The sequence below is a fragment of the Rhodococcus sp. NPDC060176 genome, assembly GCF_042728675.1.
In the GTDB taxonomy this organism is placed as follows: Bacteria; Actinomycetota; Actinomycetes; order Mycobacteriales; family Mycobacteriaceae; genus Rhodococcus_F.
Window position 1 is genome coordinate 278,513 of sequence record NZ_JBHWYS010000003.1, and the last position, 56,117, is coordinate 334,629.

53 protein-coding genes (2 of these 53 running past the window's edge) are annotated in these 56,117 nt (G+C 62.3%); 26 read left to right on the forward strand and 27 right to left on the reverse strand.

What is annotated here, in order from left to right; translation table 11 throughout:
• Positions 1–23, forward strand: partial view of a cell division protein ZapE gene (zapE, locus tag ACFWEM_RS16220; RefSeq protein ID WP_378535032.1) — the 3' end only. Its footprint begins 925 nt before the window's first position; 23 of the gene's 948 nt are visible here — the last part of the coding sequence; the start codon falls outside the window, past its left edge; it ends in the stop codon at positions 21–23.
• Positions 24–49: 26 nt separating this feature from the next.
• Here the strand turns inward: zapE and ACFWEM_RS16225 are convergent, their stop codons facing one another.
• Entirely contained in the window at positions 50–799 is a 750-nt protein-coding gene (locus ACFWEM_RS16225) for an AraC family transcriptional regulator (RefSeq protein ID WP_378535034.1), read from the reverse strand.
• Between ACFWEM_RS16225 and ACFWEM_RS16230 the strand changes: the two genes are divergently transcribed.
• Together ACFWEM_RS16230 and ACFWEM_RS16235 are read left to right on the forward strand one after the other, a co-directional pair.
• The gene (locus tag ACFWEM_RS16230; protein ID WP_378448240.1) at positions 774–1,619 is read left to right on the forward strand and encodes an ABC transporter ATP-binding protein; all 846 of its coding nucleotides are present in this window, start codon (positions 774–776) and stop codon (positions 1,617–1,619) included. The two genes, ACFWEM_RS16225 and ACFWEM_RS16230, sit on opposite strands and share 26 nt — an antisense overlap.
• Positions 1,616–2,923, forward strand: a complete 1,308-nt coding sequence (locus tag ACFWEM_RS16235) for an FtsX-like permease family protein (protein WP_378535036.1) — start codon at positions 1,616–1,618, stop codon at positions 2,921–2,923. The genes ACFWEM_RS16230 and ACFWEM_RS16235 overlap by 4 nt, the downstream gene beginning before the upstream one ends.
• 18 nt (positions 2,924–2,941) lie before the next feature.
• Here the strand turns inward: ACFWEM_RS16235 and ACFWEM_RS16240 are convergent, their stop codons facing one another.
• The 8 genes from ACFWEM_RS16240 to kstD all read right to left on the reverse strand — a co-directional run bounded on the left by ACFWEM_RS16240 (position 2,942) and on the right by kstD (position 11,738).
• Positions 2,942–3,790 (reverse strand): sterol desaturase family protein, encoded by an 849-nt coding sequence (locus ACFWEM_RS16240; protein WP_378535038.1) that lies wholly within the window; start codon positions 3,788–3,790, stop codon positions 2,942–2,944.
• Between the two features lie 82 nt (positions 3,791–3,872).
• The gene (locus ACFWEM_RS16245; protein WP_378535040.1) at positions 3,873–4,634 is read right to left on the reverse strand and encodes a PE-PPE domain-containing protein; all 762 of its coding nucleotides are present in this window, start codon (positions 4,632–4,634) and stop codon (positions 3,873–3,875) included.
• Positions 4,635–4,870: 236 nt separating this feature from the next.
• A complete protein-coding gene (locus ACFWEM_RS16250) occupies positions 4,871–6,058 on the reverse strand; it encodes a serine hydrolase domain-containing protein (RefSeq protein WP_378535042.1) in 1,188 nt (395 codons plus the stop codon).
• A 133-nt stretch (positions 6,059–6,191) separates the two neighbouring features.
• A complete protein-coding gene (locus tag ACFWEM_RS16255) occupies positions 6,192–6,479 on the reverse strand; it encodes a MerR family transcriptional regulator (protein WP_230814783.1) in 288 nt (95 codons plus the stop codon).
• Positions 6,480–6,861: 382 nt separating this feature from the next.
• Positions 6,862–7,170 carry a hypothetical protein gene (locus ACFWEM_RS16260; protein ID WP_378535045.1) on the reverse strand — a complete coding sequence of 103 codons (309 nt, stop codon included), beginning with the start codon at positions 7,168–7,170 and terminating at the stop codon, positions 6,862–6,864.
• A 163-nt stretch (positions 7,171–7,333) separates the two neighbouring features.
• Positions 7,334–9,097, reverse strand: a complete 1,764-nt coding sequence (locus ACFWEM_RS16265) for a cholesterol oxidase substrate-binding domain-containing protein (protein WP_378535047.1) — start codon at positions 9,095–9,097, stop codon at positions 7,334–7,336.
• A 69-nt stretch (positions 9,098–9,166) separates the two neighbouring features.
• Positions 9,167–10,024 carry a MaoC/PaaZ C-terminal domain-containing protein gene (locus ACFWEM_RS16270; RefSeq protein ID WP_378535049.1) on the reverse strand — a complete coding sequence of 286 codons (858 nt, stop codon included), beginning with the start codon at positions 10,022–10,024 and terminating at the stop codon, positions 9,167–9,169.
• Positions 10,014–11,738 (reverse strand): 3-oxosteroid 1-dehydrogenase, encoded by a 1,725-nt coding sequence (gene kstD, locus ACFWEM_RS16275; RefSeq protein WP_378535051.1) that lies wholly within the window; start codon positions 11,736–11,738, stop codon positions 10,014–10,016. Before kstD ends, ACFWEM_RS16270 begins: the two co-directional genes overlap by 11 nt.
• Positions 11,739–11,853: 115 nt before the next feature.
• Between kstD and ACFWEM_RS16280 the strand changes: the two genes are divergently transcribed.
• Genes ACFWEM_RS16280 through ACFWEM_RS16305 form a run of 6 tightly spaced genes read left to right on the forward strand, consistent with a single transcriptional unit; the run spans position 11,854 to position 17,433 of the window.
• Positions 11,854–13,452, forward strand: a complete 1,599-nt coding sequence (locus tag ACFWEM_RS16280) for an FAD-binding protein (protein ID WP_378535054.1) — start codon at positions 11,854–11,856, stop codon at positions 13,450–13,452.
• A gap of 3 nt (positions 13,453–13,455) precedes the next feature.
• Positions 13,456–14,241: a 2-keto-4-pentenoate hydratase gene (locus ACFWEM_RS16285; protein WP_378535056.1), complete on the forward strand. Its 786-nt coding sequence runs from the start codon at positions 13,456–13,458 to the stop codon at positions 14,239–14,241.
• Between the two features lie 8 nt (positions 14,242–14,249).
• Positions 14,250–15,152, forward strand: a complete 903-nt coding sequence (locus ACFWEM_RS16290; protein ID WP_378535058.1) for an acetaldehyde dehydrogenase (acetylating) — start codon at positions 14,250–14,252, stop codon at positions 15,150–15,152.
• A gap of 5 nt (positions 15,153–15,157) precedes the next feature.
• Positions 15,158–16,192 (forward strand): 4-hydroxy-2-oxovalerate aldolase, encoded by a 1,035-nt coding sequence (gene dmpG, locus ACFWEM_RS16295; RefSeq protein ID WP_378536156.1) that lies wholly within the window; start codon positions 15,158–15,160, stop codon positions 16,190–16,192.
• 3 nt (positions 16,193–16,195) lie between these two features.
• Entirely contained in the window at positions 16,196–16,948 is a 753-nt protein-coding gene (locus ACFWEM_RS16300; protein ID WP_378535060.1) for an SDR family NAD(P)-dependent oxidoreductase, read from the forward strand.
• A complete protein-coding gene (locus ACFWEM_RS16305; protein WP_378535062.1) occupies positions 16,945–17,433 on the forward strand; it encodes a VOC family protein in 489 nt (162 codons plus the stop codon). Before ACFWEM_RS16300 ends, ACFWEM_RS16305 begins: the two co-directional genes overlap by 4 nt.
• Here ACFWEM_RS16305 and ACFWEM_RS16310 read toward each other — a convergent pair.
• Both ACFWEM_RS16310 and ACFWEM_RS16315 read right to left on the reverse strand, forming a co-directional pair.
• Entirely contained in the window at positions 17,420–19,027 is a 1,608-nt protein-coding gene (locus ACFWEM_RS16310) for an FAD-dependent monooxygenase (protein ID WP_378536158.1), read from the reverse strand. The genes ACFWEM_RS16305 and ACFWEM_RS16310 overlap by 14 nt on opposite strands.
• A 139-nt stretch (positions 19,028–19,166) precedes the next feature.
• Positions 19,167–19,619, reverse strand: coding sequence for an HIT family protein (locus tag ACFWEM_RS16315; protein WP_378535064.1), 453 nt, complete (start codon positions 19,617–19,619; stop codon positions 19,167–19,169).
• 221 nt (positions 19,620–19,840) lie between these two features.
• Between ACFWEM_RS16315 and ACFWEM_RS16320 the strand changes: the two genes are divergently transcribed.
• The 6 genes from ACFWEM_RS16320 to ACFWEM_RS16345 all read left to right on the forward strand — a co-directional run bounded on the left by ACFWEM_RS16320 (position 19,841) and on the right by ACFWEM_RS16345 (position 24,390).
• Entirely contained in the window at positions 19,841–21,016 is a 1,176-nt protein-coding gene (locus tag ACFWEM_RS16320) for an alkane 1-monooxygenase (protein ID WP_003945652.1), read from the forward strand.
• Positions 21,013–21,183: a rubredoxin gene (locus ACFWEM_RS16325; RefSeq protein WP_279163066.1), complete on the forward strand. Its 171-nt coding sequence runs from the start codon at positions 21,013–21,015 to the stop codon at positions 21,181–21,183. The genes ACFWEM_RS16320 and ACFWEM_RS16325 overlap by 4 nt, the downstream gene beginning before the upstream one ends.
• Positions 21,184–21,213: 30 nt before the next feature.
• Complete coding sequence (locus ACFWEM_RS16330; RefSeq protein WP_007734094.1) at positions 21,214–21,405, forward strand: rubredoxin; 192 nt, start codon at positions 21,214–21,216, stop codon at positions 21,403–21,405.
• A complete protein-coding gene (locus ACFWEM_RS16335; protein ID WP_378535066.1) occupies positions 21,405–22,661 on the forward strand; it encodes an NAD(P)/FAD-dependent oxidoreductase in 1,257 nt (418 codons plus the stop codon). The genes ACFWEM_RS16330 and ACFWEM_RS16335 overlap by 1 nt, the downstream gene beginning before the upstream one ends.
• A 74-nt stretch (positions 22,662–22,735) precedes the next feature.
• On the forward strand, positions 22,736–23,362 hold the full coding sequence (locus ACFWEM_RS16340) for a TetR/AcrR family transcriptional regulator (RefSeq protein WP_007734097.1): 627 nt from the start codon (positions 22,736–22,738) through the stop codon (positions 23,360–23,362).
• A gap of 194 nt (positions 23,363–23,556) precedes the next feature.
• Positions 23,557–24,390: a hypothetical protein gene (locus tag ACFWEM_RS16345; protein WP_378535068.1), complete on the forward strand. Its 834-nt coding sequence runs from the start codon at positions 23,557–23,559 to the stop codon at positions 24,388–24,390.
• 73 nt (positions 24,391–24,463) lie between these two features.
• Here the strand turns inward: ACFWEM_RS16345 and ACFWEM_RS16350 are convergent, their stop codons facing one another.
• Together ACFWEM_RS16350 and ACFWEM_RS16355 are read right to left on the reverse strand one after the other, a co-directional pair.
• Entirely contained in the window at positions 24,464–24,835 is a 372-nt protein-coding gene (locus ACFWEM_RS16350) for a hypothetical protein (RefSeq protein ID WP_007734099.1), read from the reverse strand.
• Positions 24,836–24,837: 2 nt separating this feature from the next.
• A complete protein-coding gene (locus ACFWEM_RS16355; RefSeq protein WP_378448259.1) occupies positions 24,838–25,998 on the reverse strand; it encodes a Rieske 2Fe-2S domain-containing protein in 1,161 nt (386 codons plus the stop codon).
• A gap of 195 nt (positions 25,999–26,193) precedes the next feature.
• On the opposite strand from ACFWEM_RS16355, the gene hsaA reads away from it, so the two are divergent.
• The 4 genes from hsaA to hsaB are packed head-to-tail and all read left to right on the forward strand — an operon-like array spanning position 26,194 to position 29,741.
• A complete protein-coding gene (gene hsaA / locus ACFWEM_RS16360) occupies positions 26,194–27,369 on the forward strand; it encodes a 3-hydroxy-9,10-secoandrosta-1,3,5(10)-triene-9,17-dione monooxygenase oxygenase subunit (protein ID WP_039973406.1) in 1,176 nt (391 codons plus the stop codon).
• Between the two features lie 10 nt (positions 27,370–27,379).
• The gene (gene hsaD / locus ACFWEM_RS16365) at positions 27,380–28,258 is read left to right on the forward strand and encodes a 4,5:9,10-diseco-3-hydroxy-5,9,17-trioxoandrosta-1(10),2-diene-4-oate hydrolase (RefSeq protein ID WP_003945808.1); all 879 of its coding nucleotides are present in this window, start codon (positions 27,380–27,382) and stop codon (positions 28,256–28,258) included.
• Positions 28,258–29,160, forward strand: a complete 903-nt coding sequence (gene hsaC / locus ACFWEM_RS16370) for an iron-dependent extradiol dioxygenase HsaC (protein WP_003945585.1) — start codon at positions 28,258–28,260, stop codon at positions 29,158–29,160. Before hsaD ends, hsaC begins: the two co-directional genes overlap by 1 nt.
• Positions 29,157–29,741: a 3-hydroxy-9,10-secoandrosta-1,3,5(10)-triene-9,17-dione monooxygenase reductase subunit gene (gene hsaB, locus ACFWEM_RS16375; protein ID WP_003945677.1), complete on the forward strand. Its 585-nt coding sequence runs from the start codon at positions 29,157–29,159 to the stop codon at positions 29,739–29,741. Before hsaC ends, hsaB begins: the two co-directional genes overlap by 4 nt.
• Positions 29,742–29,808: 67 nt before the next feature.
• On the opposite strand, the gene ACFWEM_RS16380 is transcribed toward hsaB, so the two are convergent.
• On the reverse strand, positions 29,809–30,633 hold the full coding sequence (locus ACFWEM_RS16380) for an Abi-alpha family protein (protein WP_378535071.1): 825 nt from the start codon (positions 30,631–30,633) through the stop codon (positions 29,809–29,811).
• Positions 30,634–30,635: 2 nt separating this feature from the next.
• A complete protein-coding gene (locus ACFWEM_RS16385) occupies positions 30,636–31,910 on the reverse strand; it encodes a DUF445 domain-containing protein (RefSeq protein ID WP_007734105.1) in 1,275 nt (424 codons plus the stop codon).
• Positions 31,911–32,240: 330 nt separating this feature from the next.
• Here ACFWEM_RS16385 and thrS point away from each other — a divergent pair, with 330 nt between their 5' ends.
• Entirely contained in the window at positions 32,241–33,461 is a 1,221-nt protein-coding gene (gene thrS, locus ACFWEM_RS16390; protein ID WP_378535073.1) for a threonine--tRNA ligase, read from the forward strand.
• On the opposite strand, the gene ACFWEM_RS16395 is transcribed toward thrS, so the two are convergent.
• Complete coding sequence (locus tag ACFWEM_RS16395; protein ID WP_003945852.1) at positions 33,458–33,904, reverse strand: MarR family winged helix-turn-helix transcriptional regulator; 447 nt, start codon at positions 33,902–33,904, stop codon at positions 33,458–33,460. The two genes, thrS and ACFWEM_RS16395, sit on opposite strands and share 4 nt — an antisense overlap.
• A gap of 143 nt (positions 33,905–34,047) precedes the next feature.
• On the opposite strand from ACFWEM_RS16395, the gene ACFWEM_RS16400 reads away from it, so the two are divergent.
• Complete coding sequence (locus ACFWEM_RS16400) at positions 34,048–35,244, forward strand: MFS transporter (RefSeq protein WP_020968434.1); 1,197 nt, start codon at positions 34,048–34,050, stop codon at positions 35,242–35,244.
• A gap of 81 nt (positions 35,245–35,325) precedes the next feature.
• Here ACFWEM_RS16400 and ACFWEM_RS16405 read toward each other — a convergent pair whose 3' ends face one another.
• From ACFWEM_RS16405 to ACFWEM_RS16415, 3 genes are all read right to left on the reverse strand, one after another.
• A complete protein-coding gene (locus tag ACFWEM_RS16405; protein WP_378535075.1) occupies positions 35,326–37,383 on the reverse strand; it encodes a neutral/alkaline ceramidase in 2,058 nt (685 codons plus the stop codon).
• A gap of 95 nt (positions 37,384–37,478) precedes the next feature.
• Positions 37,479–38,207: an acetoacetate decarboxylase family protein gene (locus ACFWEM_RS16410; RefSeq protein ID WP_378535077.1), complete on the reverse strand. Its 729-nt coding sequence runs from the start codon at positions 38,205–38,207 to the stop codon at positions 37,479–37,481.
• Positions 38,204–39,064, reverse strand: a complete 861-nt coding sequence (locus tag ACFWEM_RS16415) for an SDR family oxidoreductase (RefSeq protein WP_378535079.1) — start codon at positions 39,062–39,064, stop codon at positions 38,204–38,206. The genes ACFWEM_RS16410 and ACFWEM_RS16415 overlap by 4 nt, the downstream gene beginning before the upstream one ends.
• A gap of 139 nt (positions 39,065–39,203) precedes the next feature.
• On the opposite strand from ACFWEM_RS16415, the gene ACFWEM_RS16420 reads away from it, so the two are divergent.
• Entirely contained in the window at positions 39,204–40,409 is a 1,206-nt protein-coding gene (locus tag ACFWEM_RS16420; protein ID WP_378535081.1) for a cytochrome P450, read from the forward strand.
• Here the strand turns inward: ACFWEM_RS16420 and ACFWEM_RS16425 are convergent.
• Both ACFWEM_RS16425 and ACFWEM_RS16430 read right to left on the reverse strand, forming a co-directional pair.
• Positions 40,398–40,832, reverse strand: a complete 435-nt coding sequence (locus ACFWEM_RS16425; RefSeq protein WP_230814803.1) for a cupin — start codon at positions 40,830–40,832, stop codon at positions 40,398–40,400. The two genes, ACFWEM_RS16420 and ACFWEM_RS16425, sit on opposite strands and share 12 nt — an antisense overlap.
• A 324-nt stretch (positions 40,833–41,156) precedes the next feature.
• The gene (locus ACFWEM_RS16430) at positions 41,157–42,101 is read right to left on the reverse strand and encodes an alpha/beta hydrolase family protein (protein WP_378535084.1); all 945 of its coding nucleotides are present in this window, start codon (positions 42,099–42,101) and stop codon (positions 41,157–41,159) included.
• A 118-nt stretch (positions 42,102–42,219) separates the two neighbouring features.
• Here ACFWEM_RS16430 and ACFWEM_RS16435 point away from each other — a divergent pair, with 118 nt between their 5' ends.
• On the forward strand, positions 42,220–42,819 hold the full coding sequence (locus tag ACFWEM_RS16435) for a TetR/AcrR family transcriptional regulator (RefSeq protein ID WP_378535086.1): 600 nt from the start codon (positions 42,220–42,222) through the stop codon (positions 42,817–42,819).
• A gap of 12 nt (positions 42,820–42,831) precedes the next feature.
• Here the strand turns inward: ACFWEM_RS16435 and ACFWEM_RS16440 are convergent, their stop codons facing one another.
• The 4 genes from ACFWEM_RS16440 to ACFWEM_RS16455 all read right to left on the reverse strand — a co-directional run bounded on the left by ACFWEM_RS16440 (position 42,832) and on the right by ACFWEM_RS16455 (position 46,447).
• The gene (locus tag ACFWEM_RS16440) at positions 42,832–43,914 is read right to left on the reverse strand and encodes an ABC transporter substrate-binding protein (RefSeq protein ID WP_020968444.1); all 1,083 of its coding nucleotides are present in this window, start codon (positions 43,912–43,914) and stop codon (positions 42,832–42,834) included.
• Between the two features lie 78 nt (positions 43,915–43,992).
• Complete coding sequence (locus ACFWEM_RS16445) at positions 43,993–44,790, reverse strand: ABC transporter permease (RefSeq protein WP_378535088.1); 798 nt, start codon at positions 44,788–44,790, stop codon at positions 43,993–43,995.
• Positions 44,787–45,617: an ABC transporter permease gene (locus ACFWEM_RS16450; RefSeq protein WP_378535090.1), complete on the reverse strand. Its 831-nt coding sequence runs from the start codon at positions 45,615–45,617 to the stop codon at positions 44,787–44,789. The genes ACFWEM_RS16445 and ACFWEM_RS16450 overlap by 4 nt, the downstream gene beginning before the upstream one ends.
• Positions 45,614–46,447 (reverse strand): ABC transporter ATP-binding protein, encoded by an 834-nt coding sequence (locus tag ACFWEM_RS16455; protein WP_378448888.1) that lies wholly within the window; start codon positions 46,445–46,447, stop codon positions 45,614–45,616. Before ACFWEM_RS16455 ends, ACFWEM_RS16450 begins: the two co-directional genes overlap by 4 nt.
• 97 nt (positions 46,448–46,544) lie before the next feature.
• Between ACFWEM_RS16455 and recC the strand changes: the two genes are divergently transcribed.
• The 3 genes from recC to recD are packed head-to-tail and all read left to right on the forward strand — an operon-like array spanning position 46,545 to position 55,012.
• A complete protein-coding gene (gene recC / locus ACFWEM_RS16460) occupies positions 46,545–49,826 on the forward strand; it encodes an exodeoxyribonuclease V subunit gamma (protein WP_378535092.1) in 3,282 nt (1,093 codons plus the stop codon).
• Between the two features lie 3 nt (positions 49,827–49,829).
• Positions 49,830–53,147, forward strand: a complete 3,318-nt coding sequence (locus ACFWEM_RS16465) for a UvrD-helicase domain-containing protein (protein ID WP_378535094.1) — start codon at positions 49,830–49,832, stop codon at positions 53,145–53,147.
• Positions 53,144–55,012, forward strand: a complete 1,869-nt coding sequence (gene recD / locus ACFWEM_RS16470) for an exodeoxyribonuclease V subunit alpha (protein WP_378535096.1) — start codon at positions 53,144–53,146, stop codon at positions 55,010–55,012. Before ACFWEM_RS16465 ends, recD begins: the two co-directional genes overlap by 4 nt.
• 26 nt (positions 55,013–55,038) lie before the next feature.
• Here recD and ACFWEM_RS16475 read toward each other — a convergent pair whose 3' ends face one another.
• Together ACFWEM_RS16475 and ACFWEM_RS16480 are read right to left on the reverse strand one after the other, a co-directional pair.
• Complete coding sequence (locus ACFWEM_RS16475; protein ID WP_378535098.1) at positions 55,039–55,407, reverse strand: cupin domain-containing protein; 369 nt, start codon at positions 55,405–55,407, stop codon at positions 55,039–55,041.
• A gap of 250 nt (positions 55,408–55,657) precedes the next feature.
• Positions 55,658–56,117, reverse strand: the 3' portion of a protein-coding gene (locus ACFWEM_RS16480) for a TetR/AcrR family transcriptional regulator (RefSeq protein WP_378448893.1). The gene runs 104 nt beyond the window's last position; the window shows 460 of its 564 coding nt (coding positions 105–564); its start codon lies beyond the right edge, outside the window — the gene reads right to left on this strand; its stop codon occupies positions 55,658–55,660.

Genomic DNA, 56,117 nt, shown 5'->3' on the forward strand with positions numbered 1-56,117 from the left:
CGGAGCTGGACAGCGTCAGTTGAGGCCCAGCGTCAGTTAAGGCCCAGCGTCAATTCCAGGTGAGATCACCGGTCGCGGCGCTGGGCGTGAGCCCGAACATACTGTGGCAGATACGGTTGAGATGGGCGCTGTCGGTGAAGCCGGCCTCGTGTGCACTGGTTGTCAGGGTTGCGCCACTGCTCATCACTTCCATGGCACGTCGTAGCCGCAACCAACGAATGTAGGTCGAAAAGCTCATCTGCAGTTGATCGTTGAAGATTCTTCCCAATCGGCCGGGTGAGATGGAGACCAGCGCGGCGGTGTCCGTCAGCGTTATCGGGCCCGAGATTCGCTCGGGCAGTAGCGTCAGAGCAAGATCTAGAGCAGGGTGAAGAGCGCGTACGCTCGACGGCTGCTTGCTTTCGGAGAGTGAATCGATGAGCCTCGCTGCGTATTCCAGATCCGACTCAACGCCACGGACCGTCATCGCTACGGCAGTCCGTCCACGAGTTGACCATTCGGGCACACCGCCGTGGTCGGATTCAGGCGGCCTGATGCGCCGGCCCATTCCGGTGGTGGAATCGACATAGATCGCCCGCCCCCGCGCGCCCTCTGTGGCGGACAACGAGTGCACTGCTCCGGAGGGAACGATCACGGCTCCCACGATTTCACTGTGGCCCTCTCCGTCGGTGACCGTGACTGACCCGTCGTCGACGATCAAGATCTGAACAGCGGCGTGAGCATGCGTGTGCGCCGATCCGACGGCGCCGGTGAACATGAGAATTCCGGGCTGCATGTGGACGGCGCCGGACCAGGTCATGTCAGCGATGATAGTGACGACCCTGACAGAGCTCGGGGTCCGGTCATCCTCTGGTAGGACCGAGGTGAGTTCGAAGATCGTGCGCTGGGCCGATGTGTATGCGAGGGGTACGCGAGAGGCTGTACTCATGAACAACGCACAATCACCCGCAGTCCTGTCGGTCCACTCGCTGGGCAAGTCGTACGGCGACGTTCCAGTGCTCCGCGGTGTGTCGCTGGAAGTCCGTGCGGGCACGGCCACGGCGATCATGGGTCCGTCAGGATCGGGGAAGTCGACTCTGCTGCACTGCATGTCGGGAATCGTGAAGCCTGATTCGGGCGCGATCCTGTTGAGCGGTAGGCATATCGAGAACCTCGGGGAGAACGATCGGAGTCGACTTCGGCGAGAATCCTACGGTTTCGTCTTTCAATCGGGTCAGCTGCTGCCCGAGCTTCCGGCGATCGAGAACGTCGCTTTGCCCTTGGTGCTCAACGGGTTGTCCATCGCGGAAGCCAAGCGGACGGCGCACGGTTTCTTCGCGCCTTTGGGCCTGGACGGACTGCAGGACCGTCGCCCGGGTCAGATGTCGGGTGGGCAATCCCAACGTGTCGCGATTGCCCGAGCGTTGGTGACCAAACCCGCAGTCCTGTTTGCAGACGAGCCGACCGGTGCGCTCGACGCACAGACAAGCTGGGAAGTGATGAGGGTGTTGCGTGATTCGGCTCAACAGATCGGTTCGGCGTTGGTCGTCGTCACTCACGACGCCGAAGTTGCTCGCTGGTGTGATCGTACGATGATGATGCAGGCCGGCTCGCTCGTCGGGACACAGGTGGCGGCATGAAAGCCACAGCGCGTGTCGCCCTGCTGACGGTGCGAGGTGAAGGCAGAAAGGCGTTGAGTACCTTCGCGCTCCCGGTATCGGCCTTCGCCGCGTCAACCACCCTGTTGCTTACGGTTCTCGGTGGCTACGGTGCCTTTGCGGGCCGATCGAGCGAACCCGAGTCAGAGGCATATCTCGCGCTCGCCGGGGTTGCCTCCGTGTTGATGATCGTCCCGGCAATCACGCTCGGTCTGGCGGCGGCCCGCTTGGGCGCCCGTCGTCGAGACGAACGCCTGGCGGCGCTGCGACTCATCGGATCCACGCCCCGTCAGATTGTCGCGCTGTGCGCTGCGGAATCGGGTATCCAGGGTTTTGCCGGCGCGTTGATCGGCGTGTTGGGGTATTTCCTCGCGCTGCCACTCGTAGCCCTCTTGCGATTTCAAGGCCGGACCTTCGAGTGGAGTGAGCTCTGGATAGGCGCACTTCCTCTGGTGGGCATCGTATTCGGTATGACCGTCCTGGCTGCTTTGACGTCGATGCTCGGGATGCGTCAGGTATTCGTGAGCCCGTTGGGCGTCACGGCGGGTAATCCCAGCGCCGCACCGAAGATGATCTTTGCTCTTGCGGGCGTCGGGGTTCTGTTGGGATGGAGTGCATTCGGTGGTTCCGCGGCAAGCATCGCGGCAATACTGGTGGGCCTTGGTGTCTGTTTCGGCGTTGTTGCGCTGGTCGGTCCGTTTGTCATCTTGGTGCTCGGAAAAATCATGCTCAAATGTGCCAAAGACGGTGCTTCGCTGATTGCGGCGCGTCGGGTCTTGGACAATCCGAAGGCTGTGTGGCGCACGGTCAGCGGTGTGACGATGGCAAGTTTTGTTGCCGCAGGCACGTCTCTCCTCGCCGCGATAGGCAACGGGGAGGGACAGGATTTGCAGCCAGGGCAGGAGTTCCTGTTCGCGGACATGAGAACCGGGGTGTTGTTCACTCTCGGAGCAACATTCACGTTGGCGGCCATCTCGTCTGCGCTGACCCAGGTATCCGGGATCCTCGACAACCGTGAGCTGTATCGGAGTCTGACTTTGGCCGGCACACCTGTCGAGGTGATGGACAGCGCCCGCATGAGGCACGTTCGCACTCCCGTGGTGGTGATGGCACTGGCCGGTGCCGGCGCTGCACTGCTGTTCCTCTTCCCACTGGCAGGGGCAGCCGTATTGACCACTCCGATGGCGCTGGTTCAGTTGGGCGTCACCCTGGCGGTGGGGATCGCGTTGGTGTTGGCCAGTGCATTCGCAGCCAGGCCAGTCATGCGTCGGGTGCTCGCCGGCTGAATCTCAACCCGTCGTCCGTCAGTTCTGTCTCCGGAACGGTTCCGCCAACTGGCCGAGATAGTCCTCCGGGTAGTCGGGCTTGGCCGCCATACCGAGATCGTCACTGCTGAATCGCTTTTCCGGATCGAAAGAGTAGGTACGGAACAGGTGATCCCAGATCAGAGTGAACAAACCGAAATTGACGTCACCGATTCCCGCCCACTTGAGGTGATGGAATCGGTGGCCGGCGTTGAGGGCGAGTACCGGACGCAGGGGGCCGATGCGGTAGTCGGCATTCGAATGCTGAAGCAGGAGTTGGACAGCGACACACACCGCGAGTGCCGACGCAACCGGGACGGGCATCCCGAGAAGGATCAGCGGCAGGACGCCACCGGCGGTTTCGAAAGTCTGATGCACGGGATGTTTCATGAGTCCGTTCATGCCGTAGAACCGTTCGAGGCTGTGATGGACCGCGTGAAAACGCCACAACCATCCAACCTTGTGGCTGATCAGATGTACGACGGTGATACCGAAATCCGCAACCAGTACTGCGAACACAACCTGAACGACAAACGGAAGACCGTTCGGCCACAACCCGTCGAACGGAATCACCGCGGCCATCAACGGGATAACCGCGACGCTGACCAAGATGAGAGATTCGTTGACAAACGCATGGACCGCGTCGCGAAACCTGTCCGGTCCCGGGGCATTCCACGAAGATTCGTAGGGAAGCGCCCGTTCGGCCGCGAAAGAGCAGACCACGGCGAAGAGAATCAACGCCACCAGCGACCATTTCGGCGCACCGGATGCCGCGAGCGCAATTGCCGCTCCGTTGATTCCCAAGAGCATGAACGGGACGTACCCATATCTGACGATGAACGTGAGCATGTTTTCGATCGTGCACGGCGCGGGTGGCCCCCGACTTGTACGAATCGGTCGACTTTCAGTCAGTCGAACAAGCTGTATCTCGTTACTTCGTCAGCACGGTGGCGAGTGCAGCGCTCAGATACGGAGTGATGTTCTCGACGACTCGCGTCACGATCGCAGTGGCAACGTCAGCGGGTTGCAGGGGTACCGAAGGCGTCTGCGGCAATGCCGGGGGAGCAGGCGGAGCGGACTCGGACATCATCGGCGTATAAGTGTTGTGCTTCGTGAAATATCCGAATACCGAGTCGACGAACACCTCGGGGGCATCACGGGGCTTGGGCATGTTGCAGATGCCGTCACCCTCGATGCAGACTTCCTGCACTGCGATGTCACCGAATCCGCCGCGTGCTCCGGACATCGTCGCTCCTGGAACGACATTGGGCACTACGGTTTCGATGCCGCCGGCCGAGTTGCGGGGGTCGGCGTAGAGCACACCTTCGACTTGCGACTGCGGAATGGATCCGTCGCGCGCGATGTCACCGAGCACGTCGCCGGCAATCCGAGCACCCTGTGAGTACCCGGTGACGACGATCTCGCTGCCGGGGCACTGAGCGTGAAAAGCGTTGACCTCGCTGCGCAGCGTCTGGGCGCCCGCGGCAACACTCTGGTCATACGTCTGATCGCCGAGCGGCCAGAAGCTCGCCGGGTAGGTCACCGGTTTGGAGGCGTACCCCTGGGCTACGTAACGGTCGGTGACGGGTTGCGTAGTTTGTCCCGTCGGGTCCCACGTCCCGCCAACTGCGAATACCGCACCGGCCGGGCACGACCCGCCGTCATTCGGAGCCGCTCCGGCAGGTACCGACATCACTAGAGTCACCCCCGCTGTGACTGCAACCGTGCATGCCACTGACATCGCGTATTTCCTCATCGGGCCTGTCCCCATCTATCTACGTTCTCGTTCACTGGCGAGACAACCCGCGGTCCGACGCGATTCGTTCGGTACTGAAGAGAATGGTGATGGGGCGATAAGTCCTGGAGGTAATCCGTGCGTAAACAGGAAGTTGCAGGCCGACGCTGTTTCCTACCAGCGTGTGGGGCGTGTCACGGTGTCGGGACCTGCGGTGGGTGATCCGGCTCGAGGAGGGTGCCGATCGCCTTGCCCATCGGCACGGCGTTGTTGAGATCCGCGTTGGTTGTCGGCCCGAGAGTCGCGTAGACGACGATCGTGGTCTTCGAGTCGGGGTAGTAGAGCGCAAGGCCGTTGTAGCCGCCGTACGACGGGTTCATCACCAGCCAACCGTCGAGGTGCCCGGTCCCGAAGGAAAAGAACTTGTCCGTCGTCATACTTCCCAGGCCCGCAGTCGTCGGCGCCATCTGTTGATCGAAAGCCTTGTCGGAGAGTAACTCTCCCGTTCCTAGCGCGCGCACCCACTTTCCGATGTCGGAGACGGGCGCGTTCATGTTTCCGCTGTGCAGGAAAGCCGTCGGATTCCAGAAGGTGGAGTCTTCGAATACTCCGCGTTCATTGGTGTAGCCGTGCAGGATCGGCTCGTCCATCTGCGACGTGAGCACGACGCTGCTGTCATCCATCCCGAGCGGATCGAAGACGCGTTGCTGAAGTAGTTCGCCCAGCGGCTTTCCGGTCGCCTTCTCCATGACGTCGCCGAGCAGCGTCAGGTCGCTGTGCGCGTACGCCCAACTGGTGCCGGGTTCGAACAGCGGTGGGCGGGAGTTGGCAAGATCCAGGATCTCCTGAGCAGTCCAGCCCTTCATCGGGTTGTCCGTGAAGAGTTTGAGGAACTGTGGATCGGTCACATAGTCGGAGATTCCCGACGTGCTGTTGGCCAGCATTCGCGGAGTGATCGTGTCTGCGCGCGGAAAGTTCGGTTCCCACTTCGCGATCGGTTGATCGAGTGGCAGCGTTCCCTCTTCGTCGAGTTGCAGGAGGACGGTCGAGAGCATCGGTTCCATCGGTTGGCCGACGCGCAACTGCATCTCGGTTGTCGCCGGAACTCCGAGAGGGGACTCTCCGACGGCGCCCAGAGCAACTTCGTGGTCGCCCCGCCACACACCGAACACAGCGGCACTGAGGCCCAAGTCGGCCACCTGACGGCGGACGATATCTTTGATCTGGGTGGATTCCTGACTGCTCGAGGTGCTGGGAGAGGCGCTGCCCGTGCTTGTTGCGGAGCCCTCGTCGGAACTGCACGCAGCGGTTGCAACGGCAATGGTCAAGGCGATCGAGAGAGCAGCTAGCCGCACCCGAGGGCGGTGGTGGGAGGAAGTCATGCCTGCGATCCCTTCGATGCGGAAATCGAGCAACCGACGCCGAGCAATGTCCCAATTAACCGAATTTACCGCAGTTGAAAGGAGGGGGGATCAGATCGGCCGTATAGGGGAAACTGCTATTTCCAGTGCGTCCTCATTCGGGTGCCGCGTCCGGTTCCTCTCGCAGGTCCTGCGCTTGCTGAAGCTCTGCGTTGATGCGACGGGCTTCGGTGAGTTGGTCTTCGAGGATGATGATGCGGCAAGCCGCGTCGAGAGCCGTGCCGTTGGCTACAAGGTCGTGCGCGCGGGCTGCGATGCGAAGCTGGTAGCGGGAGTAGCGGCGGTGCCCGCCCTCGGAGCGTTGCGGGGTGAGCAGTTTCGCGGCGTCGAGGCTGCGAAGGAAAGCTTGTCTGACGCCGAGGATCTCGGCGGCGTGTCCCATGCTGTATGCCGGGTAGTTTTCGTCGTCGAATCTGCCGGACGGGTCACCCGGGGGTGTATCTGCCGAAATGGCTCGCTTCTTTCGCTTAACGGACGGGGCCCCCGGCGCGAGGTGCGCCGGGGGCCGGATGGGGTTTGAACTTACTTACATAACTGCATTCTTTCGAACTTCCGGACTCGCACAAGACATCCGGTAGCCGCTTTGAAGGGGGGTGCCGGGTCCGACTACACACTCACACACGAATTCGGCCCCGGCACGTCCCTGCCCTGCGGTACTGCTTGCGGGTAGTTCATCTCTCCCGCATCTCTCGATTCGTTCCTTGCTACGAGAAAAAACATACAACACCCTCGTGAGAATGTCTACCCTGGCGACTGTAGATATTTTATTGCGAACTTTCCAGGTATTGCTGTTCGGAAACGACCTGGTTATTGGGGGTGAGAGCGCGCGGTGTGAGTCGTACGAGGTGGATCTGGGACAATGTTCCGATGCGAAATACCCCGAAGTCGGAGTCGTTGTTGCGTGCCCGCGCGGAGAGGGAAGAGCAAAGCAGCACCTCCGAGCGCCCCGCAGGTGTTACCTCGAACCACGGAGAGGACTCGGCGTCGTCCGAGCCGGGGGCACGCAGCAGTAGTGCCTCGATTCGGTCCGCTCGGTCAGAGCTCTCGACCCACGCGCGGGCGGTGGAAAGCATGCACGAGGCGATGCATCCAGATCGCGATTGAGTCGGATGCTCAGTCGGGATGCGGGGTACTCCTTCATCCGCTCGCCGCAACGCGCGACGGCCGCCGCACTCCCGAAACAGAGGAGTGGCGACGACCGTCGAGTTGTCAGAGTGTGCGCTCAGTACGAGAACCTCAAGGCAGCAACTGGTCCAGGAAGGTGTTGCTGAAGACCTTGTGCGGATCCAACACGTTGTAGGCGGCGTTGGCGGTGTCCCAGTTGTCGCTCGAGGGAACGCCCTCGCGGTAGGTCTGGGGGAGGCCCTGGGTGATGATCGGGGTGTCGGTGTACGGCTTGTCGGGGCCGAACGCCCAGCCCTTGGACCACTCGGGGCGGAAGGTGGCGTCGTTGTTGTTGTAGTGATTGCGCATCCACTGTTCCATTTCGCGGTAGAACGCGAACATGCCGGGGGTTCCGGGGACGCCGAGGACGTTGAGCCAGATGGCGGTGTCCCATTCCGGATGGTCGGGGCGGGGGCGCATGGCCGAGATGGTGGGGGCACCTGCCGAGTCGACCTCGACCTCGGACGGTTGATCGAGGCCGCAGCAGCGGATTTCGACGGGGCCGTTGAGCGGGAACTGTCCGATGGAGCGGTAGTACTCCATGCGGCCGTTGAACCACTGGGTGAAGTCGTGGATGACCTGGCCGATGTTGGCGCGAGAGGTGATGACAGCTCCGCCGCCCTCGGTCAGGCGCAGGGTGGTGGCCCGGATGTAGAACTGGACGTCCTTGGACCATCCCCACAGGTCGTTGGAGAACGTCGCGGCGAGTCCGGCAACGGTGGTGGCGTACATGATCTGCCCGAATGCCGGTGCGATGCCCGGGTTTCCGGAGTTGATCTGGCCGATCATGTCGGTGACCGGCTCCGGGAGGTTGTCGGAGAAGATGTAGTTGTACGGTCCGGTCACCTCACGCGAGAACGGCGGCTTGGTGGGGGCAAGTGACCACACCTTCATCCACGGGCGTTCGGTGAAGGGGTACCAGATTGCTTCTGCGCGACCGTTTTCGCGGACGAACTTCTCGAAGGTGCGTCCGGACGCTCCGCGGGCGCCGAAGAGTTCCTGCCAACCGATGTCGGTGTGGCTGACGCAGCGCATGCGGTAGTTGGGGGCGGCCTGCAAGGTGACGGAGGTGAGGAAGGTGCGTCCGAGGTGAGTCAGCAGCGGCTTGATCGCCGCGTCGCTACGTGCATACGTCTTCAACGCGTATTCACTACCGTTCCAGACCACTGCGGTCAGGGACGTGACGAGGTTGGAGAGTGAGCCGAAAGTCTGTCCGGGAACGTGTGCTTCGCCTTCGGCGGGAAGAGCTGCGCCGTGAGCGTCGACGGCGAGGCAACCGGCGATGGTCAACACACCCGGCGCCGGCAGGTTCGCGAACCCGAGTCCCTGTGCCTGCAGCGCCGTGGTGATGGCGTCGAGGGTCGCGCCGGGTCCTGCGGTGACGGTGGCCGGGCTACCGCCCGCGTTGACGGAGACGCCGGTGAGATGGACCGTGGTGTCGGCGAGAATGACCTTGTCGACCGGTGCACCGTTGACGATGGTCAGCGGCGTCCAGCCGTGCATGGCACCGCGGGGGCGGATGGTGTAGCCGTTGGCATGGCCCCAGTTGGCGAGGCGGACTACGTCTTCGGGCGTCTTGGGCGAACATGTCCAGATCGCGTCGAGCATGATCTCTTTGGACCAGTTCTGATATGCCTGCTGGTAGAGGGCGATGCCCTCGGGGAAGGCAGGCGGCGGGGTGAGGGTGGAGACTGGGCCACCCGCGGAGCCGGAAGAGCCGGCGGGGACGGCATAGGCCGGCGTCCAGCCGGCGAATGCGGTCGCTGCCACGGCGCCGGCTCCTGCGGCCATGAAACCTCGTCGGGACAGTCGGAACTTTTCGTCTTGTGCCGTCATCTTCGGGCTACTCCATCGGGTTCGAGAACTACGGTGAGTTCTAACAGGTGGGTATCAGACAGGGTGGTATCAGACAAGAGTGAGAACTACGTCAGCCAGGGCAGGAGCTTCACGCTCCAGTACAGAAGCTGAGATCAGGAGTCGCCCATTGTCTTTCCAGATCTGGATACTCAAGTTCTCGCCGGGAAACACGACCCCGGCAAAGCGGGCCCGAAATCCGGCTACCCGACTGCTGTCGCCGTCGAGCATGGTATCCACTGCGGTCTTGCAGACCATTCCGTAAGTACACAGTCCATGCAGGATAGGCGCTGGAAAGCCTGCCGCGGAGGCGAATTGCGGATCCGAGTGCAACGGATTCCGATCACCGCACATCCGATACAGCAATGCCTGCTGTGGAAGCACAGGTGTCACCACTGTCGCATCTGGTTCCCGATCCGGAAGCGAAATCGACTCCGACGGACCACGTTCACCCCCGAAACCACCCTCTCCGCGGGCGAAAATCGACGAGCGGGCAGTCCAGAGCGGGTTACCGTCGGCGTCGACCGTGACGGATTCCTGCACGATCACCGCGGCCTTGCCCTTGTCCCAGATCTCGGCGATCCGCGTGGTGGTGCGCCCACTACCGCTTGCCGGGATCGGCTGATGGACAGTGACTTCCTGGCTTCCGTGTACTACCTTCGCCAGATCGATTTCGACGCCGGGGAACGAGACCTTCGGCGCTTCGGTGGCGTGGAAATTGGCGGCGACGGTGGCGAAGGTGGGTAATACCTGAGGCTTTTCGTCGTCGAGGTAGCGCAGTTCGTTCGGATCGAGCGGACGCGCACCTGCTCCCAGTGCCAAGTGGTAGTGCTGCACGTCCGACAGGGTCCACGAGAACTCTTGTGGCGCAAGCTCGGCGCCGAGTGCGATCTTCGGATCAATTGGCATGGTCGACCGCCGTCTTTTCAGCTGCAGGTGCCGTGGTGGTCTCGGCCTTCTTCGCGCGCTCGACGATGTCGAGTACGGCCAGGTAGCCGAAAGTCATTGCGGGACCGATGGTCGCGCCTGGACCGGCGTAGGTGTGGCCCATGACCGGAGCGCTCGCGTTGCCCGCGGCGTAGAGGCCGTCGATGACGCTTCCGTCTTCGCGTAATGCTCGGCCGTTGACGTCGGTGCAGATTCCACCCTTGGTGCCGAGGTCGCCCGGAACCATCTTGATGGCGTAGAACGGGGCCTTGCTGATCTCGGCGAGGCTGGGGTTCTTCAGTCGGGGATCGCCGTAGTACGCGTCGTATCCACTGTCGCCGCGTCCGAAGTCCTCGTCCTTGCCGTTGCGCGCGAAGCCGTTGAACCGATCGACGGTTTCGGTCAGCGATGCGACGGGAAGCCCTGTCTTCTCGGCTAATTCGGCGATGGTTCCCGCCTTGACCACGATGCCGGCCTTGAGCCAGCGGCCGGGGAACGGGGAGCGGGGAGTGATACCCGCAAACGTGTAGCGGTTGCGGTAGCGCTGATCGAGAATCATCCACGTCGGGATGTTCTCGCCGGGGCCCTCGCCCTGACCGTACTCACCGCCGTACATCGCATGGGTTGCCTCGACGTACGGAGCCGCCTCGTTGCCGAAGCGCTTGCCCGACATGTTGACCATCATGCAGCCCGGGAGGGTGCGCTCGGAGAGAGCGAACCACGGTCCGCCGGTCAGCGGAATGGACGGGCCCCACCAGGCGTCGTCCATGAAATCGACTGCAGCGCCCACTTCTTGGCCTGCGCGGATACCGTCACCGGTGTTTGCCTTCGCGCCGACGGTCCATTCGGTGCCGATAGGTGCGCGCTGGTACTTCTCACGCATTTCCTTGTTGTGCTCGAATCCGCCGGATCCCAACACAACTCCGTGGCGAGCGCGGATGACCTGCTCCTCGCCGTCGACGATGACGTTGACGCCGCGAACTGCGCCGTCTTCGGTGTACAGGGAGGTCAGCGGGGTGTTCAGCAGGATGGGCACTCCGGCGGATTGAAGCCCGAGTCGAATGCCGGCGACCAGTGCCTGGCCACGAACCAACAGATCCTTCTTAGTGGCCTTGGCGGCGAGGAATCGCATGCCGACCTTCATGGCGCGCAGCGGTCCGCGCGGATTGCGCATCAGCAGGTTGAGCCACTTGTAATCAGCCTGGGTGATGACGAAGTTCTTGGGGGCCTTGACGTAGTCGGGCTCGAGATTCTTACGGTCGGCGCCCAACTTGTTGCCGTCGAACGGGGTGGGCTCGACACTGCGGCCACCGAGGCGTCCGCCGGGAGCCTCCGGGTAGTAATCGGAGTAGCCGGGGACCCACTGCAGTTCGAGCGGGCTGTTCTTCAGCACGAACGAGAGCATCTCGGGACCGCGTTCGAGGTAGGTGTCGATGCGTTCGGGAGCGACGACGTCGCCGATGATGCTGTGCAGGTAGGAACGTGCAGCCTCCGGTGTATCGGTGACACCGTCCGCCTGAAGCGCCTCGTTGTTGGGGATCCAGACCCCACCGCCGGAACGGGCGGTCGATCCGCCGTAGTGGGCGGCTTTCTCCACGATGACCACACTCAAGCCCTGGTGGGCTGCGGTCAAGGCCGCTGTCATACCTGCGGCACCACTGCCGACGACGACGATGTCGTATTCCTGCTTGCTCATGTAGAACACGTTATAGAATGATGGGGGTGTCAGTCCATGCTTTCTGCCAGGAAGTATTTCCGGACGTTGTCATTGATAACGAAACACGTTGCAGTGAGATTGAGGATGGTGCGGTGTGACCTGGGATACTTCGGTTGACGTCCTTGTGGTCGGGTTCGGTGTGGCGGGCGCCAGTGCGGCGCTCGAAGCGGTAGCGGCCGGTTCGTCGGTTTTGGCAATCGACCGAGCACTCGGTGGTGGTGCCAGCACGATTTCCGGAGGAATCTACTACGCCGGCGGCGGCACCGTGATTCAAAAGGAAGCCGGTGTCGAGGACAGTCCCGAAGCCATGCTCGCCTACCTGAACCGCGAGGTCGGTGACGCGGTGACGCCGCAGACTCTGCGCCGGTTCGTCGACGAGAGCCCGGCGTCGATCGACTGGCTGCGCAGTCACGGCGTGCCGTTCGAGGCCTCACTCTGTCCGTACAAGACGTCGTACCCGAGCAACAAGCACTACCTCTACTTCTCGGGTAGCGAATCGGCCGGCGGGTTCCGTGACATAGCAAAACCTGCTCCGCGTGGTCATCGCGCCAAGGGGCGTGGCACGTCGGGAAAGATGCTTTACGGCCCGCTCGCGAAGTCCGCGGAGGCGAAGGGCGTCCAGTTGCTCGGCCAGACGCGAGCGGACCGGCTGATCATCGAGGACGGCCGGGTGATCGGCGTCGAAGCACTGACGCTGCGTGACGCACCTGCCGGAGTTCGTCGCCGTCACGCGACGCTCGGGTCCCTGTCCTCCAAGCCCGGCGTCTACGCACCGCAGTTGCGCACGATTCTCGACGCACTCATCGCGAAGATCGAGAAGAAGCACGCCAAGCGGATTCGCATCCAAGCGCGGGGCGGCGTGATCCTCAGCGCCGGCGGCTTCGTGTCCAATCGCGAGATGATGCGCACCCATGCTCCTGCCTACAAGGGCGGTATCCCGCTCGGCACGTCGGGTGACGACGGCAAAGGCATCAACCTCGGTATAGAAGCCGGGGGCGCAACCGACAAGCTCGGCAATGTTTCCGCCTGGCGATTCATCGTCCCGCCGAGTGCTTTTCTCGGTTCCGTTCTGGTGGGGGAATCCGGTGCGCGAATCGTCGACGAGTCCCGGTACGGTGCCGCTCTCGGTCAGGCGATGGCGGAGAAGAGCAGCGGAATCGGTTGGCTGCTGGCAGATTCCGAGCTTGTTCGCGAAGCGAAGTCGCAGATCAGTGACCAGTCGATGTGGTTCCAGCGGGTGCAGACCACCGGCATGATGCGTACCGCGGTGCGTGGCAACACCATTGCCGAGGTTGCCCGCAAAGCGGGGATAGACGTCGCCGGCCTTCAAGCCACAGTCGACGCGCACAACTCGGCTGCCGCTGCCGGGCAACCCGATCCGATGGGTAAGCCGTCGGACTTCGTCAGGCCGATACTGTCTGCGCCGTTCACGATGTACGACGTCTCGATCAAGCCCAACATGATGAATCCGTGCCCGATGCTCACGCTCGGTGGATTGGTGGTCGACGAATCGTCCGGCATGGTGAAAAACGAGGCCGGGGAGGGTATCCCTGGCCTGTATGCCGCCGGCCGTACCGCTGTCGGTATCTGTTCCAACTCGTATGTGAGCGGCTTGTCGCTCGCCGACTGCGTGTTCTCCGGACGACGAGCCGGTCAGCACGCAGCCGCATTCTCCACAGTCGGAAAGGCCTGAACGATGCTCTCGACGCAGATCCGCGGCGAACTTGCCGACCACCTCGATTCGGCGGAACGGGATCGCGCTCCGATCAGCCCGCTGATCGCCGACTATCCGGAAATAGACGTCGTCGACGCCTACGAGATCCAGCTCATCAACATTCGGCGTCGTGTTGCCGGTGGCGCAAAGGTGGTCGGACACAAGGTCGGACTCTCGTCACTGGCGATGCAGCAGATGATGGGCGTCGACGAGCCCGATTACGGTCACCTGCTCGCCGAGATGGAAGAGTTCGAGAACCGTCCGGTCGACACGTCGCGCTTCTGCTTCCCGCGCGTCGAGGTGGAGGTCGCCTTCATTCTGGGAGCAGATCTGCCGGGCGCCGGGTGCACCGCACAAGACGTCATCGACGCCACTGTCGCCTATGCGCCGTCCATCGAGTTGATCGACAGCCGGATCAAGGACTGGAAGATCGGCCTCTCGGACACCATCGCGGACAATGCGTCCTCCGCTGGGTTCATTCTCGGCAAGGAACGAGTTCGCCCGTCGGACATCGACATCAAGGCCATCGACGCGGTTCTGACCTGCAACGGGGAGCGGATTGCGGAGGGGCGCAGCGATGCGGTACTCGGGAACCCGGTCACCGCGGTTGCGTGGTTGGCGCAGAAGGTCGACACCTTCGGAGTTCGGCTCAAGGCCGGCGACATCGTGCTGCCGGGTTCGTGCACGCGAGCGATCGACGCTCATCCAGGCGACAACTTCCGAGCCGAGTTCAGCGGCCTCGGTTCCGTCTCTCTTCAGTTCACGTAGGAGTAGTCATGACCAAGGCAAGTGTGGCGATCGTCGGATCGGGAAACATCAGTACCGATCTGTTGTACAAACTGCAGCGTTCCGAGTGGCTCGAACCGCGATGGATGATCGGAATCGATCCCGAGAGTGAAGGATTGGCGCGCGCCCGCAAGATGGGACTCGAGACCTCCGCCGAGGGCGTCGACTGGTTGCTGAGCCAGGCGGAGAAACCGGACCTGGTCTTCGAGGCGACGTCGGCATACGTGCACCGCGAGGCAGCACCACGCTACGAGGCCGCCGGTATCCGTGCCATCGATCTGACTCCGGCCGCGGTCGGCCCGGCTGTGGTTCCGCCCGCGAACCTGCGTGAGCACCTGGACGCACCCAACGTCAACATGATCACCTGCGGTGGGCAGGCAACCATTCCGATCGTCTACGCGGTGTCGCGTGTCGTCGACGTGGCGTACGCCGAGATCGTCGCCTCCGTTGCATCGTTGTCCGCCGGCCCGGGAACTCGCGCGAACATCGACGAGTTCACCAAGACAACCAGCCGCGGTATCGAGACCATCGGCGGCGCACAGCGTGGTAAGGCGATCATCATCCTCAACCCCGCAGACCCGCCGATGATCATGCGCGACACCATCTTCTGTGCCATTCCCGAGGACGCCGATCGAGCCGCGATCACCGACTCCATTCACCGCGTCGTCAAGGACATCCAGCAGTACGTGCCCGGCTACCGGTTGCTCAACGAACCGCAGTTCGACGAACCGAGTGTCGTTTCCGGTGGATACGCCACGGTCACCACGTTCGTCGAGGTCGAAGGTGCAGGCGATTTCCTGCCGCCGTACGCGGGCAACCTCGACATCATGACGGCAGCAGCCACCAAGGTGGGCGAGGAAATCGCCCAGAAGCTTCTGAGTGTGAAGGCGTGAGCGACATGATTCATTTCGATTCGAGCTGGGACATCCGCGTCACCGACACGTCGCTGCGCGACGGCTCCCACCACAAGCGTCATCAGTTCACCGTCGAAGAAGTGCGAGCCATCGTCGGTGCCCTCGACGGAGCCGGAGTGCCGGTCATCGAGGTCACTCACGGAGACGGTCTCGGCGGGTCCTCCTTCAACTACGGTTTCTCGAAGACTCCTGAGCAGGAACTCATCAAAGCTGCCGTCGAGACCGCGACAAACGCGAAGATCGCCTTCCTGATGCTGCCCGGGTTGGGCATCAAGGACGACATCGTCATCGCGCAGGACAACGGTGCGTCCATCTGCCGCATCGCAACTCACTGCACCGAGGCCGACGTATCCATCCAGCATTTCGGCCTCGCACGTGAGCGTGGACTCGAAACGGTCGGATTCCTCATGATGGCTCACTCGATTCCGCCGGAGAAGCTGGCCAAGCAGGCTCGCATCATGGCCGACGCGGGTTGCCAGTGTGTGTACGTGGTCGACTCGGCCGGCGCGCTGGTACTCGAGCAGGTATCCGATCGCGTCGAGGCGCTGGTTCAGGAACTCGGCAACGACGCTCAGGTCGGCTTCCACGGACATGAGAACCTGGGTCTGGGCGTCGCCAATTCCATTGCGGCAGTTCGTGCCGGAGCCAAGCAGATCGACGGCAGCACCCGCCGTTTTGGTGCCGGCGCCGGCAACGCACCGGTCGAGGCCTTCGTCGGTGTCTGCGACAAGATCGGCGTCAAGACCGGAATCGATTTCTTCGCGATCGCCGATGCTGCCGAAGATGTTGTGCGCCCGGCAATGCCGCAGGAGTGCTTGCTCGATCGTCAGGCACTGATGATGGGCTACGCCGGCGTGTACTCGAGCTTCCTCAAGCATGCCGAGCGTCAGGCCGAGCGGTACGGAGTGTCGTCCGCGGAGCTGTTGGTGCGCGCAGGTAAGCGCAAGTTGGTCGGCGGACAGGAAGATCAGTTGATCGACATTGCGCTGGAACTGCAGCGCGAAGCAGCGGCCTCCTAGGTCATGGCAGACGTACTGGCCGAAAAAGTGGCCTTGGTGACCGGCGCGTCCTCAGGTTTGGGGCGCGCGGTGACCGAGATCCTCCACCTCAGGGGCGCAGAAGTTTTCGGTATCGCCCGCGACAAGGAAAAGCTGCGACAGTCGATGGTCGAGGTGGTCGGCGCGGACGGAGAGCGTCGGTTCGCAGCGACGGACGTCTCGGATTCCGCTCAGTGTGATGCGGCCGTGCGGGCGTGCGTCGACGAACTCGGTGGTATCGACATCCTCGTCAACGTGGCGGGATCGCACTCGCTTCGTCATACGGCGGATATTGCAGATTCCGAATGGGCACATGACCTTGCGGTCAATCTGAACGGACCGTTCTTCCTGTCCCGCGCAGCACTGCCGCACTTGCTGGAGCGGGGCGGCAACATAGTCAACGTCTCCTCGATCGCGGGGCTGGAAGGGCAGGCGTACTCGGCTGGATACTGCGCTGCCAAGCACGGACTCATCGGACTGACCCGAGCGATGGCGATGGAGTTCACCGGAAAGTCTCTGCGTGTCAACGCAATCTGCCCCGGCGGCATGATGACTCCTCAAGTTACCGGATTCACCTTCCCCGACGGAGTCGACTTCGACCTCGTCATGAAGGTTGCCTCGCCGCGTGGCTTGATGGAAGCCGAGGACGTTGCGAAGATGGTGGCTTTCGTGGCCTCCGACGACGCCTCGGCGATACACGGGGCCGTCTACTCGGTGGACAACGGAAAAATGGCATGACCCCGTTGGTCTCGGGACCGATCTTCCAGATCTGCTGGGTGGTCGAGGACATCGAGGCTGCCGAACAGGAGTTCACTCGGCAGTGGGGAGTGGAGCGGTGGCTACGTATGCCAGACATCGCCTTTGGTCCCGAGACCACAACGTTTCGCGGGGAGCCCGCGGACTATGTCGTGCACGTGTCGATCGGATATGCGGGCAGCCAACAGCTCGAGCTGATCCAACCAGTATCCGGACGCAACCTGTACACGGAATTCCTGGAGACTCACGGCGTCGGAGTTCATCACCTGGCCTGGGTTCCAGGCGATTACGAGGCGACGTTGCTCGAGGCCGAGCGTCGCGGAATGTCGGTGGTGCAACAAGGTCGGGTAGAGGGCGCCGGCATGGAGTTCTCCTACCTCAATGCCGGGCCGTTGGGTGGATACGTCGAGTTGATGAAGCTCTCGCCCGAGATCCGGTTGATGTTCGCTTCGCTCATTCTTGATTGACGGCAAACACTTTCGCGAAGTAGTTGGAAACGTTCTCCGGGTGCCCGCGGAATCCGAGGTAGCCGTCGGGCCGAATGACCAGCGCCGCCGTGCCTTCGACCCCATACGCGGCGCACAGTTGCGAGTCGTTGTCCTCGATGATCGGCACCAGCGAGTCGACGGTCACGGTTCCCGGTGGCACTATCGCGTAGACGCCCAGCAAGCCGTGCGCTGATCGAACTGCGGCGTCGGCGACCTTCTCCAAGCTGTTAATGCTCTCCGTGGATCCGTCCGAAGTAAGCAGCAACGTATGGCCGACTCCGGACAGTAAGTCGAACAACCGAATTGGGTACTGCACACCGTCTCGGCGCAGGCCGCGCGCATCGGGTGCACGCTCGCCCGGTTGGACGTGCGGACTCGAGGAATCACGCCCGCTGTTCAGCGGACTCTCCGAGTAGTCGATCAACAATTGAGCCTGGCGCCGCATTGCCGTGTCGATGGAGGACTCTCCCGAACCGATTCCTTCTCGAGCATTTCGGACCGTCATCCCGACGACTTCTTCACCGACCGGCCGCCTTTCGGCGTCGTAGGTCTCGAGAAGATCCGCTTTCGCAACACCTTTGACGGCGAGCGCTATCTTCCACGCAAGATTGTGGGCGTCCTGGATCCCGGTGTTCATGCCCTGCGCGCCAGTCGGGGGATGGATGTGCGCGGCGTCGCCGGCGACAAAGACCCGTCCGCGGCTGTAAGCGTCGACGATGCGGTGGCTGATGCGGAAGACCGAGGACCATCGCAGCATCGAGGCGGTTGTCGGTTCTGGGGACAGTCTGTCGAGCACAGCCTGGATGTGATGGAGTTCAGGTGTCTTGCCGGTTGAAAAACCGTGTTGTACAGCGGCTTTGTTCGACGATTCGTCCGGCATCAACTCGTCCGGAACGAGCATCGACATGCGGTACCGCTTGTGTCCGGGAAGTGGGATGCAGACGAGTAGGTCGTCGGTGGTTCCGTCGTCGGCGGTGTGGTTGGCGCGAACGGAGTAGCCGCTGGGTATCGACCAGTCGACTTCGACGTCACCGAGCATGTAGCTCTCGGCAAACGCGCCGCCCTCGAAGCTCAGGCCCAGCCCTTTGCGGACCACGCTGTGCGCGCCGTCGGAACCCACCAGGTACCGGGCTGTCACAGTGCTGCCGTCGCTGAGGGTACAAGTGACGGCGTCGTCGGACTGTTCGAAGGCGGTGAGGCCGACTCCGCGTTCGACGGTTGTTCCCAACTCGGTGAGGCGCTCGGTGAGGATGCGCTCCGTCGAGTACTGAGGCAGGCAGAGAAACCAGTAAGGAACGTCGTCGGGGAGGGTGAGGTCGACGCGGCCGACCTCGACGCCGTTCGTGTACATGATCTGACCGCGCATCAATGTCGAGGCGTCGAGTGCCTGGCGGAGCACCCCCATGTTCTCGAAGAGTTCGAGTGTGCGTGGCTGAATCCCGACGGCCTTCGCGTACTGCCGCGGTTCGTCGAGCGGGTCGACTATTCGGCACGAGATACCGCGTCTGCGCAGCTCGATCGCGGTGGTCAATCCGATCGGGCCGGCGCCCGCTACCAATACGTCGGTATCCATGAGGACCCACTCACGTCGGGGACAGTCGGTCATTTCAGTATGGGTAAGCGAACTTTCGTTGTGGGGAAATTCGCGCAAATCGGACATCGAGAGGTTGTGTCTTGCGTCGACTGTCCGTCCGCGCACCGACTGTTTTGCGCTATTGCTCGGCTTCGAAGCCGAGCGCGATTCTCCTGCACAGAAGCGTGAGCTCGACCTCGTCGACGCGTGGCGCGTCGTCCCATGAATCGACGTCGTTCCAACTCACTGAACTCGGAGCGCCGAAGGGCCTGACGAAAACGTGCTGATGAAAGTGGGGGACGCTTCGCCCGGCGATCGCGGAGAACACGAATTCTGGAGTCAATTCCGAGTCGAGGGCACGTGAGACGCACCAGACCGCGTGTGCGATGGCGAGTGCTTCAGGTTCGGATAGTGAAGGCAATCCGGACACGTGTCGACGGGTCTCGACGAACACATATCCAGGAACCGAACGGCCGTCTGGCTGAGGAGGCCGATGGGAGACAACGACGAAGTCGTCCTCGAATATTCGGGGGCTGACGAGCGGGCGTGTTCCTTGGTGTTTGGCGCATATTGCGCATGCTGACGTCCCCATTCCACTTTTGTACCGAGTGTGGCGCGGTGGCGGAAGATTTGCGATCAGCCCGAACGGAGGGTTCATCTAGATGTACAAATCAGCATGTTTGTAAAAGTTTTACCTTGAAAATCGTTGACAAAACACCCTTGTTTGTCCACTCTCTATACATAGATGTTGTTCGTGTCGCGGATTACCGCGCAGGACGCACTCACTGATCCGAACGAGAACTGGAGAATTCGATGGCGGCGTTGGTGTACACCGAGCCAGATGGTCGGCTCGCAACTTGGAGAGACCGGAAACGCTACTTGTGGCTGCTGGCGCTGATTCCGTCATCGGCAACTTTCATCGCCGTGGGGCTTGTTACCGCCACCGGATGGAATGTCTTCTGGTGGACCGGCCCACTGATCGCGTTTGCTCTCATTCCCGTCATCGACATCCTGGCGGGTGAGGACGGGAAGAATCCGCCCGACGAGGTGATCGACGAACTCGAGAACGACCGCTTCTACCGGTGGTGCACCTACGCCTATCTGCCGCTGCAGTACACGGCCTTCTTCCTGTCCTGCTACATCTGGGCGCGTTGGGATTTGAGCGTTCTCTCCAATATCGGACTCGCAGTGACGATCGGTGTGACGGCCGGAATCGGCATCAACACAGCCCACGAACTCGGGCACAAGAAGGAGAGCGTCGAGCGCTGGTTGTCCAAAATCGTTCTCGCACAGAGTGCTTACGGTCACTTCTACCTCGAGCACAACCGTGGCCACCATGTGCGAGTGTCGACTCCGGAAGATCCGGCGACCTCGCGATTCGGTGAGACCCTCTACGGTTTCTGGCCGCGCAGCGTCGGCGGGGGATTGAAGTCGGCGTGGCATCTCGAGAAGACCCGTTTCGAGCGTTTGGGCACCACGCACTGGAGCATCAAGAACGACGTGCTCAACGCCTGGCTCATGTCGGTTGTTCTGTTCGGTGTCGCGCTTGCAGTGTTCGGGATCGGCATCGCGCCGTACCTCGTGATCCAGGCGTTCATCGGGTTTTCGCTGCTCGAAGCGATCAACTACCTCGAGCACTACGGACTCCTGCGTCAGAAAACCGCAAGCGGACGGTACGAGCGATGCACGCCGGCGCACAGCTGGAATAGTGATCGCATCTGCACCAACGTCTTCCTTTATCACTTGCAGCGGCACAGCGATCATCATGCGAATCCGACGCGGCGCTACCAAGCGCTTCGCAGTATGGAAGAGGCCCCTCAGCTCCCGAGCGGCTACGCCAGCATGATTATGCTCGCAACAGTCCCGCCCCTGTGGCGCAAGGTGATGGACCACCGCGTTCTCGAGCACTACCGAGGTGACATCACCCAGGTCAACATCGCGCCGAAGAAGCGGGCCAAGATCCTCGCAGCCTACGGGGTGAACGCATGAACGCCTACATCTGCCCGATCTGCGACTACACGTACGCCGAATCGACAGGTGCTGCGCGAGAAGGCTTTCCGCCCGGCACGCCGTGGTCGAGCATTCCGGACGACTGGTGCTGCCCCGACTGCGGCGTCCGCGAGAAGGTCGACTTCACCCTCGTCACGCAATCCTGATCGAAATACCCACCGGTGAAAGGAAAACCGATGTCCGAGACTGCCACTGCTTACAAATTGTTCCGCTGCCTCCAGTGCGGGTTCGAGTACGACGAAGCGATCGGCTGGCCCGACGACGGTATCGAGCCGGGTACTCGCTGGGACGAGATTCCCGAAGACTGGTCCTGCCCTGATTGTGGTGCTGCCAAAGTCGATTTCGAAATGGTGGAGGTGGACCGCTGATGACAGCGGTCAGCGAGCCCGACACACGCACCGTCGTGATCGTGGGCACGGGCATCGCCGGTTCCGGTGCCGCGCAGGCCCTGCGCAAGGAAGGGTTCGGCGGCAGCATCATCCTGATCGGCAGCGAACCTGAGGAGCCGTACCGCCGCCCGGCGCTGTCGAAGGAGCTACTGTCCGGGAAAGCGTCGTTCGATCGGGTTCGGTTGCGGCCGTCGACTTTCTGGAACGAGCAGGGTATCGATCTTCGGATCGGCGCAACTGTCACGAGTATCGACACAGATTCCCGCACAGTACTTTTAGCCGACGGTGACAGCATCGACTACGACGTTCTGATTCTTGCCACGGGTGGACGGTCCCGACGGTTGGCCGCGGAAGATTCCGAGCGCGTTCACTATCTTCGAGATATCGCAGACATGCGACGCTTGCAATCCCAGCTGATCGAAGGATCCTCGCTATTGGTGGTCGGCGGTGGCTTGATCGGATCGGAGGTGGCGTCAACGGCACGCGACTTGGGTTGCAGTGTACAGGTTCTCGAAGCGCAACCGCTGCCCCTGTCCAGGCTGCTTCCACCGTCGATAGCGGAGAAGATCGCCGCGCTGCACGCCTCGGCAGGCGTCGCCTTGCAGACGGGAGTCGACCTCGAGACGCTCACGACGGGTGCCGACGGCGTCACCGCACGTGCGCGTGACGGACGCGAGTGGACAGCGGACTTGGCCGTCGTCGCAATCGGATCCTTGCCCGATACCGATGTGGCTGCTGCTGCGGGTATTGCGGTGGACAACGGGATTTCGGTAGACCGATACCTCCGGACCTCCGTCGTTGATGTGTACGCGATCGGCGATGTGGCCAACGTGCCCAACGGTTTTCTCGGCGGCATACACCGTGGTGAGCACTGGAACACCGCGCAGGACCACGCAGTTGCAGTTGCCAAGACCATTGTGGGGAAGGCGGAACCTTTCGAATCCGTCCCATGGAGTTGGTCGAACCAATTCGGCCGCAACATTCAAGTAGCTGGTTGGCCAGGCGCGGACGACACCGTAATAGTTCGAGGAGACTTGGACTCCTATGACTTCACTGCGATCTGCATGCGCGACGGAACTATCGTCGGTGCTGTGAGCGTGGGCCGGCCGAAGGACATTCGTGCCGTGCGAACCCTTATCGAACGCTCCCCGGACATCAGCGCCGACGTACTTGCCGATACAAACAGGGATCTGACCGAACTTGCGGCGGGTCTTGTCGCCTCACCGGTGCTCTGAGTGCACTCGTGACTTCGGTGGCTTGCGTGTCCACCGTTTTGACACCGAGCACGGGCGATGGAAATCTTCCCGATATGTCCACCGCTCGTGCCCGTGTCCCGTACCACGAGGCAGCTCGTCAACTCCTCCGTGCGTCAGCGCTCGACGCCACACGCGAACTCTTGACCGAGAAATCGTGGAACGACATCACGATGGCGCATATCGCCGAAGCTGCTGGTATGAGCCGGCAGACGTTGTACAAGGAGTTCACGTCTCGCCAGGGATTGGCGTCCGGATACCTCATCCGTTTCGTCGACGAGTTCCTCGAAGAAGTGGAACGCGAAGTAACGCTGCATCATTCGGATCCGCGGGGCGCGGTCTCGGCTGCATTTCGTGCCTTCTTCGACGCCGGTGCCCGGGATCCGATGGTGGTCAGCATTGTCGGTCCGCGGCCGCAGCACGACCTGCTGAGCTTGGTCACCACCGACGGGACTCCGCTGCTCGAACATGCGAGCGCGAGGTTGGCCGAGATCTTCATGACCAGTTGGGCGAACGTCGACCGCATCCACGCCGAGATGTTCGGCAGCACGATAGTGCGTCTGGCGATCAGTCACGTGACGTTGTCCTTCGGTACTCCCGATCAGATCGCCGAGAACCTGGGGGAGATGTTCGGGCCGTTCCTCGATCAGGTCATCGGTTCGGGCACAGTCGAACCGAACTGAGCCGACAGGATCGATACGGTTTCCGAGCTAGGACGGAAGTTCGATCGAGACTGATCGCCGTAGTTCTTTGGTGGGAAGTTTCGCCGATATGTGTGAATCCCAGTCCCGCTTCTCGGTAGCGTGCCGGACGTGCGTCGAGGTGCCGCCTGTGGGCGGCTCTCGTTAGATTCCGTCAACGGTGGAGGGTTTCGAAGATGAAGAGCCTCAATAAGTCTCGAGTGATGTCGACAGTCGCGCTGGTTGCAACATTTGTCATGGCCGGTGCAGGTGTGGCAATTGCCGACGAATCATCGTCAGGGTCTTCCGGCAGCGGATCGCTCGGTTCCTCCGGTGCGGCAGCGGTTGATCCGTTGACCTTCGACGGTTGGGGCACGTGCCCGATCGAGGATCTCGAGGTGACGACGTGCGCCAGCGTCGTAGTTCGCGGAGGGACCATGAAATTGGGCGCACTTTCGGTGCCGATCCCGGACGGCAGTCTCAAGGTTGCGGGTGGGGTGAAATACGCGACACAGCCTGACAACAGTTTCGTCGAGACCTTCGTCGCCAAGCAGGACGGGTCCAACGGGGTCTATTCCAACCCGATTTCGGTACCCGGAGGTGCGCTCGGGATCGATACTCCGCTCGGATTGACTCAGATCAGCGCGACAGTCGAATCGGTGGGAGTCCCGGATCTGAAGGTCCTCGAGCAGGAACTCACGATGCCGGTCCGCTTGAAACTGTCGAATCCGCTGCTCGGCGACGATTGCTTCATCGGTTCGGTCTCGAATCCGATCAATCTTCACTTGACCACAACTGGAAACCCGCCATCGGAACCCATCGGTGAGTTTCCCGGCGCGGTGTTCCCGGCAGTCCCACATTCGGATGCTGCGTTCGCGGCGCCGGGAGCTAGCGGATGCGGACCGTTGGGTGCGCTCAACTGGGCGGTGAATCTCCGCGGGGGAGTGCCGGCAGTCAGCGGAAAGAACTCGCTCACCACGTCGAGCGACGTCTACGCGGTGGCCGCACGGAAAGTGCGACCGCCCGCCTGACAGACGCACAGTTGCCGGAACACAAAACGAGGACCGACCCGTGGTGGGTCGGTCCTCGTTCTGCACAATCAGGTCAGCTGACCTCGGGATCACGCACCGTGATGGTGCCGTCCCTGACCGCGTCGGCGATGCTGTCGTGCAACTTCGGGCAACCGTCTTTCAATGCCGTCGACTGACCGGAAGCAATTGCCTCTTTGAAGGTGTGGCAACGCAGCGCCGGGTCGGAAGTCCACTGAACGCTGGTGTGCTTGTACGTGTTCTTGCGAACCAGTACGCACGCGCCGCATGCCTTGCAGTCGACTTCCTGCAGACCCGAGTCGAGGTATTCGTGCTTGTCCTCGATCGTCTGGGCCGCGATCGCCTCGAGTCGTTCCGTCTGCCCGGCAAAGTCCGGTGCCTTGGCCCAACGAGCCCACCGTGCGTCGGTTCCGATCGAGGCGCTCACGACTAGACCTCTGCTTCCTTCTTTGCCGCTTCTGCTGCAGCTTCCTTCTCGGCCTTCTGGCGTGCGAGGTTTTCCTCTACCTCGGCGTGCCAGGCTTCGTTTGCCTTGGTGGTGTCCACCTCGAACTCGAAGCGCTGCGTCATCTTCTCGGTGACGTCTGCCTTGTCCACGTAGAACTGCTCGTACCAGCGTCGTAGCTGGTAAACGGGGCCGTCTTCTTCGCAGAGGAGAGGATTCTCGATCTTGGTCTTGTTCTTCCAGATCGCGACGTCCTGCAGGAAGCCCTCGCTGATGCCCTCGGTGAACTTGCCGGCCAACTTGTCGGCCATCTCGTCGGAGACACCCGTCGGCTTCTTGACCGTCACACCCCACTGCAGCACGAACGAGTCCGGGCTGATCGGGTAGTGGCAGTTGATGAGAACACTCTCGACCTCGTATCCGCTGTAGCTGTTCCACAGGGGATTGACCATGTACGACGGCCCGTAATACGCAGCTTCGGAGCGAAGCAGCGTGTCGCCGCCGTACTGGGAGGCCATTCCGATGTCGGGACGGCCGGTGGTGTTGAGGTACTGAGTGGCGATCTCACCTTCGAAGACGTTCTTGAAGTACGTCGGGAAGGCGTAGTGGATGTAGTAGAAGTGCGCCATGTCGACCACGTTGTCGATGATCTCGCGGCAGTTGGACCCCTCGATGACCATGGAGTTCCAGGTCCAGTCGGTCCATTCGTCGCTGTAGGCGCCCTCGATACGAGGAATCACGATCTCTTCGGGCGGCGGATTGCCCTCGGGGTCGTTCCAGACGAAGAGCTGAGCGTTCTGCTCGAGGGTCGTCCACGCACGGGTACGTGCGAGCGGGGGCACACGGCGGGCATAAGGAATGCCGGTGCACTTGCCGTTGCCGCCCCAGCGCCAGTCGTGGAAGGGGCAGGCGATGGAATCGCCCTTGACCTCGCCTTGTGTGAGGTCACCACCCATGTGACGGCAGTATCCGTCGAGAACTTTGATGTCGCCCTTGCTGTCGGCGAACACCACGAGCTTCGTACCGAAAGCCTCGATCGCGTGCGGTTTGCCGTCCTTGAAGGTCTTCAGTAGACCCAGGCAGTGCCAACCGCGGGCGAAACGAGTTTGCACCGTTCCGACGTCGATCTCGCGAATCTGCGCCATTGTGACCTCACATCCCTTCTAGCTGTTAGTAGAACACGTTATAGAACTCGATCCGGTTCCGCCAGATTTTGGGGGCACTTGTTACAGCATTGCGGCCACAAACGGGACCTTTGTCAGCGTCTCGACAGAAAAGAGAACGTGTTCTAGTCTCAAGTGTAAGTGAACCAACCGATCGAGGAAGACGGGAGCGTCGAAGTGGGTAACCATGACAGCCACGAGGTGATGCAGAGGCTCGACGCACTACTGCCGGCACTGCGCGAGCGCGCACAGGAGACCGAGGATCTGCGTCGTATCCCCGACGAGTCCATCAAGGCTCTTCAGGAAACAGGCTTCTTCCGCTTGCTGCAGCCGAAGCAGTGGGGCGGATACGAAGCCGATCCGGTGCTGTTCTACTCCGCGGTCAAGAAGATCGCCAGCGCGTGTGGTTCCACAGGGTGGGTCTCCTCGATCATCGGGGTACACAACTGGCACCTCGCCCTCTTCTCTCAGCAGGCGCAGGAAGACGTGTGGGGCAACGACACTGACGTTCGCATCTCGTCCTCTTACGCCCCGATGGGTATGGGTGAAGTAGTCGAGGGCGGATACAAGGTCAACGGTGCGTGGGCGTGGTCCTCGGGTTGTGACCATGCCAGCTGGGCCGTTCTCGGTGGTCCGGTGTTCAAAGACGGCCGCGCAGTCGATTTCGTGAGCTACCTGATTCCTCGCGAGGACTACCAGATCGATGACGTGTGGAATGTGGTCGGTCTGCGTGGAACCGGCTCCAATACCGTTGTGGTCAAGGATGTTTTTGTTCCCAAGCATCGCGTTCTGAGCTTCCGGGCGATGAGCGAACTGACCGCCCCGGGCCTCGAGAACAACACCGCGCCGGTCTACAAGATGCCGTGGGGAACCATTCACCCCACGACGATCTCGGCACCGATCGTCGGAATGGCTTACGGAGCTTACGAAGCGCACGTTGAGCACCAGGGCAAGCGTGTGCGCGCTGCGTTCGCCGGCGAGAAGTCGAAGGACGATCCGTTTGCCAAGGTACGCATCGCCGAGGCATCCAGCGACATCGACGCCGCGTGGCGTCAGCTATCCGGCAACGTCGCCGACGAGTACGCGTTGATCCTTGCGGGCGAAGAGGTTCCGATGGAACTGCGTCTGCGCGCTCGACGTGACCAGGTGCGCGCCACGGGCCGCGCGATCGCCTCGATCGACAAGCTCTTCGAGAACTCCGGCGCCACGGCGCTGCAGAACGGCACTCCTATCCAGCGTTTCTGGCGCGATGCTCACGCTGGTCGCGTCCACGCCGCCAACGATCCCGAACGCGCCTACGTCATGTTCGGAACCGGCGAATTCGGTCTGCCGATCACCGACACGATGGTCTAGAGGAGGCTCAGTGACAACCACCGAAGAAGCCCTCACCTACGAGTCCACTTCACGGTTCGCGCAAGTGCGCCCCGATCTGAAACTGCACTTCCACGAGGCGGGCGTCGGAAACGACAAGACCATCGTGCTGCTGCACGGCGGTGGCCCAGGCGCGTCGTCGTGGTCTAACTTCGCCCGCAACATTCCGGTGTTGGCGAAGAGCTTTCACGTCATCGCGGTCGATCAGCCGGGCTACGGGCAGTCCGACAAGCCGACGGAGCATCCGCAGTACTTCGTGCACAGTGCGTCGGCGCTCAATGATCTTCTGGACACGCTCGAGATCACCGGTCGCGTTGATCTGCTGGGCAATTCGCTCGGGGGTGGCGCTGCCGTTCGCTTTGCGCTCGACTACCCGGATCGCGCCGGTCGCCTCGTTCTGATGGGCCCCGGCGGTCTGAGTGTCAACCTGTTTGCGCCGGACCCCACCGAGGGCGTCAAGAACCTCGGGAAGTTCAGCTACCAGCCCACACGTGAGAACCTCGAAGCGTTCCTGCGGATCATGGTCTTCGATCAGAAGCTGATCACGCCGGAACTCGTCGACGAACGCTTTGCTGCGGCCAGCACTCCCGAGTCGTTGGCTGCGGCCAAGGCGATGGGTAAGTCCTTCTCCAGCGGTGACTTCGAGCTCGGCATGCTTTGGCGCGAGGCGTACAAGCTTCGGCAGCGTGTGTTGCTGATCTGGGGCCGTGAGGACCGGGTCAACCCTCTCGACGGCGCACTGGTCGCGCTCAAGATGATCCCGCGCGCGCAGCTCCACGTCTTCGGCGGTTGCGGTCACTGGGCGCAGCTCGAGAAGTTCGACGAATTCAACCGGCTCGCAACCGACTTCCTGCTCGACGGAGGTAAATGATGGGTATTCGATCTCTGGCGTACATGCGCATCGGGGCCACCGACATGGCTGCGTGGCGCGAATACGGACTCAAGATCCTCGGAATGATCGAGGGCAAGGGCGTCGACGCGGAATCGCTGTATCTGCGTATGGACGACTTCCCGGCGCGTCTTGTCATCGTTCCGAACGACACGGACCGTCTGCTCGTCTCGGGTTGGGAAACCGCGAATGCCGCTGAGCTGCAGGATATCCGTGACAGGTTGTCGGCAGCCGGTGTTCCGTTCAAGGAAGGCACGGCGGAGCAACTCAAGGACCGTCGCGTCGTCGAGATGATCGCGTTCGAGGACACCTCGGGTAACTCCCTCGAGGTGTTCCACGGAGCTGCTCTCGAACACCGCCGGATCGTGAGCCCGTACGGGCACAGGTTCGTGACGGGGGAGCAGGGGCTCGGCCACGTTGTGCTCACCACCGACGACGACGATGCTTCGCTCCGGTTCTACCGCGACGTACTCGGATTCAAGCTTCGCGACTCGATGCGTCTGCCTCCGCAGATGGTCGGGCGGCCCGCGGACGGCGACCCGGCGTGGTTGAGGTTCCTCGGCTGCAACCCGCGTCACCACAGCTTGGCGTTCCTGCCGTTGCCCAACCCGACGGGCATCGTGCACCTGATGCTCGAGGTGGAGAACTCGGACGACGTCGGACTGTGCCTCGACCGGGCATTGCGCAAGAAGGTCAAGATGTCGGCGACTCTCGGTCGCCACGTCAACGACGAGATGCTCTCGTTCTACATGAAGACTCCGGGCGGGTTCGACATCGAATTCGGTTGTGAGGGGCTAGAGGTCGAGGACGAAAACTGGATCGCGAGGGAAAGCACGGCCGTGAGCCTGTGGGGTCATGACTTCACGGTGGGAATGAAGCCGTGAGTTCGCCCGACGCGTCGGTGAGCGCGGAGCAGGCGATCGATCCACGCCAGTTCCGCACGGTTCTCGGGCAGTTCTGTACGGGTATCACCATCATCACGACAGTCGACGACGGTGAACCAGTCGGGTTCGCGTGTCAGTCTTTCGCCGCCCTGTCACTCGACCCGCCTTTGGTGTTGTTCTGCCCCACCAAGGGTTCTCGGTCGTGGGCGGCAATCGAGCGGACCGGGAAGTTCGCCGTCAACGTGTTGGCGGAGGAACAGCAGGCGGTGTGTGCTCGTTTCGGGTCGCGTGAGCCGGACAAGTTCGCCGGCATCGATTGGACGCCATCACCTCTGGGGTCACCGATCATCGACAAGTCGCTGGCCCACATCGACTGCACAGTCGAAACCGTCCACGACGGCGGCGATCACTACGTCGTCTTCGGTCGGGTGTCGTCGATGAGTGAGATCAAGACCGAACGCCCGCTGCTCTTCTACCGCGGGCAGTACACGGGCATCGAGCCGGACAAGACTGTTCCGGCTACCTGGCGTGACGATCTGGAAGCTTTCCTGACGACCACGACAGAAGATACCTGGCTGTAGGGGGCAAGCCCCCCGTGAGTGGTTAAGGAGTCCAGGGGCTCCTTGACCACTCACGGGGCCGGAGGTCCTACAGCGAAAAACAGGTATGACAGAAGTCGTCACCGAACGGCGTCAACAGGATGCTACGACGCACAATTCTGTTGGATCGTCCTGCACGTTTGACCGCCTCGATCACCGACGGCTGCACCTCGACCACCTGGTACCGGTCGGCCTCGACGGGCTCTCGTGAGAACGCCACCAAACCGAGCCGATGCAGGTTGTTCAGGTAGGCGCTGATGCGGTCCAGATGTCGACATCCCGCCAGTTCTCCGATCATCGACAGACCCTCGTCGATCATCTCCGAGCCGACTCCGAACGGCCGCGCCGTGCGCACGTCGACGCTCGGTTGTGCGCCGGAGGTGGCCAGCAACCGAAGAATTCGAGCTTCGTCTGGTGCGATCTCGTCGAGGATCCGGTCGTAAGCCGGGTGCAGATCGTCGCGATCGGTCACGTCCGCGGAACGATCCAGCAACCTGTCACCACGTGCCCGCAGCGCCGCGAGTGTGGCCTCGACGCTCTGTTTGCGATTGGTACGAGTAGCCATTGCCGCCCGCAGGTTCTCCGTCCGCGAGCCGTCTCCGTTGGTGTTCTCGGCCCGACGTTCGGATTGCACGTTGGCGGATTCTGCAGCCTCTGCCGCGGCTTCGGCGGCGGCCTGAACGATCTGCCGCGTCGCCTCCTTCGCCGTTCCGAAAGCCCACCCTGTCAGCTTGATCGACGTGAGCGTCGTCGTGGCGGTAAGCCCGACAAGGCTACGGATCAGACGCTTTTCGACGGATTCGACCGGCGCGATGTCCGCAGCCCAGTCGTACGATTCCGCTTCGACGATCATGCGATGGTCGTGCTCACTCATGCTCATACTCCGAATATTGCGAGGTGTAGGAAACCGGCAAACGAGCCCAGCACGGCCCCGTGTACGAACAACAGCCACTCGTCCTGTTTGACGGCTGAGCGTAGTAGTTCGCTGAAATCTTCCGGTGAAAGGATGCTCATGCGTTCGGTGACGAAGACGCGAATCTTCTCCGACTGGTTCTCGGCGAACTCCGCGTCCTCGAAGACCCTTGGGTACAGGTCGAGCACTTCGGTGGTGGCCAGTCCGGGCAGACGCTTGTAGCTCTGCGAACCGACGGTCATCTTGACCACCGACTTTGCCCAGCCGGCTGCGTCGTCGACGGATTCGCGCAGTACCTGATCGAGCATCCGCCGCGTTCGGTCCGAGCGTGGACCTTCGAGGAGTTCGGTGCCGATGTTCTCGAGCGTCACGACGTGATCGGCGAGGGTTTTTGCGTACCCGGCGATGATCTCGGTGCGGCGTTTCAGGAAGAGTCCCTGCCTCCACGGCACCCAACGGCTGGGGGTGATCGGTTCGAAGATCATCGTGATGCCGAGGTAGTTCACGATGTATCCGATGATCACACCGCCGATGGGAAGCACCCACCACTGCGGAACCAGGTGGAGGATCCCGACGAGTACGAAGCCCATCGGGAAGCCGAAGTAGAAGCCGAAGTTCTGCATGAACCGGAGTTCTTTGTTGCCCATCGTGCGGAAGATGTCGTTGAGCAGTTTGGGATGCGAGGAGAGGTAGCGGATCACCATCAGCTTCGCGTCGATGAACTCGTCGATGTCCTCTTCGATGCGGTCGGTGATCATCCGCACGCTGGCCGGCAGATCGTCCTCCACTTTGCGGAAGACGGCTTCCTTCACCGATGTCGGAAGGTTGTGCCAGAGCTGAGGATTCTCGGCCGTCATGATTCTGGTGACCACGCCGCGCACTTCACTGCGCGAGATGTTCACCAAGTGCTCGGCGATGCTGTCCGGGTCCAGAACGCGGTAGAAGTCGGCGATGCTGCCGACTTTCGCGAGGGATTTGTCGACGGCGATCGACGCCATCTTCTCCGCCCTCGAGGGGACGATGCCTTGCCAGCCGAATCGGCCGTCGCTCGTGATCGCCGGGATCACCTGGACGCGCCGGGGGAGGAACGGGAAGAGCAGTTTGAGGCCGGGCACTTTGATCCCGTGGAAGTTGATCGGCGCAAAAAGCATCAGGACGCCCGACCAATTGGTGATGTACCCGATGATTCCCGTGAACAAAGGAATGGTGATCAACTGTTCGAGCAAGTGGTCCGGCACCGTCGCACATCCTCCTCATATCCGAGAACCTCACGTTCGGACATGATTGCCGAAACTTCGCTCTTCGTGGGTGTTTCGTTGGCTACTGCTGCGCCTTCCCAGTTGCGTCAGCATAGAGGCCCGACAATTCGGGCTGGAGGTGGGTAGGAAGTTGATGTAACCTCGCGTACATGGTCAGTATTGCGCACAACACGACGACGCCGGTTCTCTTCCGGCGCATCGTTTAGCAACTGCTGACCGAACCCTTTCAGCCCCGGGAGTTATCGCCCCGGGGCTTTCCTGTTTCGTCGCTCCGTGTGCGTCTCCCCTTGAACGATTTGGAGACCTCTCATGAGCGCTGACCACCGCGAACTCGGGCGCGACCTGGAGTTTTTCGCCACCACCCCCATAGTCGGGGCCGGCCTCCCACTCTGGTTACCGGACGGCGCGATCATCAGGAACGAACTCGAAAAGTTCGCCGCCGAACAAGCAGCGCGATCCGGATGCCGGGGTGTCTATACCCCCGTTATGGCGAAGAAAGAGTTGTACGAGAGATCTGGGCATTGGTCCAAGTTCTCGGACGACATGTTCCCTGAAATGAAGATAGGCGGAGAGTCATTTCTCCTTCGTCCGGCTAACTGTCCTCATCACGCTCAGGTATTCGCCGCTCGCGGTCGTAGTTATCGCGAGTTACCTTTCCGCGTTCGTGAACTCGGCTCGATGTTCCGTAGCGAACTCTCCGGAGTTCTCAGTGGACTGAACCGCGTCAGACAGATCAATCTCGACGACGCACATGTCTTCTGTAGTCGCGAACAAGTGCAAGCGGAAGTGATCGTCGCGCTCGACGCGATCGAGCGCTGCTACTCGACTCTGGGGATTGCCGAACGGAAGTACCGCCTCTCGATCAGAGGGGGAGAGGGGCAGTACCTCGGCACCGACGAGCAGTGGGCGGACGCCGAGGATCACCTTCGCGGGGCGCTGAATGCACGCTCGATCGAGTACGTGGAAGCGAAGGGGGAGGCGGCGTTCTACGGTCCCAAGATCGACGTCCAAGTGCGAGACGCGCACGGCCGCGAGGAAACACTCTCGACCGTGCAACTCGACTTCAATCAACCGGAACGGTTCGACCTCGAGTACACCGCGGAAGACGGATCCAAGGCTCGCCCCGTCATGATCCATCGGGGCTTGCTTGGGTCGATGGAACGCATGACTGCGCTCTTGATCGAAAGGTTCGAAGGGCGGATGCCGCCATGGCTGGCACCCAACCAAGTCTCGATCCTGCCTGTCGGCGACCGGCACCAGGTTGAGGCCGAGTGTTTGCGGGCTGATCTCGCGGCCCGCGATGTTCGAGTGGCGATCGCAGCCGACGGATCGTTGGGACGTCGCATACGCGAGGCACGCACTCACCGTGACCCGTACATCGCGGTGATCGGGGACAACGAGGTGCACGGCGGCACCGTCGACGTTCTGGTCCCCGCGCGTGGTGGGCGGGTGGTCGTCGATGCGAGTGTGTTTGTCGCTCAGGTGGTCTCGGGCATCAAAGAGCGTGCCCTGCTTCCGGCAGACTTCTAGCCGACGGGAAGCTCGTGGAGGGCGCGCACCAGTGGCGCGAGTTCGGGTGTCTTGCATGCCTCGTCGAGCGCCGCCTCGAGGGTGGCGTCGTGCGTCGGCCGTGCGCTTTCGAGAAGCTCGCGGCCGGCCGGCGTCAGCTCGGTGTAGATGCCTCGACGGTCGTCGGCGCACAGGATGCGCGTCAATAGTCCTCGATCTTCGAGTCGATTGACCAAGCGCGTCGTGGCGCTGCTGCTCAGTGCGGCAGCGCGAGCCAACTGAGCCATCCGCATGTGCCAGCCGTCCTGGCGGCTCAAAGCGTCGAGGACGGTGTATTCGACGACGGACAGTTTGTGCTCACGCTGGAGCGCGCGTTCCAGTTCGGTGTCGAGGGCGCCGTGCAGTGCTGCGAGCGTGCGCCACCCTTGCGAACGGATTTCGACGGCGTCGTCGGCGATCCCCATGTGATTCTCCTTGTCCGTTTCCTGCGGCTCCAGGTTACCAGCTTGCGCATGTAGCGCGCGCGTGCAACTATTTATAGCGCGCCTGCAACTAATGCACACGCCCGCTAACGGCTTACGCGTAAATCTGTGAAAGGAACATCGAGATGCCATTGGGTCTCATTGCCCTCGCCATGGGCGGGTTCGGGATCGGCCTCACCGAATTTGTCATCATGGGCCTCCTGCCCGAGGTCTCGGCTGATTTCGAGGTCACCGAGTCCGTCGCGGGCTACCTGATCTCGGGCTACGCACTGTCGGTGGCGATCGGCGCGATCCTCCTGACCGCTGCCGTCACCCGCTTCGAGCGCAAGAAGGTCCTTCTCTCGCTCATGGTGCTGTTCATCATCGGCAACCTGATGTCCGCGCTCGCGCCCTCCTACGAGGTCATGATGGGCGGACGCATCGTCGCGGCGCTGTGCCACGGTGCGTTCTTCGGAATCGGCTCGGTGGTTGCCGCCGACATGGTCGCGCCCAACAAGCGCGCCGGCGCCATCGCGATGATGTTCGCGGGCCTGACCATCGCCAACGTTCTCGGCGTTCCGTTCGGCACGCTGCTGGGCCAGCAACTCGGATGGCGCTCGACGTTCTGGGCCATCACCGTCATCGGCGTCATCGCCCTGATCGGAATTGCAGCACTCGTCCCGACGACACCCGCAAGCACGACCGGCGGCGGATTGCGCGGAGAGTTGGGGGCGTTCCGCAACAAGCAGGTATGGCTCTCGATCGCCATCACTATCCTCGGCTACGGCGGAATGTTCGGAGCCTTCACCTATATCGCCTTCACCCTCACCGAGGTAACGGGATTCGCGACGTCCAGCGTTCCGTGGCTGCTCATCCTCTTCGGCTCGGGCCTGTTCGTCGGTAACTTCCTCGGCGCCAAGGCTGCCGACCGCTCGCTGACGAAGGCATTGGTCTGGATTCTCGCGATCCTGACCGTCGTTCTGATCGTGTTCGCCGCCACCGCCGAGAGCAAGGTCATGACCGTGATTTCGCTGTTCTTCATGGGCGCCTTCGGTTTTGCGACGGTACCCGGGTTGCAGATGCGGATCATGAACTACGCGTCGGCAGCACCGACCATGGCGTCGGGTGCAAATATTGCCGCCTTCAACGTCGGCAACGCGCTCGGTGCATGGCTGGGCGGAATCACCATCGCCGCGGGACTCGGGTTCACCTCCCCGATCTGGATGGGGGCGGCGGTCACCGTCGCCGGTCTGCTGGTCCTGATCGTCGCGGCGAAGATCGACCGCCCGGCAGCGTCAGAGCAGTCGACGTCGAGCACCTCGCTGCACCCGACCGCCGCCTGAACCTGTCCACTGCGCTCTGACCCCATCGCGTGAACGTATCGCTCCCCTTGTCCAACAAGGGGAGCGATACGTTCACGCGGGTCAGGTGAGGCGGAATTCGGCGGTCACCCCGGAGAAAGGCGTGATCGCGCCGCTACCCCGAGCCTTCGACGCACCGAAGTGTTGGACTCGATACGTACCCGCCGGAGTATCGGCCGGAACATCCCACGTGATGCGCACGACGGAACCGTTGCTCCCGACCCGGCGCCAGTGCAGTTTGGTGGACCAGTCGTTGTCGTCGGCGACCCGTGTCCAGGATCCGCCGGTATTTCGCTGGATCTCGTAGAAGGTCCCGTTTCGGTGAGTGTCGTTCTTGGGGTGGCCGGTGACGAACTCGACGGCAACCTGCCCACCCGGTGAGGTGTCGCCGGGCTGGACGGTTGCATCGCCGAATTGTGTTCCCGGCAAAGGCTCGTCGAAGTCGACGCCAGGTCCGAAGCTGGGTTGGAACCCGGACAGGTCGGCGGGCGCGGGGCCGCGAGGAGGTTCGGTGCCGTCGCGCATCGCGGCTGCGAGAGCGGAGTACCCCTGCTGATAGGCCGGCAGCGTGTAACGGCCGAACATCGTCGAACCGCCCTCGTATTGCTGCGAATCGTATTCCTGCGGTGTGGTGCAGTAGCTCGAGTACGAGTTCGCGTATCCCTGGAAGATGACGTTCTCGAGGGGGACCCCAAGCTCCTCGGCGACGGTTCGACGCACTCGTAATCCGGAGACGATGGTGAATTCCGCAGGGCCACCGACGATGTAGAACTGGCCGATCCGCAGGATCTGGATCTTCAGTACGTTCGGCACCCATCCGCCCGGTGGCAGCAGGCCGACCGGAACGACTACGAGTTTGGGCGCCTGTGCATCCTGAAGCCATTGAGGCACAGGAGCATCCATACCGCCCAGGGCGTCGATCATGGGGTTTCGGGTGCCCTCGGGGAAGATCGGGATTGCCGGTCCGTCCTCGACGCTTCCGGCGCTCATTGCCGCACCGATCGCGGCCGGAGCGGTGCGGTGCTCGCGTCCGTCGGGGGTGAATCTTCCGCTCACCACTTGATTTGCCATGTCCAGGTACATGATCCGACTGTCGACGCCACCGGTGACGGTTTCGGACACCGCGTCGAAGGCAGTTTGGGCTGCCGCTACCTGGCGGAGTCCGATGATGCGTGCGTTCTCGAATTCGTCTTCGGTCGGTCCGCGTCCGGGCTCGAGGAAGAGGTTGGGTGACATGTCGCCGCTGTTGGTCTGCGGAAAAGCAGCAATGAAGCTGGTGTCGCCGTCGAGGTAGCGCACGCCCTGGTCGTCGTGCTCCCAGAAGTACGCCGCGGCGCCCTTGTTGTCCCCGGAGATGAGATGGTTCTCGTTCGTGAGCGAGGCGCAGTGGGTGGCGAACCAGTTGATCGCTCCGATGTCCTTGCTGCCCCGGCTGATCCGCATGACACGCATGTGGTGATCGTTGCCGCCGGGGTAGTAGGCCTTGTCCTCTTCAGGATTGAGGTCGAACGCCACTCGCGATCGGTTGACGCTGGCGTCGGTGAGATCGGACCGCCCGAAACGGACGGAGCCCGGCGCCAGGTTCTCGTGGGCAGCGCTGATCGCCTCGACCATGCCGTTGACCTCGGCTTCGAACACCTGCAGTTCGAAGCCGAGAACTGCGAGGTTGTACGCGTAGTTGTGCGAGGCCCCACCACATGCCGCGTGTGAATGGATGGCCGTCAACATGACGTTGCGTTCGGTGTAGATGTCGCCGAATTTCCCAGCCAGCCGGCGTAGGACCTCGTCGTGAACGGACTGGAAGATCATGCAGTTGTCGACGCAGACATAGACGACCCGCGACGCGCCGGACTCGAAGATGAAGGCGCGTGCGCGCATTCGCTGGTGCAGGCCTTCGGCGCGTTGATCGAAGCTCGAGTAGCCCATCATGCCGACTTCGGCGACGGGTCCGGTCACATCGGAAATTCCGACGCCCACCTGCAGTGACGCCGACGACTTGTCGGTGCGTGCGGGTGAAACGGAGCGTGCCGGCGAAGCTGCGACGGCCTGGTTCGTCGACAGAGCGGCGAGCGCAGGTGCGGCGGCAGCGCCTGCCAGTACGGTGCGTCGGGTGATCTGCACGAGTGTCCTTTCGGGCGGTCTGACGCGAGTTGGTCAACCGTCCAGGAGTGTAGCCCGAGTCACACGTGACCGAAAGGGGTGCCGTCGGCTGACACTCAGATCGTTGTCGCCTCCCCGAACGTCATCGCCAGGTTTTTGATGGTCGTGGTCATCAGGGCCCGGCGGGGGAGTCCCAGTTTCCGAAGCTCCGCCGCCATCGGGTGACTACCCAGCTGAACCTCTGCTCCACCAGGGCGCGATTTGACGCCGGTCGGCGCCATGTCCCACGACGTGCACCTGGTGGCGCCGTCGAGATGCGAGTACGCGGCCAACGACATGTTGGCTCCACCGCCCGGCACGCTGACGCCGGACTTCACACTCAACTGCGTGATGAGTTTGCCGTCGCGCGAGACGGATCCGCGCTTGACCGAGCCGACGTGCTCGGTGTCGAACTCGGCGAGCACCTTCGGGAATCCCCAGATCTCCCGGCCGGCGGCCTTGGTGAACTCGCCGTCCACCGGCAATTCGTGGATGAGCGCCCCTGCAGTCCCGGCAGCGAGCGAACGAAGATCTCCCAGCACCGAAGTGTCCGGGGGCGCAGTGTGGCTGCGCACCATATACGTCACTCCGAATTCGTTGTACGGACCCAGGTCCCCGTCGATGTAGTCGACAAAAACCAGCCCGCAGAGCGCCCGGCCGGGGCGGTACTGGAGCACGGTCAAGCCGGTGTAGTCGATGATCGACTGCGCGGTTGCGCTGGGTACCGAGTACAGCGCCATGAAGGCCGATGCGGTGCGAACTTCGACGGGCATCTCGACCTTCTTGCCCAGAATCGTGTAGCTCATGGCGCGACCACCCCGCGGAGTCCGTCGGAGCCGTAGACGGGTTCGAGCATCGAGCGGAAATCCGGTCCGCGGCGCAGCATTTGGCCTCCGTCGACGTTGATGATCTGCCCGGTGATCCAGGTGGACTGCGGTCCCAGGAGAAAGGAAGCGAGTCCGGCGACGTCTTCGACCTCGCCGACGCGTTCGAGCGGAGTGTTTGCCAGGTAGTCGTCCAGGATGGGGCCACCGTCGGTGATGAGCGCGACCAGATCCGTTCGGGTCAGCCCTGGCCGGATAGCATTGACACGAATGTTGCTGGCGCCCAGTTCGTCTGCCGCCAACTGCACCAGGTGGTCCACGCCGGATTTCGAGACGCCGTACGCGCCGAACCAGCGATGTGTGTTGCTGCTGGCGATCGACGAGATCGCGACGATGGATCCGCCGCCTCCGGCCACCAGCGCCCGAGCACCGTGCTTGATCGTCAGCATGGTCCCCGTGACGTTGAGGTCGACGGTGCGCCGCCACGCGTCGACGTCGAGTTGCGTGACCGGGGCGATGGTTTCGTTCCCACCGGCGCAGGCCACGACTCCGTCGAGCTTTCCGGTGACGGACACCGCCGCGGCGACAGTGGCGACGACGTCTGCCTCGACAGTGACGTCGGCAGGGGAGACGCTGACCGATCCCGCCGGATTCGACTGCCGGATCGATTCGGCGGCAGCATCAAGTTTGTCCTTGTTGCGTCCGCAGATCGTGACGTGAGCGCCGGACGCAACCAGCGAACGCGCGATGCCCAGACCGATGCCACTACCGCCGCCGGTCACCAGTATCGATCTGCCGGTGAAAGTGGGTATGCCCGCTGAGGCGGTGTCGTCGTCCATGCGTGTCTCCTGGTCGTTGCTCCGGCGGGCTCGCGTGCTGCTTCTGGAGGTTTTCCGGTTCGGCTTCGGTGAAAACGCCCCACGCTATATAGGAACAGGTTCTACTTATTGAGGCAAGGGTTGTGCGAGAGGTGGAGTGATGGCTACCAGACCGACCTTCGATTTGATCGACGGGCGCTTCTACAGCGGAGACCTCGGAAATGTGCGCGACGCGTACGCGTGGATGCGCGATCACGAGCCCGTGTACCGAGACGACGCCAACGGAATCACCGGGGCCGCAAGCTACGATGCCGTCGTTGCCGCCGAGCGGGATCCCGAACTGTTCTCCAACGCCGGTGGCATCCGCCCCGAAACCGGTCCGTTGCCGCAGATGATCGACATGGACGACCCGCAGCACCTCACGCGTCGACGCTTGGTCAACGCGGGTTTCACACGTAAGAAGGTCGAAGCCAAGGCCGGCCGTATCCGGGAGATCTGCGATCAACTGATCGACGCCGTCTGTGAAAAGGGAGAAGCCGACTTCGTCGCAGACCTGGCAGCACCGCTGCCGATGGCCGTCATCGGTGACATGTTGGGTGTTCGTCCGGACGAACGCGCGATGTTTCTGCGGTGGTCGGACGATCTGGTGAAGGCATTGGGAAGCAACGCTTCCCAGGAGCAACTGCAGGCCATGATGGCTGCGTATGTCGATTTCACCGCGTACATGATGCGAACCATCGCCGAGCGGAGGAGCGAGCCGGCCGACGATTTGGTGAGCACGTTGATTCACAGTGAGGTCGACGGCGAGGCGCTTTCCGATCAGGAAATCGTCAACGAATCCCTGCTGATCCTGATCGGCGGTGACGAGACCACACGGCACGTGCTCAGCGGCGGCATGGAACAGTTGCTGCGCCATCCGGACCAGCATCGAGCACTGGTCGACGATCCCGATGCCATTCCGTTGGCGATGGAGGAGATGTTGCGGTGGTTCTCGCCCATCAAGAACATGGCTCGAACCCTGACCCGTGACACCGATTTCTTCGGTGCGCAGCTGAAGGCCGGAGAGAAGATGCTGCTGCTCTTCGAATCGGCAAATTTCGACGAGTCTGTGTTCCTGAATGCCGAACAGTTCGATATCGGCCGCACGCCGAACCCACACGTGGCCTTCGGCTTCGGAACTCACTTCTGTCTGGGCAATCAGCTGGCCAGGTTGGAGGGACGGATCATGTTCGAGCAACTGTCCGCCAGGCTGGCGGACATGGCACTTGCCACCGACGCACCGTTGCAGCGGCGCGCCGCAAACTTCGTGTCCGGACTCGAATCGATGCCGGTGCGGTTTACGGCTTCGGCGCCGTCAGCCGGGTAGTTGGCAGTTGGGAGGCGCAGCGTCTTCGGAGAGGGGGCTACCCGCCGGATTGACATAGATGACTTCGAGTACCAATGGTGTTGTCTGAGAGTTGTTTCCGATGTGGACATGGTCCGAACCGCTGGGTTCGATCAATGTATTACCGGCGCTGTAGATCCCGTCGACGGAGCAATCGGATCGGTAGTGGCTCAACGTGCCCTGCGCGATCAGCGCGTAGAGCGTCCCGTCGTGGAAGTGCCAACCGGTGGAACCGCCGGGGTCGATGGTGATCTGGCGCAGGATGTAATCCTTGCCGTCGAAAGTCACCTGCCCGAGGATTTCACCGTGCACCCCCGTGCTCGGTGTTGCCGACGCATTGATCGGCGTCAGAGACAGCCCGATCGCTGCGGACACTGCAAGCAGAACCTGATGGCGTTTACGCATGAGCGGCCCTCCCAGACGGATGTGCTCCTGAGTGTCCTCCGACAGTGTCCGATTTATCCCGGTTTTCGTGAATCTTGCAGGGAGAAGGCAGAGGTATGGCCCTAAGGGGCGGTTACGCTCGTGCCATACCGCCAGCCCGACCCGACGCCGTCATCCGATTCGACATCGAGGCGGTCGGAAACAGCACGATGCTGCGTTGGACGCTCTTCCTCGCAGATCCGATACCGCCCGAGGCAGAGGTTGTCAGCATGCGAAAGCGGCTCAATACCTTGATAAATGCGAATCTCAGGTTCACTTTCGGCCAGTGAGTTGATCACTGCCGCATTACTTGGTGTCGACTCGGCCGATCGGGTCGGCGTTGTCGCTGAATGCGGCCCGGGCCGCTGGCCAGCTGGTCTCATCGACGCGCAACGCGGTCCGAAGGTAGGCAGTACTCATCCGTTGGATGGCGGCGACCCGCTCTGGGTTTTCGTCAGTGGTCTCGGCGACTTCGTATCCGACGATTCCGCCGAGTGCGTGCTCGGCACCGTAGAAGGTCAGGAGGTCGGTGGCTCCGGGGCTGTGCGTGTAGGCGTCGGTGAACCAGTCAGGTCCGCGGCTGGACATCTTGGACTGGTCGTGGTCGCCCGCGACGACGAGTGTCGGCGTCGTCAGTTCCTGGAACGAGGGGCGCATGAACGGGAAGTTCGCCTGCGCGAACGGATGCAGGTTCGCGCCGCCGAGACCGGTTGCTGCGAACAGGATTCCCGCGGTGACGCGACTGTCGGACATGTCCTGGCCGACCTGGCCGGCCTCGTCGAAGATCCGTGCTCCGAGGAGCGACTGAGCGGTTTGCCCACCCCAGGAGTGACCCGTGGCGGCAATTCGACTGCGGTCGATGCGGCCGGCAAGTCCGGGCACGGCAAATTCGATGGTGTCGAGCTGATCAAGGATGCGTGTGAGATCCGCGATCCTCTCGGTCCAGATCGTCGGGAACACTGGATGGTCGAACCCGAAACCGTTCCGGCGCGAGTCCAGATGTGTCGGCTGGATCACCACGAATCCGTGGGATGCCCAGAATGCCGTGAGTGGCGAGTATCCATCGAGGTTCCAGCCGTTGCCGTGGGAGAACACCACAACGGGGAGGTTCGTGCCTGCTGCCGGAGCAGACACACGTACTTCCAGCGGGACAGGTCGATCGGGGGCGAACAACTCGACGGGGGCAACGGAGACGACCGGGGTGCCGGCGCCGATGATGCCGTTCAGCGTGTCGATCATTGATGAGGTCATGGCAAGTTCCTTGCTGAGGCTGCACCCTGCGATACTGGTTATCGGAGCGTCGCTCCGCAACATTACGGAGCGTTGTTCCGTAATGCAAACATATGTCGTGAGTCAGCGAGGAGTGCACATGGCTGATGCCCAGGACGAGCATTCGCGCGTCGCGTCTCCCAAGCAAGTCGGTCGCCCACGTCGAAGCGAGCAGGCGCTGCTCGACGCGGCGGCAGCAGTGTTCGTAGAGTCCGGGGTCGACGCTCCGGTGCGGGAGATTGCGGCGAAGGCCGGCGTCGGCATGGGGACGATCTACCGCCACTTCCCGACGCGCCCCGAGTTGGTGGTCGCCGTATACCGACACCAAGTCGAGGCGTGTGCGGACGCAGGCCCACAGATGCTCGCGGAGAGTGCAACGCCCGAGGCGGCTTTGCGGGCATGGGTGGCTTTGTTCGTGGAGTTCCTGGTCACCAAGCATGGGCTCGCCGGCGCACTGCAAGGAGACAGCGCCGGGTCCGACGCTCTGCACACCTACTTCGTCGACCGCCTCGTCCCGGTATGTGACGCCCTCCTCGAGGCGGCGCTCGAGTCCGTTGGCACTGCTTCGCGGGTCGATGCGTACAACGTGCTCAAAGGCATCGGGAACCTTTGTATTGGTGCTGGGTCCGATGCCCGGTACAAGGCCGAGGTCCTTGTACAACTATTCATCTCGGGCGTACTCGCGCGAGAGGTTCGCTGACGCTCGGCTCAGTCAGATCAGCTCCGGATTCTCGGCGTACACCTCTTCGAGGATCGACATGTCGAACAGTTGGTCCGCTGTAATCTCCAGTCCCGCCTTCGACAGTGCCGCGATGTTCTGCTCGATCAGTTGTGGTGTCATCGTGAACAACCCGTTGGCTTTGGTATCTGCCGACACCACCAGATCGTTCTGGGCGGTGGCTTCCTTGATCTGCTCTTCGAGTTCTAGGTTCTGGTCCTTGCCGTAGACCTCGACGGCAAGCCGTGCCGACTCTGCCGGATCGGCGACCGCATCCTTCCATCCTTGGATCTCGGCCTTCAGGAATGCCTTGAGCTTGTCTCTCTCGTTGTCGATGGTGGACTGGAGAACCGTGAACGATTCGGCGACCAACGGCAGGTTGTAGTCCGCGAAGAGGAAGTGGGCGTTGGGAAAACCTTTGGCGGCCAGTGTGATCGGCTCGTTGGTCACGTAGGAGACCCAGCCGTCCACCTCGCCGTTCGCCAAGGGGCTCGGATCGAACTGCGCGGGCACGATCGTCATCTGGCTTTCGGTCAGGCCGTTTGCTGCCAGGAGAGCTCCGAAGACGAGCTGATTGGAATCCTGGACGCCGATCTTCTTGCCGATCATGTCCTGGGGTGAGTTGATCGGTGCCGCAGCGGAACTGACTATCGCAAACGGATTCTTCTGGAATGTCGCCCCGACGATCTTTGCCTCCAGCCCGTCGAGCACGGCGGGGGCTGTGAGCTGCGGTGCGGACATTCCGATCCACACCTTGCCGGTGTCCAAGCCGGCTTCGACGCCGGTGCCGGCTGCGCCACCTGCCACCAGGTCGACATTCCCGAAGCCTGCATCCTTGTAGTAGCCCTTGTCGAGAGCGAAGTACTCGCCCGCGAACTCGATGTTCTTGATCCAGGACAACTGCACTGCAACTGTTCCGAATTCGGAACCGTCGTCCGTGGTTCCGCCACTCGAACTGCTGGAGTCGCTGCTACACGCGAGCAATGACGCACTACCGGCGACTGCGATGCCGGTCAGCGCGGAGTAGCGGAAGAAGGCCCTGCGGTCCAGCTGGCGGACGGGCTTGAATGGCGTCATGAATCGGAACACTAGGGCCAGTCGGTTTCGTTCAGTTTGCTTGGGAGACAGAGTTTGTTGAGGTCGTGTTAACAGATGTCACGACTTGCCCGCCGAGGGGCCGAAACGAGACAGAGCGATGCTTTCGAAGATTCCGACCACGGCGTAGAGGATGATCGACACCACGGTGATCACCACGATCGATGCCCACAGTTCGTTGTACTGATAGCGCGGAATGGCTTTGATCATGCTCGAACCCAAACCTTGGCCGCTACCGAGCCATTCGCCGATCAGTGCTCCGATCAAGGCGCCGGGTACGGACACCCTAGCGGCGGCGAACACCGCCGGAAGTGCGGACGGTACGGACACCATTCGCAGTGCCGTCCAACGACTCCCGCCGTACGCGGCAATGAGGTCTTGTGCCTGAGCCGGAGCAGCGCGCAGACCGACCATGATCATGACGAGGGCTGGAAAGAACACCACAATCGCAACCATGACCGTCACACCCACGATTCCGCGCCCGAATATCAGGACGATGATCGGGGTCATCGCAACGAGAGGAACAGATCGTAGAAGCATTGCAACGGGCATGAAAGTCTGTTCGACAGTGCGCGAAACGACAAAAATGGATGCGACCACGAGCGCGGCAGTCATTCCGACGGCAAAGCCGACACCGGCGTCGCGGAGTGTGATGAACAGGTTGTCGACGATGCCCGAACGCGCATCGGCAGATTTCGGTCCGGAGAACAGATACTCCCAGACGTCGGCCGGCGTCTTTCCTACACGCGGCCCCACCTGGGGGAAGGCGTTGAGAAAGACCACCCAGATGACAAGCAACAGCGCCGAGGCAATGGCAATGGGAGCGAGGACTCTCAATGTTCCTCGTACCGCGGTCATTTCTGTGCTCCCGGAGCGCTGGTCCATGGCGTGACGAGTCGGGCGATCGCTGCGACGACGGCGTATCCCAGGCCGGCGAGCAAGGCGGCGGCGATAGCCATACCCCAGGTTCGCGGGACGTTGTACGACGTCTGAGCGGCCGTGAGTGCGACGCCGATCCCGCTGTCCACCCCGCCGAGATACTCACCGAGAATTGCACCCAGTACGGCCGAAGGTGCAGCAATCTTGAGGGCAGCAAAGGTGCTCGGAAGTGCGCTCACAAGTTGAACTTTGGTGAACTTCTGCCAACGCCCACCGCCGTAGGCGGCGACGAGATCGAGGCTCGTCTTGTCTGCCGATCTCAGGCCCGCAAGCGTGCCGACCATCGTGGTGAAGAAGCAGTACATCGCGGCGAGAAAGATCGTGGGGGTCCGGCCGCCGAAGACCACCAGGATGATCGGGCCGAGGGCCAACAACGGTGTGCAGTAGCTCAGGATTGCCAATTGCGTGGCCAACCCCTCGATGGGTGGAATGAGAACGACAAGCACGGCAAGCGTGATCGCCAGCAGGTTTCCCCAGAGAAAGCCCTGTAGCGCACCGGACGCCGTGACGGTGAAATTGGGTCCGTACAGCGACCAGCCGTCATCGAACATTGTCGAGACAACCACCCACGGCGTCGGAATCGTGCCTCCCGCAACACCGGCGGCGGCAAGAATCCACCAGAGAGCGATCAGTCCGCAGATGCCGACTGCACCGCCGAACCATGTCGGACGCTTCAATCGGATCCGGCGCGGTGCTGATGGCTGCGCCGATGCGGTCGCGACGTTCTCGATATCGGTGATGGTCATGCGACGCCTGCTTTTCCGAAGAGCAGTCCGGAGAGGTAGTCGTGGATCTCGTGGAACTCGGGTGTCCGCATCATCTCGGGCGTCCGCGGGCGCGGCAGGTCGATTGGCACGACTTCGAGGACGCGTCCGGGCCGCGGCGTCATGACAGCGACGACGTCCGAGAGGAACACAGCCTCGGCGATACCGTGCGTCACCATCAACGTGGTGGCCGGCTTCTCGGTCCAGATCCTGAGCAATTCGATGTTGAGCCGTTGCCTGGTCATGTCGTCGAGCGCGCCGAACGGCTCGTCGAGTAGTAGGACGCTCGGCTTGACGACGAGTGATCGTGCGATCGACACACGCTGACGCATACCGCCGGACAATTGAGCGGGCTTGGCCTTCTCGAATCCTTCCAGGCCGACGAGAGCGATCAGGTCGGCGATCTGGTCGGGGTCGGGATCGATGCCGGCAACCTGAAGCGGCAGTTTGATGTTGGAGGTCACCGTCCGCCACGGCAGCAAAGCCGAATCCTGGAACGCGATTCCGAGTTCGCGACGCTTGCGCAACTCGGCGGGGGACTGCCCGTTGACAAGGGCCGTTCCCGACGTCGGAGTATCGAGGCCCGCGAGAATGCGGAGAACGGTGGACTTCCCGCAACCGGACGGCCCGAGCAGAGACAGAAACGAGCCTTCGCTGGTTTGAAGGGACACGTCGGTCAGCGCGGTCACCGACCGACGACCCATCTCGAAGGTCTTGCCGAGGCCGGAGATGTCGAGACCGGTTCCAGCGGGGCGAGGTGTGGCGGTGGGACTGGTCATTCCCGCACAGTACGAACGTCCGGTTGCGGTCATGTTGCCTGCGCGTCACCGCTGCGTGAGGCTGGTTCGGCATGTCCTGTCACAGCGTCGTGGTGAGATGGACCTCTGGACGGAGTGAGGGGAGCGAAGATTGCTGAAGTTGTACCGGGCCGAGCGTTCGGACACGTTGGTCTCGGCGCTGGCCACGCTCCTCCGGACACCGTTGTCGGATCCATTCGCCCGCGAAACTGTCGCAGTGCCGGCCAAGGGCGTCGAGCGTTGGCTCAATCAGCGGCTGTCCTCCCAGCTAGGCACGTCCGGACCGTCAGCAGTGGACGGAATTTCTGCGAACATCGCGTTTCCTTCACCCGCGCGCCTGGTCGCAGAGTCCGTGGCCGCGGTCAGTGGAATCACGGCTGACGACGACCCGTGGTCGCCGACACGATTGGTGTGGACGGTTCTCGAAGTGATCGACGAGTCCCTCGGCGAGCCCTGGTGCGGCGTCCTGGCGAAGCATCTCGAAGGCCATCGTGAAGGTCGACGGTTCGCCTCCGCTACGCACGTCACCGAACTCTTCCGCAGCTATGCCGCGCAACGCCCGCAGATGCTGATCGACTGGGCAGCCGGGCAGTTGACGGACGGACACGGGTTACCGCTCTCGGAGGATTTCGAGTGGCAGGCACGTCTGTGGTGCATCGTCGCGGACAGGATCGACCTCCCAGGACCCGCAGAGCGATTGGGGCAGGTAAGCCGCGCTCTTGTCGAGGATCCGGCCTTGGTCGACCTGCCGGAACGCCTTTCGGTCTTCGGGCCGACACGTCTGCCGGTCGATCAGCGAATGATCTTGAGCGCCCTGAGCGCGCATCGGGACGTGCACGTCTGGCTCCCGCATCCGAGCCCCGCCTTGTGGAACAAGATGAGCTCGCGCATGCAGCCTCGAAGTGGGAGTGAGATCCGTCGTTCGGAAGACGGGTCGGCCCTGATATCCGCCAATCCGTTGCTGTCGAGCCTCGCTCGCGACGTTCGTGAACTACAGATCAGCCTCGGCGCCGCCGAGTTCGAGTCGGTGCATCTTCCCGAACCAGCCGGCCCGAAATCCCTCCTGGCGACGGTCAAAGCGGACGTCATCGCAGATCGTGCTCCCAGCGCTTCAGCGGAACCCGATGGGACAGTTCAGGTCCACGCTTGCCACGGGCCGGCACGGCAGGTCGAGGTGCTCCGCGAATGTCTGCTCCGATTGTTCGAGGACGACCCGACATTGCAGCCGCGCGACGTACTCGTGATGTGCCCGGACGTCGAAACTTACTCACCTTTGGTTCGTGCGGCATTCGGGCAGGGTGTCCATGGCCACCCCGGGCATCTTCTGCGAGTTCGTCTGGCAGACCGCGGATTACGTCAGACCAATCCGGTCCTGGCAGTTCTCGGGTCTCTGCTCGAATTGGCCGACGGCAGGGCCACAGCCAGTGAGGTTCTCGATCTTGCTGCGACTCAGCCTGTCCGCACGCGCTTTTCGTGGGGTGACGACGAGTTGGAAAGATTGCGGGAGTGGACGACGGAAGCGGGTGCTCGCTGGGGAATCGGTAGTCGGCAGCGTGCCACGTTCGGTCTCGACGCGTTTCCGCAGAACACCTTCAACACCGCCATGGACCGAATCTTGTTGGGGGTCAGCGCGGACGAGTCGGAAAACGCCTGGTTGGATCTCGCGCTGCCACTCGATGACGTGGACGGCACCGACATCGATCTGAGTGGACGTTTCGCAGAATTCGTCGATCGCCTGGCCGTCTCGCTTCGCGACCTTGCCGGCCCGCATTCGCCGGCCGAATGGCTTCGCGTGCTGATGCGGGCTGTGGATCTGCTGACCGACACAGTGCCCGCCGATTCCTGGCAGAGCGCGGGGGCTCACCGCGAACTGGTAGCTGCTGTCGAATTCGGCGGAGAGACGGTGTTACGTCTGGCCGATGTTCGAGCGATGCTCTCGCGCAGCCTCGCGGGCAGACCTACGCGTGCCAATTTCCGAACCGGCGAACTGACGGTGTGCACGATGGTTCCGATGCGTTCGGTGCCGCATCGCGTCGTCGTGCTGATCGGGCTCGACGACGAGGTCTTCCCCCGAACCGGTGGAGTCGACGGTGACGACATCTTGTCCCGTGATCCCGTTGTGGGGGAGCGTGATCTGCGCAGTGAAGACAGGCAACTGCTTCTCGATGCCGTGATGTCTGCGGGTGAGCACCTGTTGCTGTTGTATACCGGTGCCGATCCGGTCACCGGTGTCGTCAGACCGCCGGCGATCCCCCTCAGCGGTCTCCTCGACGTTCTCAGCGCGACGGTGGGCCCCGACGCGATGAACGGAGTGCTGACACGGCATCCGTTGCAGTCGTTCGACAATCGAAACTTCTCACCGGACAAGCCGTTCAGCTTTGACACGGCAGCCCTGGCCGGTGCGAGGGCTGCCGCCGGAACACCCGTCGAATTGCCGACAGTCTTGTCGGCCGATCTACCCGAGGTGCATCCGAAGGAAGTGAACCTCGCCGACCTGGTGAACTTCCTCGTACACCCCGCCCGTGGTTTTCTGCGCCAACGCCTCGGCGTCCGGGTACCGGAACTCGACGACGACATCGCGGATTCGCTGGCAACCGAGCTCGATCCGCTGTCCACCTGGGCTCTGGGTGATCGAATGCTTCTCTCGCGCTTGTCTGGTCGCAGCTCCGCAGATTTCCGTGCAGCTGAGTGGCGCCGCGGTACTTTGCCTCCGTACAACCTGGGCGCCACGGTTCTGGGCAACGTCGAGTGGGTAGTAGACCAACTTGCCGGTCTTGCATTGCCGCACCTCGGCGGCGACGCCGAGGCCGTCGACGTCGACATTGATCTCGGGGACGGGCGCCGACTCACCGGAACCGTGACCGGGGTGCACGGCAATTCCGTGGTTCGGGCGTCGTATTCCTCACTGGCGCCCAAACATCGGATGACGGCCTGGATCAACCTGCTCGCCCTGAAGGCTCACGGACGATCCGGTGCGCTTGATGCAGTGTCCATCGGAAGGGGTCGGGGAAAGATAGCAGCGGCGCGATCAATGCTCGATGCGCCAGGTAACGCCGTCGAACTCCTGAAGCAGCTGGTGGACCTTCGCGAGCGGGGACTTCAGCGACCGTTGCCGATGTGGGCCGCCACGTCAGCCGAATACGCGCGCCGACGCTTCGGCGGCGAGTCGGTCGACGATGCGACAAACGGAGCGGACACCCAGTGGACCGGACAGTACGGCGAGATGATCGATCCGAGCAACGCTTACGTTTTCGGTGAAGCACGAACACTTGCGGAGCTGGCGGCGGACCCGCCATCGGACGACGAGTTCGTCTGGGCCGAGGAACCGACTCGGTTCGGAGTTCTCGCCCGACGACTGTGGGATCCGTTGCTGACCAACGAAAGAGCGGAGTAACCCGTGGACTTCGATCTTTTGGGGCCACTGCCTACCGGTACCACGGTGTTGGAAGCGAGCGCCGGAACTGGCAAGACCTACGCGATCGTCGGACTCGCGACCCGTTGTGTTGCCGAAGGTCTCGCTGACATATCGCAAGTTCTGCTGGTGACATTCAGCAGGGCCGCCACTCAGGAACTTCGTGAGCGTGCCAGGGAGAGGTTTGCCGGAGTGTCCGCCGCTCTAGTCGACCCAGAGGCGGCACGGCGGTCGGAAGATGATCTGGTGGCCTACCTCGCCACAGCTGACGACGAGGAGATCGGCGTTCGGCGTCGTCGACTCCTGCGTGCCCTCGCGGAGTTCGACGCCGGCACCATCACGACCACCCACAGTTTCTGCCAACGGATGCTCGACGGACTCGGCATCGCCGGAGAACGTGAGCCGGACACAATTTTTGTGGAATCGGTCGACGACCTGATCAGTGAGGTCGTCTCGGATTTGTACCTCAGCCGCTACAGTCGGACGGACTCGTCTCCACCGTTCTCCACGAAGGATGCGCTGGCCATTGCGCGAAGCGCAGTCGGCGATGGTCAGGCAATTCTCGAACCCGATGGCGAGGAGGAGACCGCACCCGGACAGCGCGTCCTGTTCGCGGCTGCTGCTCGTGTCGAGGTCGAACGACGTAAGCGGACCAAAGGAATTCGCGACTTCAACGATCTGCTGACGCTGTTGCACGGCGTATTGACGGATCCGGAATACGGCCCCGTCGCGTGCCGTCGGGTGCGCGAGAAGTTCAAGGTCGTGTTGATCGACGAGTTCCAGGACACCGATCCGTTGCAGTGGGACATTCTGCGGTTGGCCTTCCACGGACACACCACCCTGGTCCTGGTCGGTGATCCCAAACAAGCCATCTATGCGTTCCGCGGGGCAGAAGTCCTGAGTTATCTCGATGCGGTCGATCAGGCGGATGCGCACCAGGAGTTGACCACCAATTGGCGTAGCGACCCAGGGTTGTTGGCGGCACTCGAACACCTCTACGGCGGCGCCGCACTCGGCAACGAGGGCATCGTCGCGCATCCGGTGGAGGCTTCGCACAAGAAGTCTCGGTTGTCCGGGCCGGTGCCGATGCGTGTGCGCCATCTACCGCGAACCGGAGCCGGCCCGCTCAATCGTTCGGGATTTCCGGCAGTCGGCAGACTTCGCAGTCGTGTCGCAGACGACGTCGCAGCAGACGTGGTCGGTCTGCTGGGCAGCGATGCCCGATTGGCCGTCGACGGTGATCCACGCCCGGTCGAACCGGGAGACGTCGCGGTGTTGGTACGCACCCACAAGCACGTGGCGATGATTCGCGATGCTCTCGATGCCGTAGGTGTACCTTCCGTGCTGACCGGTGGGTCCAGTGTTTTCGCGACACCCAGTGCGACGCAGTGGCTGTGGCTGCTGCAGGCGATCGAGCAGCCCCATCGCTCCGATCGTGTCCGGTTGACGGCCCTCTCCCCGATTTTCGGGCGCACCTCCGAAGAACTGGACGCGGACGGCGACAACGTCGTCGCGGAACTCGCGGGTCAACTGCGCTCCTACTCCGGGTTGTTTGCGCGCGTCGGGTTCGCGGCTGTGGTCGAAAGGATCTCTGCCGAAACAAATCTGGAGAAGCGTGTACTCGCGGCCCCTTCCGGCGAACGAGATTTCACCGATCTGCGGCACGTCGCACAACTTCTCGGTCGCGTCGCCACCGAGGAAGCGTTCGGGTTGAGCGCACTGGTTCGCTGGCTTTCCGACCGGATCAAAGACCCGACGTCCGGGAGTGCCACCGACCGAAGCCGTCGCCTCGACAGTGACGCTGCCGCAGTGCAAATCGCGACAGTGCACGCCACCAAAGGGCTCGAGTTCCCGATCGTCTACGTCCCGTTCAGTTGGGAGAGCGTGGGCGGCTTCAACTCGCCGACGCAACTGTTGCACGACCCGGAGGGACGCCGCATCCTCGACGTCGGTGGGCAGGAAGGACCGGGGTACAACGCCAGAAAGACTGTTGCGGAGGCCGAAGAAGCGGGCGAAGAACTGCGGCTGCTGTACGTGGCGCTGACCCGGGCGCAGTGCCAACTAGTGCTCTGGTGGGCGCCAAGCTACGGGACCTCGCGCTCGCCACTGCACCGGTTGATGCTCGGACGTACACCCGGCATCGCCGAACCTGCTCGGGTAGTGAAGGTGCTCGACGACGGTACAACCGCAGCACGTCTCGCAACCTGGCCGGCAGCAGCGTCCGACGTGATCTCGGTGGAACCTGTTGGTCCACATCCGCCCTCGCCCGTCCAGTGGTCCAGAGCAGCCGCGGATGTGTCCGAACTGGCCGCGGCGAGTTTCGGTCGAGACCTGGACACTCTGTGGCGTCGTACGTCGTACTCGGCACTCACCGCCGGAGCTCACCACGCGGCCACGACCACCGACAGTGAAGTCGAGGATCCCGAAAAGGACGACGAGCCAGACGATTCCGTGGACATCGGGACTGTCGCCCCTTCCCCGCTGGAGGCGTTGCCTTCACCGATGAACGGACTTCCTGCGGGCGCCGCATTCGGCACGCTGGTCCATGAAGTGCTCGAGGTGGTGGATACTGCTGCGGCAGATCTGAGAGCGGAACTCGGGATGCGCTGCGCCGAGGCGGTCTCGATTCGGGCGGCCGACGTGGACTCGGAAGCACTCGCGGATGCGCTGTATCTGGTGATGCAGACTCCCTTGGGATTCGGAACCTTGGCCACGATCGCGCCGAAAGATCGTCTTCCCGAACTCGATTTCGAACTCCCACTGGCCGGCGGCGATGATCCGGTGTCGATGAATGTCACACTTCGCGGAGTGTCGGAACTGTTGAGGCGCCACCTTCCTACGGACGACATCCTGGCGTCGTATGCCGACTATCTGGACCGTGTCGAGACGTCCCCGATGCGCGGATTCCTGACGGGCAGTATCGACGCCGTATTGCGGATCCCGGGCCCGTCGTTCGTGATCGTCGATTACAAGACCAACCGGCTCGGCCGCGGTGATCTGACGGCTGCCAACTACACGCGCGAACTCATGGCGACAGAGATGATGCGCTCTCACTATCCGCTGCAAGCACTGCTGTATTCGGTTGCACTGCATCGGTATCTGCGCTGGCGACTGCCCGACTACGATCCGCACCGTCATCTCGGCGGCGCTCAGTATCAATTCGTGCGTGGGATGCTCGGCCCGGACAGTCCGCCGGAATGCGGTGTCTTCGAATGGAAGCCGCCTGCTCAGTTGACAGTCGAACTGTCGGATCTGTTGGCCGGTCTTGATGCGTCCCACACAGCAGGGGAGAGGGCTCGATGACCGAGGCGCAACTGGCGCAGCGCGCCAAAGGGATCGTGCGGATCTTCAACGAAGCTGGGGTGCTGGTTGCCGCCGATGTCCATGTCGCGACGCGAGTGTGCAGCCTGGGCGGTGAAACGTCGGACGAGGTGATGCTGGCCGCAGCGTTGGCGGTCCGGGCCGTGCGATCAGGTTCGGTGTGCCTCGATCTGCGACGGATGCGTGATGTGAGCGTCGACAACGCGACGGAAGAAAAACTTACCTCGTTGCCGTGGCCCGAACCGTCGGAGATCGTTGCTGCCCTTCGCCTGAGCCCTCTGGTGATCGGCGGCAACGCCGGCCCGCTCAGGCCGCTCCGGTTGGTCGACACGGATGACGGCGAGCTTCTCTACCTCGATCGATACTTTCTGCAGGAGCAGACGATTCGGCGAGTCCTTGGTGAGCGTGCGTCCACCTGGCCACCCGCCGACGTGAAAGCCGTCCGAGCGCGACTGGATTCGTTGTTCGCCGACGAGAACGGTCCGACCACCGCCCCTGATCGTCAACGGATAGCCGCTGCTCTCGCCGCGACACAGTGGACCACGGTCATCGCCGGTGGGCCCGGAACCGGCAAAACCCATACGGTCGCACGTATTCTCGCGCTTCTGTCGGCAGAGCTGGGATCGAACGCCCGCATCGGACTGGCCGCACCGACGGGTAAGGCCGCAGCACGGCTGCAGGAGTCCGTTCGTGAGCAGACGGCGAGCCTTGGCCTTCCCAAAGAACTCGCGGCCATGACGTTGCATCGGTTGCTCGGTTGGCAGCGGGGGAGTTCGAGTCGCTTCAAATACAATGCCACCAACAGGCTTCCCTACGACGTGGTCGTCGTCGACGAGACGTCGATGGTCTCGCTCACGTTGATGGCGCGCCTGCTCGAGGCCGTTCGCCCCGATACCCGACTACTGCTCGTCGGCGATCCCGATCAGTTGACCTCTGTCGACGCGGGCGCCGTTCTTGCTGATCTTGTCGCCCGCCCGGTAGAAGTCGGTGGAAATCCGGCGCTGACGCAGTTGGTGGGTGACGATCTCACGGCCACTGGTTCCGAAGAGGTGCTGAGTACGGATGAGCAGGATCGTCTGCGGGGTGGGATCATTCAACTCTCCCGTGGACGCCGCTTCGACGGAACTATCGCCCTGTTGGCCCGGGCAGTTCGAGCGGGAGATTCCGCTGAGGTTCTGCGGATCCTGCGTAGTGGCGATCCCGCCGTCTCCTTCCATTCGCCCGAGGACGTTGACGCACTGCGCGCCGACATCGTCGCGAGTTCAGAGGTGGTGACGGCGTCGGCCGAGGTGGGTGATGCGATCGGCGCACTGAAAGGCCTGGAATCGCACCGCCTTCTGTGCGCCCATCGTGACGGGCCGTACGGTGTCGGGCGGTGGGCGCAACAGGCAATGGAGTGGGTCGGCACGGCATCAGGACAATTCCTGGACCCGACGCGGTGGTATCCGGGCCAACCCCTGCTCGTGACGGCCAACGACTACGAGGCCAAGATCTACAACGGGGACGCCGGGGTGATCGTGCAGCGTGAGGATGGCGTTCCCATTGCCGCGTTCCAGCGGGGTAGCGATGCGTTTCTGCTTCACCCGAGCCAACTCTCGTCGGTGCAGACCGTCTACGCGATGACGATTCACCGGAGCCAGGGCAGCCAGTACGACACGGTATCGGTGATGTTGCCGGCCGAAGCGTCGTCACTGCTGACCCGGGAGTTGCTGTACACGGCGATCACTCGCGCCAGAAACCATGTGAGAGTGATCGGCACCGAGGATTCCGTGAGGGCGGGAGTTCAGCGACAGGTGCTCAGGGCAAGTGGGCTGCGTCGTGAGATCCGTCCGTACGACGGGCCGTGAAAGTCGGATCTTGTTGATTCTCTTGGTCATACGTTGTATACGACGAACACCTTGCGCACGGTCTCGGTGACCATCCACGTACCCTTCCATCCGATGGGGAAGATTGCACTCGTACCGGCAATGAGATGCACGGGATCGCCGTCGTCCTCCTCCACGGTCATGGCGCCGGAGACGATGGTGATGATCTCGCCGCGGGTGAGGAACTCCCACCGCGACTTTCCCGGTTCACTTTCCCAGACTCCGGATTGAATGCGCCCGTCATCGCTGGTGAACTCGACGTCTGCACGAGTGATGATGTCTCCGCCGAGTGGCTCTGCACTGGGTTGGCCGAGCAGTGCTTGCTGGAAGATCCCACTTGCGCTGTTCAGTTCTGCGGCTCGGAAGGTAACGGTCACAATTCGATCCTGACTTTCGAAACTCACGTGAATCATCGGACATGTCGATGATGTCGTGTGTCTGCTGAGCCGGGATACATTCACTTGTCGCATCTTTCGACAGTTCGCTCGTACAGATGTCGAAAGTGCGATCGACCACCATTCAACCGAGGTTCAAGGAACCATCTCGCGCCGAAACATGCCCGAGCGCATGGTGAAACGCCCCCGCGTCGGTGATCTCGAACGGGGTGATCGATTGTGTGTGAGGGGCTTACGTGGTGGACGCTGTCAACGAGGTGATGAAGCGCTCGGCTGCCGCGTCGACCTCGGCGTCGGGGGTGAGCAACCTCTGCAGCAACAGTCCTCGCAGGCATGCGGTTGCGATGATGCTCTGTTGCTGTGCATCCACCACTGTGAATCCTTCGCGAAGGGCTGCCGCTTCGAGGAGGTGCGCCAAATCGTCGAGGTCGGCGGCGAAATCTTGAAATGCTTTGTGCTCGTATACCGCAAGTCCGGCCAGGTGAAAAAAGGTGCGGCTTCGATCTTCGTGCTCGGCGTTCGAGTAGAAGCTCCAGATCGCCTTGCACAGGGCCGCGAACCCGAGATCTTTGCCCATCGCGGCGATGACGAGGTTGTCACGGCGGCGAGCTTCCGACAGCACGGCGCTGAGGAGACCCGGTCGTGATCCGAAGTGATAGGTCAGCAGCGTGTGGTGCACTCCGAGGCGCTCC

Excerpts from the sequence above, each read along its gene's own strand:
- ACFWEM_RS16230 (WP_378448240.1), top strand. The coding sequence starts at position 774 with ATGTGGACGGCGCCGGACCAGGTCATGTCAGCGATGATAGTGACGACC.
- ACFWEM_RS16225 (WP_378535034.1), bottom strand. The coding sequence starts at position 799 with ATGACCTGGTCCGGCGCCGTCCACATGCAGCCCGGAATTCTCATGTTC.
- ACFWEM_RS16235 (WP_378535036.1), top strand. The coding sequence starts at position 1,616 with ATGAAAGCCACAGCGCGTGTCGCCCTGCTGACGGTGCGAGGTGAAGGC.
- ACFWEM_RS16240 (WP_378535038.1), bottom strand. The coding sequence starts at position 3,790 with ATGCTCACGTTCATCGTCAGATATGGGTACGTCCCGTTCATGCTCTTG.
- ACFWEM_RS16245 (WP_378535040.1), bottom strand. The coding sequence starts at position 4,634 with ATGTCGGTACCTGCCGGAGCGGCTCCGAATGACGGCGGGTCGTGCCCG.
- ACFWEM_RS16250 (WP_378535042.1), bottom strand. The coding sequence starts at position 6,058 with ATGACTTCCTCCCACCACCGCCCTCGGGTGCGGCTAGCTGCTCTCTCG.
- ACFWEM_RS16255 (WP_230814783.1), bottom strand. The coding sequence starts at position 6,479 with ATGGGACACGCCGCCGAGATCCTCGGCGTCAGACAAGCTTTCCTTCGC.
- ACFWEM_RS16260 (WP_378535045.1), bottom strand. The coding sequence starts at position 7,170 with ATGCTTTCCACCGCCCGCGCGTGGGTCGAGAGCTCTGACCGAGCGGAC.
- ACFWEM_RS16265 (WP_378535047.1), bottom strand. The coding sequence starts at position 9,097 with ATGACGGCACAAGACGAAAAGTTCCGACTGTCCCGACGAGGTTTCATG.
- ACFWEM_RS16270 (WP_378535049.1), bottom strand. The coding sequence starts at position 10,024 with ATGCCAATTGATCCGAAGATCGCACTCGGCGCCGAGCTTGCGCCACAA.
- kstD (WP_378535051.1), bottom strand. The coding sequence starts at position 11,738 with ATGAGCAAGCAGGAATACGACATCGTCGTCGTCGGCAGTGGTGCCGCA.
- ACFWEM_RS16285 (WP_378535056.1), top strand. The coding sequence starts at position 13,456 with ATGCTCTCGACGCAGATCCGCGGCGAACTTGCCGACCACCTCGATTCG.
- ACFWEM_RS16290 (WP_378535058.1), top strand. The coding sequence starts at position 14,250 with ATGACCAAGGCAAGTGTGGCGATCGTCGGATCGGGAAACATCAGTACC.
- dmpG (WP_378536156.1), top strand. The coding sequence starts at position 15,158 with ATGATTCATTTCGATTCGAGCTGGGACATCCGCGTCACCGACACGTCG.
- ACFWEM_RS16300 (WP_378535060.1), top strand. The coding sequence starts at position 16,196 with ATGGCAGACGTACTGGCCGAAAAAGTGGCCTTGGTGACCGGCGCGTCC.
- ACFWEM_RS16305 (WP_378535062.1), top strand. The coding sequence starts at position 16,945 with ATGACCCCGTTGGTCTCGGGACCGATCTTCCAGATCTGCTGGGTGGTC.
- ACFWEM_RS16310 (WP_378536158.1), bottom strand. The coding sequence starts at position 19,027 with ATGGATACCGACGTATTGGTAGCGGGCGCCGGCCCGATCGGATTGACC.
- ACFWEM_RS16315 (WP_378535064.1), bottom strand. The coding sequence starts at position 19,619 with ATGGGGACGTCAGCATGCGCAATATGCGCCAAACACCAAGGAACACGC.
- ACFWEM_RS16320 (WP_003945652.1), top strand. The coding sequence starts at position 19,841 with ATGGCGGCGTTGGTGTACACCGAGCCAGATGGTCGGCTCGCAACTTGG.
- ACFWEM_RS16325 (WP_279163066.1), top strand. The coding sequence starts at position 21,013 with ATGAACGCCTACATCTGCCCGATCTGCGACTACACGTACGCCGAATCG.
- ACFWEM_RS16330 (WP_007734094.1), top strand. The coding sequence starts at position 21,214 with ATGTCCGAGACTGCCACTGCTTACAAATTGTTCCGCTGCCTCCAGTGC.
- ACFWEM_RS16335 (WP_378535066.1), top strand. The coding sequence starts at position 21,405 with ATGACAGCGGTCAGCGAGCCCGACACACGCACCGTCGTGATCGTGGGC.
- ACFWEM_RS16340 (WP_007734097.1), top strand. The coding sequence starts at position 22,736 with ATGTCCACCGCTCGTGCCCGTGTCCCGTACCACGAGGCAGCTCGTCAA.
- ACFWEM_RS16345 (WP_378535068.1), top strand. The coding sequence starts at position 23,557 with ATGAAGAGCCTCAATAAGTCTCGAGTGATGTCGACAGTCGCGCTGGTT.
- ACFWEM_RS16355 (WP_378448259.1), bottom strand. The coding sequence starts at position 25,998 with ATGGCGCAGATTCGCGAGATCGACGTCGGAACGGTGCAAACTCGTTTC.
- hsaC (WP_003945585.1), top strand. The coding sequence starts at position 28,258 with ATGGGTATTCGATCTCTGGCGTACATGCGCATCGGGGCCACCGACATG.
- ACFWEM_RS16380 (WP_378535071.1), bottom strand. The coding sequence starts at position 30,633 with ATGAGTGAGCACGACCATCGCATGATCGTCGAAGCGGAATCGTACGAC.
- thrS (WP_378535073.1), top strand. The coding sequence starts at position 32,241 with ATGAGCGCTGACCACCGCGAACTCGGGCGCGACCTGGAGTTTTTCGCC.
- ACFWEM_RS16395 (WP_003945852.1), bottom strand. The coding sequence starts at position 33,904 with ATGGGGATCGCCGACGACGCCGTCGAAATCCGTTCGCAAGGGTGGCGC.
- ACFWEM_RS16400 (WP_020968434.1), top strand. The coding sequence starts at position 34,048 with ATGCCATTGGGTCTCATTGCCCTCGCCATGGGCGGGTTCGGGATCGGC.
- ACFWEM_RS16410 (WP_378535077.1), bottom strand. The coding sequence starts at position 38,207 with ATGAGCTACACGATTCTGGGCAAGAAGGTCGAGATGCCCGTCGAAGTT.
- ACFWEM_RS16415 (WP_378535079.1), bottom strand. The coding sequence starts at position 39,064 with ATGGACGACGACACCGCCTCAGCGGGCATACCCACTTTCACCGGCAGA.
- ACFWEM_RS16420 (WP_378535081.1), top strand. The coding sequence starts at position 39,204 with ATGGCTACCAGACCGACCTTCGATTTGATCGACGGGCGCTTCTACAGC.
- ACFWEM_RS16425 (WP_230814803.1), bottom strand. The coding sequence starts at position 40,832 with ATGCGTAAACGCCATCAGGTTCTGCTTGCAGTGTCCGCAGCGATCGGG.
- ACFWEM_RS16430 (WP_378535084.1), bottom strand. The coding sequence starts at position 42,101 with ATGACCTCATCAATGATCGACACGCTGAACGGCATCATCGGCGCCGGC.
- ACFWEM_RS16435 (WP_378535086.1), top strand. The coding sequence starts at position 42,220 with ATGGCTGATGCCCAGGACGAGCATTCGCGCGTCGCGTCTCCCAAGCAA.
- ACFWEM_RS16440 (WP_020968444.1), bottom strand. The coding sequence starts at position 43,914 with ATGACGCCATTCAAGCCCGTCCGCCAGCTGGACCGCAGGGCCTTCTTC.
- ACFWEM_RS16445 (WP_378535088.1), bottom strand. The coding sequence starts at position 44,790 with ATGACCGCGGTACGAGGAACATTGAGAGTCCTCGCTCCCATTGCCATT.
- ACFWEM_RS16450 (WP_378535090.1), bottom strand. The coding sequence starts at position 45,617 with ATGACCATCACCGATATCGAGAACGTCGCGACCGCATCGGCGCAGCCA.
- ACFWEM_RS16455 (WP_378448888.1), bottom strand. The coding sequence starts at position 46,447 with ATGACCGCAACCGGACGTTCGTACTGTGCGGGAATGACCAGTCCCACC.
- recD (WP_378535096.1), top strand. The coding sequence starts at position 53,144 with ATGACCGAGGCGCAACTGGCGCAGCGCGCCAAAGGGATCGTGCGGATC.